General features: G+C 40.9%; 53 protein-coding genes and 1 other annotated feature (2 of these 54 cut by a window edge). Of the genes, 12 read left to right on the top strand and 41 right to left on the bottom strand.

Annotated elements, in window-relative coordinates; all coding sequences use genetic code 11:
• Nucleotides 1-492, top strand: the final stretch of a protein-coding gene (gene ytvI / locus ACQCT8_RS03380; protein WP_426868475.1) for a sporulation integral membrane protein YtvI. It extends 567 nt beyond the left edge of the window; the window shows 492 of its 1,059 coding nt (coding positions 568-1,059); the start codon falls outside the window, past its left edge; the stop codon is at nt 490-492.
• A gap of 71 nt (nt 493-563) precedes the next feature.
• On the opposite strand, the gene ACQCT8_RS03375 is transcribed toward ytvI, so the two are convergent.
• From ACQCT8_RS03375 to cyoE, 7 genes are all read right to left on the bottom strand, one after another.
• Entirely contained in the window at nt 564-1,025 is a 462-nt protein-coding gene (locus tag ACQCT8_RS03375) for a DUF420 domain-containing protein (RefSeq protein WP_426868473.1), read from the bottom strand.
• 35 nt (nt 1,026-1,060) lie between these two features.
• Entirely contained in the window at nt 1,061-1,969 is a 909-nt protein-coding gene (gene ctaG / locus ACQCT8_RS03370; RefSeq protein ID WP_426868471.1) for a cytochrome c oxidase assembly factor CtaG, read from the bottom strand.
• 176 nt (nt 1,970-2,145) lie between these two features.
• A complete protein-coding gene (gene ctaF / locus ACQCT8_RS03365; protein ID WP_041057235.1) occupies nt 2,146-2,478 on the bottom strand; it encodes a cytochrome c oxidase subunit IVB in 333 nt (110 codons plus the stop codon).
• 3 nt (nt 2,479-2,481) lie between these two features.
• On the bottom strand, nt 2,482-3,111 hold the full coding sequence (locus ACQCT8_RS03360) for a cytochrome (ubi)quinol oxidase subunit III (protein WP_426868469.1): 630 nt from the start codon (nt 3,109-3,111) through the stop codon (nt 2,482-2,484).
• The gene (ctaD, locus tag ACQCT8_RS03355; protein WP_426868467.1) at nt 3,111-5,000 is read right to left on the bottom strand and encodes a cytochrome c oxidase subunit I; all 1,890 of its coding nucleotides are present in this window, start codon (nt 4,998-5,000) and stop codon (nt 3,111-3,113) included. The genes ACQCT8_RS03360 and ctaD overlap by 1 nt, the downstream gene beginning before the upstream one ends.
• A 37-nt stretch (nt 5,001-5,037) precedes the next feature.
• A complete protein-coding gene (gene coxB / locus ACQCT8_RS03350) occupies nt 5,038-6,150 on the bottom strand; it encodes a cytochrome c oxidase subunit II (RefSeq protein WP_426868465.1) in 1,113 nt (370 codons plus the stop codon).
• A gap of 91 nt (nt 6,151-6,241) precedes the next feature.
• Nucleotides 6,242-7,156 (bottom strand): heme o synthase, encoded by a 915-nt coding sequence (cyoE, locus tag ACQCT8_RS03345; RefSeq protein ID WP_426868463.1) that lies wholly within the window; start codon nt 7,154-7,156, stop codon nt 6,242-6,244.
• 425 nt (nt 7,157-7,581) lie between these two features.
• On the opposite strand from cyoE, the gene ACQCT8_RS03340 reads away from it, so the two are divergent.
• The gene (locus tag ACQCT8_RS03340) at nt 7,582-8,460 is read left to right on the top strand and encodes a COX15/CtaA family protein (protein WP_426869128.1); all 879 of its coding nucleotides are present in this window, start codon (nt 7,582-7,584) and stop codon (nt 8,458-8,460) included.
• Between the two features lie 219 nt (nt 8,461-8,679).
• Here ACQCT8_RS03340 and pyc read toward each other — a convergent pair whose 3' ends face one another.
• From pyc to ACQCT8_RS03325, 3 genes are all read right to left on the bottom strand, one after another.
• Nucleotides 8,680-12,123: a pyruvate carboxylase gene (pyc, locus tag ACQCT8_RS03335; protein WP_426868461.1), complete on the bottom strand. Its 3,444-nt coding sequence runs from the start codon at nt 12,121-12,123 to the stop codon at nt 8,680-8,682.
• 42 nt (nt 12,124-12,165) lie between these two features.
• Nucleotides 12,166-13,413, bottom strand: a complete 1,248-nt coding sequence (locus ACQCT8_RS03330; RefSeq protein ID WP_426869127.1) for an FtsW/RodA/SpoVE family cell cycle protein — start codon at nt 13,411-13,413, stop codon at nt 12,166-12,168.
• Between the two features lie 121 nt (nt 13,414-13,534).
• Nucleotides 13,535-13,816, bottom strand: coding sequence for a YlaN family protein (locus tag ACQCT8_RS03325; protein ID WP_426868459.1), 282 nt, complete (start codon nt 13,814-13,816; stop codon nt 13,535-13,537).
• Nucleotides 13,817-14,059: 243 nt separating this feature from the next.
• Between ACQCT8_RS03325 and ACQCT8_RS03320 the strand changes: the two genes are divergently transcribed.
• A complete protein-coding gene (locus tag ACQCT8_RS03320) occupies nt 14,060-14,557 on the top strand; it encodes a peptidyl-prolyl cis-trans isomerase (RefSeq protein ID WP_426868457.1) in 498 nt (165 codons plus the stop codon).
• A 36-nt stretch (nt 14,558-14,593) separates the two neighbouring features.
• Here the strand turns inward: ACQCT8_RS03320 and ACQCT8_RS03315 are convergent, their stop codons facing one another.
• A complete protein-coding gene (locus ACQCT8_RS03315; protein ID WP_426868455.1) occupies nt 14,594-15,049 on the bottom strand; it encodes a pyridoxamine 5'-phosphate oxidase family protein in 456 nt (151 codons plus the stop codon).
• 160 nt (nt 15,050-15,209) lie between these two features.
• Between ACQCT8_RS03315 and ACQCT8_RS03310 the strand changes: the two genes are divergently transcribed.
• Entirely contained in the window at nt 15,210-15,413 is a 204-nt protein-coding gene (locus tag ACQCT8_RS03310) for a YlaI family protein (protein WP_278238879.1), read from the top strand.
• Nucleotides 15,413-15,865, top strand: a complete 453-nt coding sequence (locus ACQCT8_RS03305; RefSeq protein ID WP_426868453.1) for a hypothetical protein — start codon at nt 15,413-15,415, stop codon at nt 15,863-15,865. Before ACQCT8_RS03310 ends, ACQCT8_RS03305 begins: the two co-directional genes overlap by 1 nt.
• 195 nt (nt 15,866-16,060) lie before the next feature.
• On the opposite strand, the gene ACQCT8_RS03300 is transcribed toward ACQCT8_RS03305, so the two are convergent.
• The 11 genes from ACQCT8_RS03300 to typA all read right to left on the bottom strand — a co-directional run bounded on the left by ACQCT8_RS03300 (nt 16,061) and on the right by typA (nt 29,414).
• The gene (locus tag ACQCT8_RS03300; protein WP_426869125.1) at nt 16,061-17,014 is read right to left on the bottom strand and encodes a threonine ammonia-lyase; all 954 of its coding nucleotides are present in this window, start codon (nt 17,012-17,014) and stop codon (nt 16,061-16,063) included.
• 61 nt (nt 17,015-17,075) lie between these two features.
• Nucleotides 17,076-17,672, bottom strand: coding sequence for a 3-isopropylmalate dehydratase small subunit (leuD, locus tag ACQCT8_RS03295; RefSeq protein WP_426868451.1), 597 nt, complete (start codon nt 17,670-17,672; stop codon nt 17,076-17,078).
• A gap of 14 nt (nt 17,673-17,686) precedes the next feature.
• The gene (gene leuC / locus ACQCT8_RS03290) at nt 17,687-19,096 is read right to left on the bottom strand and encodes a 3-isopropylmalate dehydratase large subunit (RefSeq protein WP_426868449.1); all 1,410 of its coding nucleotides are present in this window, start codon (nt 19,094-19,096) and stop codon (nt 17,687-17,689) included.
• A 17-nt stretch (nt 19,097-19,113) separates the two neighbouring features.
• On the bottom strand, nt 19,114-20,214 hold the full coding sequence (leuB, locus tag ACQCT8_RS03285) for a 3-isopropylmalate dehydrogenase (protein WP_426868447.1): 1,101 nt from the start codon (nt 20,212-20,214) through the stop codon (nt 19,114-19,116).
• Between the two features lie 20 nt (nt 20,215-20,234).
• Complete coding sequence (locus ACQCT8_RS03280; RefSeq protein ID WP_426868446.1) at nt 20,235-21,776, bottom strand: 2-isopropylmalate synthase; 1,542 nt, start codon at nt 21,774-21,776, stop codon at nt 20,235-20,237.
• Nucleotides 21,763-22,794 carry a ketol-acid reductoisomerase gene (ilvC, locus tag ACQCT8_RS03275; RefSeq protein WP_426868444.1) on the bottom strand — a complete coding sequence of 344 codons (1,032 nt, stop codon included), beginning with the start codon at nt 22,792-22,794 and terminating at the stop codon, nt 21,763-21,765. Before ilvC ends, ACQCT8_RS03280 begins: the two co-directional genes overlap by 14 nt.
• 23 nt (nt 22,795-22,817) lie before the next feature.
• Nucleotides 22,818-23,330 carry an acetolactate synthase small subunit gene (gene ilvN / locus ACQCT8_RS03270; protein ID WP_426868442.1) on the bottom strand — a complete coding sequence of 171 codons (513 nt, stop codon included), beginning with the start codon at nt 23,328-23,330 and terminating at the stop codon, nt 22,818-22,820.
• The gene (ilvB, locus tag ACQCT8_RS03265; protein WP_426868440.1) at nt 23,327-25,072 is read right to left on the bottom strand and encodes an acetolactate synthase large subunit; all 1,746 of its coding nucleotides are present in this window, start codon (nt 25,070-25,072) and stop codon (nt 23,327-23,329) included. Before ilvB ends, ilvN begins: the two co-directional genes overlap by 4 nt.
• 99 nt (nt 25,073-25,171) lie before the next feature.
• Nucleotides 25,172-25,412: a binding site (T-box leader), on the bottom strand.
• Between the two features lie 40 nt (nt 25,413-25,452).
• A complete protein-coding gene (gene ilvE, locus ACQCT8_RS03260; protein ID WP_426868438.1) occupies nt 25,453-26,352 on the bottom strand; it encodes a branched-chain-amino-acid transaminase in 900 nt (299 codons plus the stop codon).
• Nucleotides 26,353-27,237: 885 nt separating this feature from the next.
• Entirely contained in the window at nt 27,238-27,549 is a 312-nt protein-coding gene (locus ACQCT8_RS03255; protein ID WP_426868436.1) for a YlaH-like family protein, read from the bottom strand.
• 23 nt (nt 27,550-27,572) lie between these two features.
• Nucleotides 27,573-29,414, bottom strand: coding sequence for a translational GTPase TypA (gene typA / locus ACQCT8_RS03250; protein ID WP_278238869.1), 1,842 nt, complete (start codon nt 29,412-29,414; stop codon nt 27,573-27,575).
• Between the two features lie 109 nt (nt 29,415-29,523).
• Here typA and ACQCT8_RS03245 point away from each other — a divergent pair, with 109 nt between their 5' ends.
• Complete coding sequence (locus ACQCT8_RS03245; protein WP_426868434.1) at nt 29,524-29,715, top strand: YlaF family protein; 192 nt, start codon at nt 29,524-29,526, stop codon at nt 29,713-29,715.
• A gap of 20 nt (nt 29,716-29,735) precedes the next feature.
• Here the strand turns inward: ACQCT8_RS03245 and ACQCT8_RS03240 are convergent, their stop codons facing one another.
• Both ACQCT8_RS03240 and ACQCT8_RS03235 read right to left on the bottom strand, forming a co-directional pair.
• Entirely contained in the window at nt 29,736-30,536 is an 801-nt protein-coding gene (locus tag ACQCT8_RS03240; RefSeq protein WP_426868432.1) for an inositol monophosphatase family protein, read from the bottom strand.
• 148 nt (nt 30,537-30,684) lie between these two features.
• Nucleotides 30,685-30,882 (bottom strand): hypothetical protein, encoded by a 198-nt coding sequence (locus ACQCT8_RS03235; RefSeq protein WP_278238866.1) that lies wholly within the window; start codon nt 30,880-30,882, stop codon nt 30,685-30,687.
• A gap of 257 nt (nt 30,883-31,139) precedes the next feature.
• On the opposite strand from ACQCT8_RS03235, the gene ACQCT8_RS03230 reads away from it, so the two are divergent.
• Nucleotides 31,140-31,775 (top strand): YktB family protein, encoded by a 636-nt coding sequence (locus ACQCT8_RS03230; RefSeq protein WP_426868429.1) that lies wholly within the window; start codon nt 31,140-31,142, stop codon nt 31,773-31,775.
• A 202-nt stretch (nt 31,776-31,977) separates the two neighbouring features.
• Here the strand turns inward: ACQCT8_RS03230 and ACQCT8_RS03225 are convergent, their stop codons facing one another.
• Complete coding sequence (locus tag ACQCT8_RS03225) at nt 31,978-32,259, bottom strand: UPF0223 family protein (RefSeq protein ID WP_426868428.1); 282 nt, start codon at nt 32,257-32,259, stop codon at nt 31,978-31,980.
• A gap of 224 nt (nt 32,260-32,483) precedes the next feature.
• Here ACQCT8_RS03225 and ACQCT8_RS03220 point away from each other — a divergent pair, with 224 nt between their 5' ends.
• Entirely contained in the window at nt 32,484-33,953 is a 1,470-nt protein-coding gene (locus tag ACQCT8_RS03220; protein WP_426869122.1) for an aminotransferase class I/II-fold pyridoxal phosphate-dependent enzyme, read from the top strand.
• A 165-nt stretch (nt 33,954-34,118) separates the two neighbouring features.
• Here ACQCT8_RS03220 and ACQCT8_RS03215 read toward each other — a convergent pair whose 3' ends face one another.
• From ACQCT8_RS03215 to ACQCT8_RS03190, 6 genes are all read right to left on the bottom strand, one after another.
• A complete protein-coding gene (locus tag ACQCT8_RS03215) occupies nt 34,119-34,982 on the bottom strand; it encodes a polysaccharide deacetylase family protein (protein ID WP_426868426.1) in 864 nt (287 codons plus the stop codon).
• A gap of 124 nt (nt 34,983-35,106) precedes the next feature.
• Complete coding sequence (gene lpdA, locus ACQCT8_RS03210) at nt 35,107-36,516, bottom strand: dihydrolipoyl dehydrogenase (protein ID WP_278238862.1); 1,410 nt, start codon at nt 36,514-36,516, stop codon at nt 35,107-35,109.
• Nucleotides 36,517-36,519: 3 nt separating this feature from the next.
• Nucleotides 36,520-37,893, bottom strand: coding sequence for a dihydrolipoamide acetyltransferase family protein (locus tag ACQCT8_RS03205; protein ID WP_426868424.1), 1,374 nt, complete (start codon nt 37,891-37,893; stop codon nt 36,520-36,522).
• 77 nt (nt 37,894-37,970) lie between these two features.
• Entirely contained in the window at nt 37,971-38,948 is a 978-nt protein-coding gene (locus ACQCT8_RS03200) for an alpha-ketoacid dehydrogenase subunit beta (RefSeq protein ID WP_041057177.1), read from the bottom strand.
• Between the two features lie 3 nt (nt 38,949-38,951).
• On the bottom strand, nt 38,952-40,064 hold the full coding sequence (gene pdhA, locus ACQCT8_RS03195) for a pyruvate dehydrogenase (acetyl-transferring) E1 component subunit alpha (RefSeq protein ID WP_426868422.1): 1,113 nt from the start codon (nt 40,062-40,064) through the stop codon (nt 38,952-38,954).
• Between the two features lie 555 nt (nt 40,065-40,619).
• A complete protein-coding gene (locus ACQCT8_RS03190) occupies nt 40,620-41,261 on the bottom strand; it encodes a YkyA family protein (protein WP_426868420.1) in 642 nt (213 codons plus the stop codon).
• Nucleotides 41,262-41,473: 212 nt separating this feature from the next.
• On the opposite strand from ACQCT8_RS03190, the gene def reads away from it, so the two are divergent.
• The 3 genes from def (at nt 41,474) to rnjA (ending at nt 44,311) form a co-directional block, all read left to right on the top strand.
• Nucleotides 41,474-42,028, top strand: coding sequence for a peptide deformylase (gene def, locus ACQCT8_RS03185; RefSeq protein ID WP_426868418.1), 555 nt, complete (start codon nt 41,474-41,476; stop codon nt 42,026-42,028).
• A 402-nt stretch (nt 42,029-42,430) separates the two neighbouring features.
• The gene (locus ACQCT8_RS03180) at nt 42,431-42,640 is read left to right on the top strand and encodes a DNA-dependent RNA polymerase subunit epsilon (RefSeq protein WP_426868416.1); all 210 of its coding nucleotides are present in this window, start codon (nt 42,431-42,433) and stop codon (nt 42,638-42,640) included.
• 3 nt (nt 42,641-42,643) lie between these two features.
• Nucleotides 42,644-44,311, top strand: a complete 1,668-nt coding sequence (gene rnjA / locus ACQCT8_RS03175; RefSeq protein WP_426868414.1) for a ribonuclease J1 — start codon at nt 42,644-42,646, stop codon at nt 44,309-44,311.
• A gap of 91 nt (nt 44,312-44,402) precedes the next feature.
• Here rnjA and ACQCT8_RS03170 read toward each other — a convergent pair whose 3' ends face one another.
• The 6 genes from ACQCT8_RS03170 to ACQCT8_RS03145 all read right to left on the bottom strand — a co-directional run bounded on the left by ACQCT8_RS03170 (nt 44,403) and on the right by ACQCT8_RS03145 (nt 52,434).
• Nucleotides 44,403-45,068: a potassium channel family protein gene (locus tag ACQCT8_RS03170; RefSeq protein WP_278238855.1), complete on the bottom strand. Its 666-nt coding sequence runs from the start codon at nt 45,066-45,068 to the stop codon at nt 44,403-44,405.
• A gap of 53 nt (nt 45,069-45,121) precedes the next feature.
• On the bottom strand, nt 45,122-46,135 hold the full coding sequence (locus tag ACQCT8_RS03165) for a cytochrome d ubiquinol oxidase subunit II (RefSeq protein ID WP_426868412.1): 1,014 nt from the start codon (nt 46,133-46,135) through the stop codon (nt 45,122-45,124).
• A gap of 156 nt (nt 46,136-46,291) precedes the next feature.
• Nucleotides 46,292-47,632, bottom strand: coding sequence for a cytochrome ubiquinol oxidase subunit I (locus ACQCT8_RS03160; protein ID WP_426868410.1), 1,341 nt, complete (start codon nt 47,630-47,632; stop codon nt 46,292-46,294).
• A gap of 387 nt (nt 47,633-48,019) precedes the next feature.
• On the bottom strand, nt 48,020-49,840 hold the full coding sequence (locus ACQCT8_RS03155) for an ABC transporter ATP-binding protein (protein WP_426868408.1): 1,821 nt from the start codon (nt 49,838-49,840) through the stop codon (nt 48,020-48,022).
• Between the two features lie 4 nt (nt 49,841-49,844).
• The gene (locus tag ACQCT8_RS03150) at nt 49,845-51,605 is read right to left on the bottom strand and encodes an ABC transporter ATP-binding protein (protein WP_426868406.1); all 1,761 of its coding nucleotides are present in this window, start codon (nt 51,603-51,605) and stop codon (nt 49,845-49,847) included.
• Nucleotides 51,606-51,891: 286 nt separating this feature from the next.
• Nucleotides 51,892-52,434, bottom strand: a complete 543-nt coding sequence (locus tag ACQCT8_RS03145) for a peroxiredoxin (RefSeq protein WP_426868405.1) — start codon at nt 52,432-52,434, stop codon at nt 51,892-51,894.
• A 222-nt stretch (nt 52,435-52,656) separates the two neighbouring features.
• On the opposite strand from ACQCT8_RS03145, the gene ACQCT8_RS03140 reads away from it, so the two are divergent.
• Nucleotides 52,657-53,526, top strand: a complete 870-nt coding sequence (locus ACQCT8_RS03140; RefSeq protein ID WP_426868403.1) for a mechanosensitive ion channel family protein — start codon at nt 52,657-52,659, stop codon at nt 53,524-53,526.
• 611 nt (nt 53,527-54,137) lie between these two features.
• On the opposite strand, the gene ACQCT8_RS03135 is transcribed toward ACQCT8_RS03140, so the two are convergent.
• The 4 genes from ACQCT8_RS03135 to ACQCT8_RS03120 form a co-directional block, all read right to left on the bottom strand.
• The gene (locus ACQCT8_RS03135) at nt 54,138-55,250 is read right to left on the bottom strand and encodes an N-acetyldiaminopimelate deacetylase (RefSeq protein WP_426868401.1); all 1,113 of its coding nucleotides are present in this window, start codon (nt 55,248-55,250) and stop codon (nt 54,138-54,140) included.
• 81 nt (nt 55,251-55,331) lie between these two features.
• On the bottom strand, nt 55,332-56,045 hold the full coding sequence (gene dapD / locus ACQCT8_RS03130; protein ID WP_426868399.1) for a 2,3,4,5-tetrahydropyridine-2,6-dicarboxylate N-acetyltransferase: 714 nt from the start codon (nt 56,043-56,045) through the stop codon (nt 55,332-55,334).
• Between the two features lie 87 nt (nt 56,046-56,132).
• Entirely contained in the window at nt 56,133-57,014 is an 882-nt protein-coding gene (locus ACQCT8_RS03125; RefSeq protein WP_426868397.1) for a LysR family transcriptional regulator, read from the bottom strand.
• On the bottom strand, nt 57,011-57,671 hold the 3' portion of the coding sequence (locus ACQCT8_RS03120; RefSeq protein WP_426868395.1) for an MDR family MFS transporter. 863 nt of this gene lie beyond the right edge of the window; the window shows 661 of its 1,524 coding nt (coding positions 864-1,524); its start codon lies beyond the right edge, outside the window; it ends in the stop codon at nt 57,011-57,013. The genes ACQCT8_RS03125 and ACQCT8_RS03120 overlap by 4 nt, the downstream gene beginning before the upstream one ends.

Genomic DNA, 57,671 nt, shown 5'->3' with positions numbered 1-57,671 from the left:
CATTTAAAAGAGCGGACAGCAGAAAAAGTCAGATTTATGACTGCCAGGCTATCAAAAGTAATTTGGGGATTTGCAAAAGCTCAATTTCTTGTTAGCTTACTGATATTAGCGGGTTCTTTAATCGGCTTATGGATCATTGCGCCGGAAGTTGCTTTAATCATGTCCCTGGTCATTTGGATTATCGATCTTATTCCGATCATTGGGTCAATTGCGATATTAGGTCCGTGGGCCATTTTTCAGCTGATAACGGGTGATATAGAGCAAGGGATACAGCTTTCTGTATTGGCAATCCTGCTTCTTCTTATCAGGCGGATCGTAGAACCTAAAGTGATGGGGAGCCATATCGGGCTTTCGCCGCTTGCCACCCTCGTCGCCATGTTTATCGGATTGAAACTTTTTGGACTTCTAGGCTTTATCATCGGACCATTGGTTCTAATCATTTTCAATTCTTCAAAAGAAGCTGGCATTATTAAAGTTAATTTTAAATTTTAGCGGCTGATTCATAATCACAAAAAAACTCACTTTCAAATTCGAAAGTGAGTTTTTTATTTTTAAGATGAATGCTATGAGCCAAGAATTGCTTTAATGACCGAAGTTGTTTCTCCGCCATCATATAAGACATATAAAAGTGAGTAGACCATAACACCTGTGGTGGCAGTAAAAAACCAGATTACAGATGTAATGGGACCAATTTTCCTATGTTGTTTTATTCTGTTTTTATAGCCGAGCCAAATGGTTACCAGTCCGAATACTGCTCCGGTTGTAGCTAGGATAATATGAAAAACGAGAAAAATTGTGTAATAGATTTTTATATCATCCGGTCCGCCAAAAGCAGTATTTCCCACAAAAATGGTGCGGCTGGCGTAAATAATAAAGAATGTAAGAGCAGCCACAGCAGCTGCAAACATTGTTTTCTTGTGAGCTTCTACTCTTCCTTTAACTACAAGGATCCAGCCAGCTGCTACTAATATAGCACTAAGCACAATAAAAATTGTGCTCAGTGTCGGCAATAAAGGTAAACTCATCCGCAATATCCTCTTTCCCTTGAATAATCATTAAGTTAAACTTCTTCTGTTTTGTAATATGAAGCGTTCAACAGATCGCCCTCATCTTTTTCACGGCGGTACCATTCAAAGAATACCTGGGCAAGAACGACTCCATATACAATCTCCTGAATGATTTTCATCACAACTCCGCCCGTCTGCTGGTCATCTAAAGGAGGCATATTGCTGAAAAGCTCAGGTCCTGTTAATCCAAGTGACGACAGACTTTGCAAAGTCCCAGCCGGCACACACAGCGCCATGGCCTCAAGCCATGCTCCTCCATTATAGAACGTTTCGTACATTGGGGCGTCTGCAAAGATAATCAACGCACAAGCGGGAGTCAGTAATATCCCATCTGCGAAAATATATCCAATCTTTTTAAGACCACTCAGTCGGTATTCATCTTCCACCTGGTTTACAAGCGGCCACCACATAAAGAAAGCCAATGTCAATAACAGCGCCGTGTATCCGGCATGCAGGACCTCATCCACTTTAATGGTATCAAACACTAATGGAATATGATAAAAGGAAAACACACCATTAAATAAAATAAGGGCAATAATCGGCAGTGTAAAAAATCTGAATACAGGTCTGACAAACCGATTCCGAATGACAGCCTTCCACATATAGCTCGGAACTGCCACGATAAATAACGGCGGGATCAATAGATAAAAGATCCCCATTTGAATCATGTGGACCGAAAACATTATATGTGCAAGCAAATCAATTGGAGAGCCTTTCACGATATACGTGATCGTGATCGCTGTTAAAAATAATACCATTTGTTTCCTTGTTAATGGCTCGCTGTCTTTAAAGCGATGTCTCCATTTGGTTGCCAGTAAAAAAAACAGCACCGTGAGCACAATCAAACTAATGAGAAAATAGGGACTCCATAATGCCTGGAAGCCAAAGATCTCTATTGACATCTGGCACCTTCCTTTCATTGATTACGTACTTAACTCTAATTATATCGGTGACCAAGATTTACTTCAACGCCCTTACATGACAAAGTGTTGACAATCTCATCCTGTCCTAAGCAGGTAATCGTGCAAATAAGGTAAAAAAGACTGCTGAGCACATGCTCAACAGTCTTTTCACTGTTTTACCACCAGACAATCGTTAGAAAGGTAAGAATAGTGATAAATGCGACTAGCGCACCGGAGTATAAAAATAAAGCAGCAGCACCATGGCCTTTATGGCTCATATGCATGAAATAGTATAGCTGAAGAACTACTTGAAGTGCTGCCAATGCAAGCAGAACAGGATATACGAAAGTTTTGTCGAACCCAGCGAGCACCATAATAAAAGCAATAAGAGTGACAAAAATCATTAATGCAAACGAGGTAACATGTTTGCGCATTTCCTCTGCTGCTTTTTTACGTCTGTACTCATAGTTCACTTTCGGGTTCGCTGAAGTTGATTGTTGAGTCGCCATCAGTTATCCCACCATTCCCATTAAATATACAACCGTAAAGATAAATACCCAAACAACGTCAATAAAATGCCAGTAAAGAGATGCTACAAAGAATTTTGGTGCGTTGTAAAGATTTAATCCCCGGTTGGTATTCCGTATAAGCAGAAGCAAGAACCATCCTAGTCCCACCACTACGTGAGCACCATGAAAACCTACCAGAGTATAGAAGGAAGATCCAAAAGCACTGCTGGTAAACGTATGATGAAACTCATGCACATAATGATTAAACTCATAAATCTCAAATCCTAAAAATGCTAATCCTAAGCCCACTGTGATAATCAGCCAGGTTTTCATTTTTTGGAAATTGTAATTTTTCATGTGGTACATTGCATATACACTTGTCAGCGATGAAGTCAAAAGCAGCATCGTCATGATGAAAACGAGCGGCAATTCAAACATATCAATTGCAAGGGCATGATCGTCACTTGGCACTTTATCTTTTAATGCAAGATAAGTTGCAAATAATGATGCAAACAGAACAGTCTCTCCGCCAAGGAATAACCAAAAACCTAAAAATTTATTTTTTCCTTCAAGGGTGGTTTTTTCAGGGGATTCCGGCCATGTTCTGCTTGTGAATTTTTGTTCAGCATCCATTATTCCCTACCCCCCTCTTCATCTTTTAACAAATCTTCTTTGTGAATATGGTAACCGTGATCATCTTTCAGCGAACGTACAGCCATTGAGCCAAGTGTAATCAATAAACCAATAATCAGCACCGGTATCGACCAGACGAAGCTTTCGCCATCCGACGCTCTCCAGTCCACTTGATACATCGCTCCAAATGCTGCGATAAATAATCCAAGTGACATAACAAATGGTATAAATGAATTGTTCGGCATATGAATGTCTCCAATAGGTTCTGCAGGAGTCATTTTTGTGTTGCCTTCCATTTTTTCAATCCAGTAAGGGTCAAGACCCCGAACTAATGGAAGCTGTTTAAAGTTGTAAAATGGAGGTGGTGAAGCGATCGCCCATTCTAATGTACGGCCATCTCCCCAAGGATCATTCCCAACTCTTACATTTTTAATTTGCGTGATAATAATATTGTACACCAGCACTAAAACAGCGACTGCCATAAAGACTGCACCAATAGTACTGATTAAGTTGAACAGGTTAAGCCCCTGTCCGTCAAGAAACTTCCAGATACGTCGAGGCATTCCCATTAAACCAAGGAAATGCTGAACAAAGAAAGTAGCATGGAATCCGATCAGGAACAGCCAGAACGTAATTTTACCTAATGTCTCATTCAGCATAGTTCCAAACATTTTCGGCCAGTAAAAGTGAGTTCCTGCAAGCAGTCCTAATACTACTCCCCCTACAATTACGTAGTGGAAGTGGGCCACAACGAAATACGTATCATGGTACTGATAATCAGCTGCTGCTGATGCGAGCATAACACCCGTTACGCCGCCTGCTGTAAAGGAAGGTATGAAAGCAACTGCATACAGCATAGGTGTTGTAAAGACGATGCTTCCTCCCCACATCGTCAGCATCCAGTTGAAAATCTTTACTCCTGTTGGAACCGCGATTGCCATTGTAGCAACAGCAAAAATCGCATTTGCAGTTGGTCCAAGTCCCACTGTAAACATATGGTGAGCCCAAACCATGAATCCTAAAAATCCGATCAGTACAGTAGCAAAAACCATCGCTGCATACCCAAAAAGACGTTTTCTGGAGAATGTCGCAAAGATTTCAGAGAATATACCAAATGCCGGCAGAATCAGAATGTACACTTCAGGATGTCCAAAAATCCAGAATAAATGCTCCCAGATAATCGTATTACCTCCATTTGAAACATCAAAGAAATTCGCTCCAAACATACGGTCGAAAAGCATAAGGAAAAGTCCGACAGTCAATGGAGGAAAGGCAAACAGGATTAGAGCGGATGCAACAAACGTAGACCATGTAAACAAAGGCATACGCATGTAAGTCATACCAGGTGCTCTCATATTAATAATGGTTACCAGAAAGTTAATCCCGGCGATTAAAGTACCTGCCCCTGATATTTGGAGCCCCAGTACATAAAAATCGATCCCATGGCCTTCAGAGGTTATGGACAGAGATGCATAAGATGTCCACCCGGCGTCAGGCGCACCACCTAAAAACCATGAAAGGTTAAGGAAAATCCCTCCAAAGAAAAACAGCCAGAACCCCAAAGAATTTAAGAATGGGAATGCTACATCACGTGCTCCGATTTGCAAAGGAACAACGGCATTCATAAAAGCAAATAATAATGGCATGGCTGCAAGAAATATCATCGTCGTTCCATGCATCGTTAAGATTTCATTGTAAAGTCCTGCACTGACAAAGTTATTGTCAGGAACAGCCAATTGTATCCGTATAATCATGGCTTCTATACCGCCGACCAGGAAGAAGAAACCACCGGATGCTAGGTAAAGGATCGCAATCTTCTTGTGGTCGACCGTTGTGAGATAATCCCACAGGACTGCCAGGAATCCTTGTTTTTGTGCAACGGTACTCACTCATTAAACCTCCCTTGTTCAATCTCCAAGTAATTCATTACTCTGTATAAACTTTTAAACTCATTAAGTACTCAGTTAACGCATCCAGATCTTCATCAGATAAATCATCTTCATTATAAGCGCCCATTGTATTCCCAGGCTTTAACTTATCTGCATTTCGAATCCAGTTTTTAATATTTTCTTCTCTTGAATCTTCTCCATCTCTGTTATCGAGAATGCCTGCCACATAAGAACGTTCCCCGAACGTAGCAAGGTTAGGTCCTTGAGATGTACCTGCTCCTGAAGTTGGTGAAACAGCGTGACACTGTATGCAGCCCTGGCCATCCGGTCCAAAGACTTCTTCACCTCGGGCTATGGCATCATTTTCAGGCTCGCTTTCTTCTTCTCCTGCTTCCTGCATGGCAGCGACCCACTCATCAAAGTCTTCACTTGATAGCGTTCGAACTTTAAAGTCCATCAACGCATGGGAAGGCCCGCAAAGCTCAGCACACTTGCCGTAAAACAGATTATCCACCTGTTCGGCACTATCGCTGTCAAAGTTCAGATAAAACGTATTCATATTATCTACATTCGTATCAATCTTTCCTCCAACTGCCGGAATCCAGAATGAGTGCTTTACATCAGAAGCAATTACGTTAAAGTAAACGTTTTGATCAGTTGGAACGACTAAATCCTGAGCCGTAACAATCCCCTGGTCAGGATAATTAAATTCCCACCAGTAAAGATTTGCCCTGACATCGACAACCAGCGCGGTTCTGTTTCCTTCTTCGTCCACTTCTTCCATTTCAGCCGTGTCTGCCAAAGCAAATGTGACAGCTACAGTTGGCACCGCTAACACCAAAACTAAAATGATTGGAATAACCGTCCACAGGATTTCTAGTGTGTGGCTTCCTTCCACTTGTTTTGGAATAACGTCTTCGCCGACTTTTGCACGCCGGAATTTAGTAATGGCAATGGAATATACGATAGATACAACGATAATAACGACAACCATTACGACTGCACTAAGCACCATTAGGTTATATTGCCTTTGAGCCACTTCACCTGCCGGCTGAAGCGCAGACAAAAACGGCTCTCCACAGCCGGACAGAATAAACGCTAAAGCCGCAATCATCGGCAGAAGCCGCCATTTCTTTAGCCCTTTTTTCATAGCTTCATTAAACCCCTCTTTCGTTTAAATAATAGTAAGTATGGAGAACAAGATCTATATGGATTTCTTATAAAGAAAGAATTCCTGAAAATCAAATGAACGTAATAATAACCATTCCCACAAAGAGAATCGTTAAATAGTTCAATGAATACACAAACATTAAGGTTGCCCATTTATGATCCTTTTTCATGCGATACCCTGAAATTGAAAGCGCTAACCAACCGGCATTTAAAAGCGTTGCCAATGTTAGAAATACAGGTCCGAGTGAAGTCATAAGAAACGGCAGTGGAAATAACGCAATAATCCACACCAGCATGTGATTCTTAGTTGCTGCAAAACCCTTAATAACAGGAAGCATTGGAATATCTGCAGCCCGATATTCTTCCACTCTTCTCATGGCAATTGCATAAAAATGAGGCATCTGCCAGACAAAAATAATTAAAAACAGTGCAAGCGGCATCATTCCGAGACCCGGATCAACAGCTGCCCAACCAATTAACGGGGGAACCGCTCCTGATATACTGCCTACAATGGTATTGCTTACATATCTTCTTTTTGACCACATCGTGTACAGCACGACGTAACTAAATACACCAATTAATCCAATTACACCAGCTGTAAAGGTTGTCATAAAGAGCATAATCTGACCTATCGTGATTAAGCCAAGTCCAAGCACAAGCACACGCGAGGGCTGAACTCTCCCTGTTACAGTTGGGCGGTTTTTCGTCCGTTCCATTAAATGGTCGATATCCCTGTCTATATAATTGTTAATACTGCACGAACCGGCAACAATTAACGAGGATCCGATCATGGTTAAAAAAATGATATCTAATGAACCGAGGAAGTGGGCATTGGTAAAATATAATGCCAGCCACAATCCAGTAAACGTAGTGATAAAATTAGAATTGACAATCCCAATTTTTATAAGAGCGAGGAAATCTTTCCAAGCAGTTGTTCCAGAAAAATCTGCCTCTTTCACAGCCGACACAACTCGACTATTTGACACATTTTCCCCTCCTCTCCAAACTTGCTAATACATTTTACTACATCTACTATAAAGGATAGCGAATCTGATTTCTATATTTAAAATGAAATTCAGATAACTTGTCGCATTCAGAATTTAGATAAATGTAACAATTCCTTCACATCTGACAGAAGCTTTTTTATAATACCACATCATTATGTTATCCTTAAATAATATTTAATATAAATTTGTGTTTGTGAAAATATTTTGTCGCTTAGTTTGACTAAACTGTGTCACTTTTAAAAAAGGGTACCATCATGCTTTAATCTGTTCCATAATGGAAGAGATGTACGCTTAAATTATTCCAATTCATTAAAAATAAATAAATTCCTACTATTACTATTAAGAAGGTGAACTACTTGCAGTCGAAGTCTTTAAAGTTTTTAGCGGTGCTGACGACTATTGTTATGCTCCTTGTTTTGCTCGGAGGTGCTTTAGTTACAAAAACAGATTCAGGAGCAGGCTGCGGCCAGTCCTTCCCGTTATGTCATGGTCAGATTATTCCGGATGAACTTCTTTTTGAAACAATTGTTGAACTTTCCCACAGAGTTGTATCTGCAACAGCAGGAATGCTTGTATTGATTTTGTCCATATGGTCCTGGCGGGCAATCGGCCACAAAAGAGAAACTAACTTTCTCGCAGTTCTTGCGTTCTTCTTTTTAATGCTGCAGGCTTTGCTCGGGGCAGGAGCCGTTGTGTGGGGTCATTCTGATCTCATTCTGGCATTGCATTTCGGTATTTCTCTTATTTCTTTTGCTTCTGTTTTACTGCTTACACTCCTTATTTTTGAAGTGGACAAAAAATTTGAAGCGGAACGAATTGTCATTGATAAGCGTATTCGCTATCATACGTATGGTGTCATGACCTATATTTTTCTAGTTGTGTATTCCGGTGCTTTTGTTCGTCATACAAACTCAAGCCTTGCCTGCCCTGATTGGCCAATGTGCGTGAACAGTCAATGGGCTTCTCTTCCACTTAATTCATCACAATGGTTTCAGATGGGTCACAGATTTGCAGCAGGGTTGATTTTCGTCTGGATTGCTTATATTGCCTGGATGGCCTTTCGGAATTACAAGCATCAAAAAGTCATTTATTACGGCTGGATGATCGCTTTCGGCCTTGTCTCTGCTCAAGTACTTACCGGTGCATTGGTTGTGATTACCAGACTTAACTTAGTATTGGCATTAATGCACGCACTTATAATCTCTTTATTGTTTGGACTGCTCAGTTACTTCCTGCTGCTTATGTCAAGAGCGAAGGTAAATTCTAAAAATCAGGAAGAATAAAAGGACATATTAAACCTTCAACACGCTATTTGTACAATTCCATCTTTGCTGGATTCTGCCAAAAAAACGAGCCTGGGACAAAAGTGTCTCAGGCTCTTTGACCGGATTATTTCGATTTAGGCAGATGCTTTCTGCAGGTGCAGCCCCTTTTCGCATTCACCTCATACAAATAAAGATACTCCTCATTTTTTACATTTTTCAGCTATGTCCTACCCTTTTTTAATCTTTCTTTTTTAATCTAATCAAAAGATCTCCAGGTTTCAATGCTTCTCCATTGTCCACGAAAATATCATCGACTACTCCATTAAAAGGAGCCTGTACGGTCGTTTCCATTTTCATCGCTTCTGTGATCAGCAGGTGGTCGCCTTGTTTGACTTCATCTCCCCGGCTTATCAGCACTTTTATAACCGTGCCCGGCATGGTCGCTCCTAATTCTTCATCATTACCAGGGGCTGCTTTTTGTTTAATCGCAACAGTCGACTTGATGCTTTCATCTTTAATCACAACTTCCCGCTGCTGACCGTTTAAATCAAAGTATAAAACTCTCGTGCCATCTTCTCTCGCTTCACCAATGGAAACCAGTTTTAATATAAGCGTCTTGCCTTTTTCAATTTCCACCTCGATTTCCTCCCCGAGTCTCATACCGAAAAAGAACGTTGGTGTATCAATGACGGAGACATCTCCAAAAAGCTGATTGGTTGCTGTATATTCCTTAAACACTTTTGGATACAAAGCATGAGCGAGTGCATCAAAAAGTGTAACCGGACGGCCAAGCTCCTGAAACAGTTCTTCACGCAGCGCTTCAAAATCGACAGCCTCCAGACGTTCTCCCGGACGCACCGTGATCGGTGTTCTGCCTTTTAAAATCACTTGCTGCAGCTTTTCAGGAAACCCTCCATGCGGCTGGCCAAGGTAGCCGGAAAACAATTCTACTACTGAATCCGGAAAATCAATAGATGCACCCTTTTGAATAACTGCCTCTTCATCTAAATCGTTTTGGACCATAAATAATGCCATGTCTCCAACCACTTTTGAAGAAGGTGTTACTTTGACAATGTCTCCAAATAACTGATTGACACGCGCATACATCTCTTTTACTTCTTCCCAGCGTTCACCAAGTCCAACACCCTTTGCCTGCTGCTGCAAATTACTGTACTGACCGCCAGGCATTTCATGTTTATATATTTCTGAATGAGGGGAATTCATTCCGCTTTCAAAATCCTTATAATACTTACGCACATCTTCCCAGTAATGAGAGAGCGTTTGTGAATGGTCCACATCCATTCTCAGCTGCCGTTTATTTCCACTGAGAGAGTAGTAAAGACTGCTGCCGCCAGGCTGTGAGGTAAGTCCGCTCATTGAGCCCAATGCTGTATCAACAATATCTACCCCTGCTTCAATAGCGCGTGCATATTGAAAGATCCCATTTCCGCTAGTGTCATGAGTATGGAGATGAATCGGCAGCTCAACTGTCGCTTTCAGCTCTGTAATTAGACGGTAGGCAGCTTCAGGCTTCAGGAGGCCTGCCATATCTTTTATAGCTAGAATATGAGCACCCTGTTCCTGCAGCTCTTTAGCGAGGGATTTATAGTACTCAAGATCATACTTGGATCTGCTTGAGTCCAGAATATCACCCGTATAACAAATCGCCGCCTCAGCTACTTTTCCTGAATCCCTCACTGCCATAATGGCCGCTTCCATTCCTTTAACCCAGTTTAAACTGTCAAAGATTCTGAATACATCGATGCCTGCATAAGCAGACTTCTGTACAAATTCTTTAATGACATTGTCAGGGTAGTTTTTATATCCAACCGCATTGGACGCTCTTAATAGCATCTGAAAAAGAACATTAGGTATTTTTTCACGCAATGTCAGCAGTCTCATCCAGGGATCTTCTTTTAAAAAACGGTAAGCTACATCAAAAGTAGCTCCTCCCCACATTTCAAATGAAAACAAGTCTGATTGCAATCTGGCAGAGGCATCTGCAATATTTTTTAAATCATTAGTTCTGACTCTTGTTGCGAGAAGAGACTGATGCGCATCACGAAAAGTAGTATCTGTAATCAGAACATCATCCTGTTTTCTCACCCAGTCTGCTAATGCCTCAGGGCCCTGTTCATCAAGCAGCTGCTTAGTTCCGGCAGGAGGCTTTTCAAGGAGATTTACTTTTGGAATCCTCGGCTCTGCGAAATACGGTTTTTCTCTTTTTTCAATACCTGGAAATCCGTTAATTGTCACGTTGCCAATATATGAAAGCATTTTTGTGCCTCTGTCTTTTCTTTTCGGAAAAAAGAAAAGCTCCGGTGTTGTATCAATAAAAGAAGTGGCATAATCGCCGGTTAAAAAGCTTTTATGCTTCACTACATTTTCTAAAAACGGAATATTGGTTTTAATTCCCCGAATTCTGAATTCCTGTAAATTCCGGACCATTTTGGCTGCAGCCTGTTCAAACGTCAGCGCCCATGTAGATACCTTTACAAGCAGCGAATCGTAATGGGATGAAATTTCAGCGCCCTGATAGCCGTTTCCTGCATCGAGTCTTACGCCAAAGCCTCCCCCCGACCGGTAAGCCATTATTCTTCCTGAGTCAGGCATAAATCCGTTAAGAGGATCTTCCGTGGTAACCCGTGACTGGATGGCATATCCGTTTAACTGAATATCCTCCTGCTTTGGGATCAGCATTTTTTTGCTATGTAAAAAGTGCCCTTCGGCAATCATAATCTGTGACTGAACAATATCAATTCCTGTAATCATTTCAGTAATTGTATGCTCAACCTGCACTCTGGGATTTACTTCGATGAAGAAGAACTCTCCATTGGCTACCAGAAACTCGACCGTTCCCGCATTTACATAATTCACGTTTTTAGCGAGCTTTACAGCTGCTTCGCAAATTTCATCACGCAGAGACTGTGAAAGGGAAAGGGACGGAGCCACTTCTACTACTTTTTGATGTCTCCTTTGTATTGAACAATCCCGTTCGTATAAATGAATAATTGTTCCTTCAAGGTCTCCTAAAATCTGTACTTCAATATGCTTTGGATTTTCTATAAATCTTTCAACATACACTTCGTCATTGCCAAACGCTGCTTTTGCTTCAGATTTCGCCCGATCATATGAATCTTTTATTTCATTTGCTGAACGGACAATTCTCATACCCCTTCCACCGCCGCCAAGAGAGGCCTTGATGATAAAAGGAAAGCCATGATTACTGCCGAACTCTTCAATTTCTTCCACACCTTCAACAGGGCCGTCGCTTCCTGGTATAACCGGAATATTTGCTTCAACTGCCTGCTTTCGGGCTTTTACTTTATCACCGAACATATCCAGATGACGGGAAGACGGTCCGATAAAAATGATGCCTTCTTCCTCACAGCGTCTGGCGAAATGGATATTTTCCGATAGAAATCCATACCCCGGATGGATGGCATCCACTTCTGCACGTTTGGCAATTTCAATGATTCCTTCAATATCAAGATAAGCGTCAATTGGCTTTTTCCCTTGGCCCACTATGTATGCTTCATCTGCTTTAAAGCGATGAAACGATCCGCTGTCTTCCTTTGAGTAAACAGCAACGGTTCTTATGTTAAGCTCCGTACAGGCACGGAAAACCCTGATTGCAATTTCCCCTCTGTTTGCCACTAACACTTTTTTAATTTGATTCAATGAAACAACCTCCTTAAGGGTGAACGCTGAAATTAAAGAACATTAATAGCCTCTGTTTGCTTTGCGCTGCTGTTTTTGAGTTGTCTGACTGAACTGAACTGGTTTTTCAACTGCTTCTTTCGTTTTATCATTTGCATATCTATCTTCGTATTTGACAAACATCGATACATTAAGCAGTAATCCCATGGCAAGTGAAAGCAAAATAAGAGATGAGCCTCCGTAACTGATAAACGGCAGGGGAACACCTGTAATCGGAATCACGCCTGACATGCCGCCAAGATTAATAAAGGCCTGAATACCAATCATGCTCGCTATGCCAATTGCCAGCATTTTTCCGAATCTGTCTTTACTTTTTATTCCGATAAAAATTCCTTTTAGAACAATGTAGGCAAGTCCCAGCAGCACAAAACCCACACCTGCTATTCCAAGCTCCTCTGAGATGATGGCCATGATAAAATCCGTATGAGGTTCCGGCAGATACCCAAGCTTCTGGACACTCTGACCAAGTCCGCTTCCCCATAAACCGCCATTGCCGATTGCATAATAGGAACCTACTAACTGCCACCCATTATCATTAATGTGCGCAAAGGGATCCGTGTATGCGGCAAACCGCCCTATTCGTTCTTCTGAAAATATGCGCTGAAACGCATCCCGCTTGAACACAAATAAAATCAGGCTGAAAAAAGCAGCAAGTGCTCCCCCGATGCCGGCCAGCTTCAGCATGTTTTTGAATTTCATCCCGGAAGAAATGATCACGCTCATGCCAATTACGAAAATAATTGCAGCGGTTCCGAAATCAGGTTCCATGGCCACTAAAAAGCAAGTAGCAACCAAAACAGTCAGAGGCGGCATAACTCCTCTGTTAAACTCATTTATGTACGTATACTTCTTGGCATAAATTGCTGATAGGTACACAATAATGCCAAGCTTTGCAAATTCAGAAGGCTGAAGCTGAAACGATCCGAGCTGAAGCCAGCTTTGAGCGTTATTAATATTTGCTCCAAACAACTGAACCAAAAGCAGCAGGGAAAACATTAATACCAGAATTAGAATCATCATGATTTTTTCTCTGTACAGCTTATACGGAATGAGCGCCATCACTGCGAAGCCGATAAGCCCAATTAGTAAATTCCTTCTTTGAGCATTGTAAAAAAAATCAGCAGACTGATCCAGCACTTCCACTGCATACACCATTCCTGCACTGTAAACCATCACAACTCCAAATATCCCTAACAGCATATAGACAACGAGCAGTGAATAATCGTACGATTTAAACATTCTTTTCAGAATGGTCGACATTTATATCAGTCCTATCTTGATTTTAATTATTCGATCATTTAAGTCAAAAAACCTGCTTTTTTGATATAAAAAAACTCAAACAATCGACTATACATTGTTTGAGCATGAAAAATTATTTATTAGTAAAAGCTTCATGCAGGATTGAAAGCTCTTTTTCAAGAGAATCCATTAACGTTTTTCCATCTATTTCATCCACTAGTCCGAGACGAACAGCAAATTCTATTTCACGGGATAACCCAAACATTTGCGTATCTAAAACCTCTTCGTACAATGGACACTGGGGCATCGTCAAATTGTCCATTTGGACTTTTATGAGCTGTGCAATTTTTTCAGCATCTTTCCGCAAAAGAGAATATGCTTTTTCACGATGGTCGATTTTTATCTCTGATGTCACATTGATCCCCCCATTCCATGCAAATTAATTAACTCTATTTGTTTAAACTGATCCTGCACTAAAAGACGATCGATCATGATGTTCCTCTTTTGTAAATTGTAGCGTTTTGAACCCTAAAATGCAAGCTTCGCTCTGTTTTTCATAATGGGAAGTCCGCCGCAAAATTCGTTCTTATGTGACATCTTATCCCATCCCCTGTATACTTTGACTAAATAGAAAACTGGCTGTGGGGAGGACAATACGATGAATAAAACGATTTCAGTAACAGGTAAAGTAAAATACAGGATAACGCTTGATCCCGGGGTATGGATCTTGGATGACCGGAAGATTGATTTACTTACCTATTTTGATGAGCAGAAAGCTCAAACAGATGATCTTGAAGAATACACGAAAGCTGTAGCCTCACATTTCTCAAGAGAAATACAAGAAGGAGCCACTTATCCGCCAACGCTAAAAACAGAACGAAAATTTGAGAAACAGAAAATGCTGACAGGAACCTTCGGCATTCCGCTGAAGCCTTTTTTGGAAAATGCAGAACCGTTAGCTGAAGCTGGCACTCTAACTATTGAAACCTTAAATGGACCCGTATCTTATCCGCTTGATGAAGCTCTTACATTTATTCTAGCTTTCTCATCCGAAGGAAAGCCTTTAACAGATAATGGGCCTGTACATATTCTTTTCAAGGATGGTTCTAACAGGTTGAACCCTATAACTGATGTCACGGAATTTGTTTTAACATAAATCAATATTCTGTGTACGTTACACAGCTTTTCACTGTCAGTGCTTTTTAAGCTCATTCATAACCTGAGCATCAAGTTTCCTAGCCGCTTCCTGATCATAGGTTTTATCAAATTTAGGTTCTTCTACTATTTTTGCGCCGTAAAACATAATATCTCTTACTTCTTTTACAGCAAGCTGAACAATCGCAAGTTCGATCGGCACCTTATCTGAAGAACTGCCTGTTGTCTGTGCATGTCCGCTGATTGAATAGCATGTTTCGTTTGCAATGATATTTAAAGCAACAAGAGGGTGCTTGCTTATATTTGCAATAATACGCGACCGTTTGTCCACAGCAAATAAAATGGTAGACTCATCTTTCGCATGCACCCATGATAATGCGCTGATCATAGGACCGCCGGTTTCACGATCGATTGATGCGACCTGAACAAAGCGTTCATTCAATAATTCATCGAACAATGCCGGGGTCAGTTTTGATTCAATTCGATTTGCCATACGAATCCCCTCCTGGTTCTTACAGTATAAGATAAATTGGACTTCAGCACACTACAAATCAGATAAAAAACGATTACAAAATTATGATTTCAAACAACCGCCCTATTCTCATGCTATACTGAATTTATCGTACGGTTCACTTTTTTTGGAGGTGCTTTTTGTGAGAGTAAAATGTTTTATATGTGACAAAATTGAGTCGATTGAAGACTGGAGCCCCCTGGCAAAAAAACTCCGCAATCGTCCTATCCACACTTATTTATGTGATGAGTGCAATAAACGTATTGAAGATAAAACTAAAAAAAGAATAGCTACCGGGAATTTTACCTTCTATAAAAGTTCCCAGCGTATCGAAGACGATTTTTAATGGTTGCAAAAGGGACGGTTCTCGGCTTGCTATCCGGCTTCCTGCTAGGCTTTATATTAAAAGGGATGGAAGCTGCTACATCCCTTAAAGTATATACGCTGCTTTTAAATATCGATTTCATTCCAATCATAGGAGATATTCTATGGCCGGAATGGATAGAGTTTTTATTTCATTTAATTATAGCTGTCATTATAGGGATCGTATATTGGTATGGAGCTCAAAAAATAACGGGATGGGCTAAATTGATCGTGTTTGCTTTTCTGCTTACTTTTCCGGTTATATTTTTATATTTTCCACTTTCTTTCCTTGCCATTAAGGAAGTTCCGGAACCCGGTAATATGATCGCTTTTGGATTGTGGAGCACGGCACACTTCATTTACATGTTTTCTCTTCCTGTTTTTTATTTATTGATTCAAACCATTCAAAAGAAGAGGGTACATCACTCTGGGTAGTGCAAAAAGCCTGAGCATGGGTGGCAACCCCCACCGTGTCTCAGTCTCTTTGCATGTGATACTGCGGACAGAAATGCTGCTGCAAAAAAAAAACAGGCTGAAGGACATTAAATTTGTCCCTGCCTGTTTTTTTCATTATTCGAAGTGTTATTTCAGTCTGCAATAATGTAGGTATGGTTGTAAGGAATCTATTATCTACAGAATATAAGAAGACCGTTGTTTTCTTTTTTGATCATCCATAATCGTCTGTCTGCAGATTTCAAGTTTTTCAATATCCAAATTCCCTCCACTCACGATTACTCCTACTTGCTGTGACTTCTCTGAAGACAGATGATTACCTAAAATTGCAGCTATACCTGCTGCTCCCGCACCTTCTGTCAGCATTTTTTCCCGTTCAAGCATAAACAAAATAGCTTCTGCAATTTCAACCTCAGATACAGTAATCATGTCATCCACATACGATTGAATAATCTCTGATGTATACACTCCAGGTGACTTTACCTTGATTCCTTCTGCAATTGTAGAATGAAAAGGAATCAGGTTTTTATCAAGCTGATGAAAAGCAGAAGCAATCGCCGGAGCTGATGCAGCCTGAACTCCTACCACTTTAATATCCGGACGGATTAATTTAATCGCAAGAGCTGTACCTGCTAACAGTCCTCCGCCCCCTGCAGGAACCACAATAGTTTCAAGCTCCGGGTTCTGCTGCAGCATTTCAAGGGCAACAGTTGCCTGTCCCTCAATAATTACCGAATCATCAAATGGATGCACAAAAGTAGCCCCTGTTTTTTCCTGATAGCGCATCGACTCTTCATAGGCTTCATCAAAGGAGTCACCCGTCAGCTCCACTCTGGCTCCATATTCCCGCGTTGCATTCACTTTTGATGAAGGTGTATTCGTTGGCATAAAAATGGTTACCTGAACACCTTTTTCTCTTCCTGCAAGAGCTACTCCCTGTGCGTGATTACCGGCTGAAGCAGCTACTATGCCTCTTTTGCATTCAAGTTCAGTAAGCTGCGATATTTTATTAAAAGCACCACGGATTTTAAATGAACCCGTTCTTTGTAAGTTCTCCAGTTTCATCCAGACCGAATGACCAGACTGGACGTTTAACGTTTTTGACTGCTTGCATGGGGTTCGATGGACTATGTCGCTTAAACGTTCTGCTGCTTTAAATAAGCTCGCGGTGTCATGTGAATTCCCAATTGGATCATCCTCTCATATTAAGCATGTTTTTTTCGAATGCTGCAATCTGTTCTTCAAATTGAAAGGTCAGGGCTATTTCATCCCAGCCGTTTAAAAGCATTTCCTTCCAATAAGGATCAATGTCAAAGGTAAATTTTTCTTCTGAATCATATTGAACGAATTGTTCTTTTAAGTTAATGAAAATCTTTTTTTGATGTTCTGTACTTTGCTTAATTAAATGGTTGACATTTTCCTCATTCAGCCTGATGGGTAGAATTCCATTTTTCACGCAGTTATTATAAAAAATATCAGCAAAGCTTGGGGCTATAATGACTTTAAACCCGTAATCCAGCAGAGCCCATGGAGCATGTTCTCTTGAAGAACCGCAGCCAAAATTATGACTTGCCACTAATACTTCAGATCCATCGTAGAGAGGATTATTTAATATAAAAGAGGGATTTGGTGTTCCGTCCTCCTTGAATCTCCAGCTATAAAACAGATAGTTGCCGAAACCGGTTCGTTCGATTCGTTTTAAAAATTGTTTAGGAATAATCTGATCCGTATCCACATTTACGCGGTCAAGCGGCGTTACGATACTTGTTAACTGATTGATCGGTTTCATTTTCCCCCTCCATTCTATGCGTGAACACTCAGCATATTACGGACATCTACAAAGTGTCCTTTTATAGCCGCGGCAGCAGCCATTACCGGACTGACCAGATGTGTTCTTGCACCTGCTCCCTGCCTGCCTTCAAAGTTACGATTGGAGGTGGAGGCGCATCTTTCGCCCGGCGGCACAACATCGTCATTCATCGCAAGACACATGCTGCACCCAGATTCTCTCCATTCAAAACCCGCCTGTTCAAATATTTTATTCAGCCCCTCTTTTTCAGCTTGAAGCTTTACTGAAAACGAACCTGGCACGACAATGGCTGTAACTGCGGGGTGAACGGTCTTTCCTTTCACTACCTCTGCTGCTTCCCTCAGGTCACTTAACCTTGAATTCGTACAGGATCCTATAAATACATGCTGAATTTCAATAGATGATAGAGGAGTGCCTTCTTCAAGGTCCATATACGTTAAGGCCTGTCTCAGTTCTTCCCGTTCGGATTGCACAGCGTAATCTGAAGCATAAGGTACGGAGGACGAAATGCCCGAACCCATTGAAGGGTTAGTCCCCCATGTGACAAATGGTTCGATTTCTTCTGAATGAATCTCCAGGGTCTTATCATAGCCAGCCCCATCATCTGTAGCGTAGCTCAGCCACTTTTCTTTAAGTGCTTCAAACGCTTTTCCATCGGGCACATGAGCACGGCCTTTAAGATAGTCTACTGTTTTTTCATCCGGGCTGATTAAGCCTGCTCTTGCTCCTGCCTCGATTGACATATTGCAGATCGTCATCCGTTCTTCCATTGAAAATTTCCTGACTGCTTCACCGGTGTATTCGACAATATGACCTGTACCGATATCTACCCCGAATTTAGCGATAATCGCAAGGATGACATCTTTAGCGGTGACTCCAAAACCAAGTTCCCCTATTACTTTTACTTCCATTGTTTTAGGCTTCGACTGCCAAAGAGTCTGAGTTGACAATACATGCTCCACTTCACTTGTCCCGATTCCGAAAGCAAGCGCTCCAAAAGCTCCATGTGTTGACGTATGGCTATCCCCGCAAACGATTGTTTTTCCAGGCTGGGTCAAACCGAGATCTGGTCCGATCACATGAACAATCCCCTGATCCGGATGATCCATATGAGCAAGCGGGACGCCAAACTCCTCACAATTTTGCGCCAGCGTGCTAATCTGTTTTCTTGAAACGGGATCGGTAATGTTGGATCTGTTTTTAGTGGGTACATTATGATCCATTGTCGCAAAGCTCAATTCTGGTCTTCTTACTTTTCTATTGTTTAATCTCAGCCCTTCAAACGCTTGAGGAGAAGTTACTTCGTGTAAAAGGTGAAGATCAATGTAAAGCAGATCAGGCTTGCCTTTTTCTTCATAAACAATGTGATCATTCCAGACTTTTTCGATTATGGTCTTTGGCATGGTAGCTCCTCCCTTAATTAGACGTAAGCAGACATAATATGATCAGAGACAAATTCTCTTTCAAGCTCTTCAATTACTTTTTCTGTAAAAGCACTGGTTGAAAGAACTCTGTGTCCCGTTTTTTGGACATCTGTTGTACAATAACCATCTTTGTAAACACTGTATACAGCCTCTTCCACTGCGGCAGCTTCTTTTACAAGACCAAATGAGTACTTTAGCATCATGGCCGCCGACAAAATTGCTGCTGAAGGATTCGCAATATTAAGCCCTGCAATATCAGGTGCTGAGCCGTGCACAGGTTCATATAAACCAAATCCGTCTCCTCTAATGCTTGCAGAAGGAAGCATCCCGAGTGAACCTGTAATAACAGAGGCTTCGTCACTTAAAATGTCCCCAAACAGGTTTTCTGTAACAATTACATCAAAGGAAGAAGGCTGGGTAATCAATTTCATCGCTGCTGCATCTACAAGAATATGCTCCAGTTCTACATCGGGATAATACGTTTTTTTTTCTTCCACTACTTCTCTCCAAAGCTTGCTTGATTCTAAAACATTCGCTTTATCTACGGATGTGACTTTTCCTTTCCTGACTCTCGCAAGTTCAAAGGCCTTTTCAACAATCCGTTCAATTTCACTCTTAGAATACGTTAATGTATCGACTGCTCCGTTTGCGGTTTTTCTTTTAGGTTCTCCAAAATACAATCCGCCTGTAAGTTCCCTGACGATCATCATATCCACTTCTTTTACCAAATGCTCTTTTAATGGAGAAGCATCCATCATGTCAGGCACCGCTTTTACCGGGCGGAGATTAGCAAAGAGTCCAAAATGCTTTCTAATGGCAAGCAGTCCTTTTTCCGGCCGCAGAGCGGATGGATGAGCATCCCATTTCGGTCCGCCCACAGCTCCAAGCAGAATTGCGTCGCTTTTTTCACAAACGTCCAGCGTTTCTTTTGGCAGCGGTTCTCCTGTGTGATCGATCGCCTCTCCGCCAATGAGAGCAGATTGAATTCTAAAGGAGTGATCAAACCTTTTGCCGATTGATTCTAAAACTTTCACAGCAGATTTAGTAACTTCTTTTCCCACTCCATCTCCATGAAGCACGGCGATTGTTTTATTCATGATGATTCCTCCTCTGGAATTTACACACTTTTTGCAAAAGAGCGGTTTCGTTCATTTACAATTTGACGGTTAATCGCATTTAAATACGCTTTGGCTGAAGCCTCAAGGACATCCTGGGCTACATCTCTGCCTGTAGAAGATTTACCGTTGTACGTTAAGTTAACCACCGCTTCCCCCAAAGCATCTCTGCCTTTGCCAATTGAGGTAACTCGGTAATCGAGCAAATGAACTTTCCCTTGAACAAGACGCTCCAGAGTATTGCAAATTGCTTCAACACTTCCAGAACCTGTAGATGCCTCCTGAAGAAGATCGCCCTCTGGATTTTTCACTGAAACACTGGCAGTTGGAATACTTCCATTTCCATACTGGACTTGAACTGATTTAAGTTCATAAACAGGTGTATCGTCTTCCTGAATTTGCTGATCTGTTAAAATAACATATAAATCATCTTCTGAGATTTGTTTCTTCTTATCTGCAAGTGCTTTAAAAGCTTTAAAGGCTTCATTAATTTTTTCATCCGTTAAATCAAATCCCAGTTCAACAGCTTTATTTTTAAATGCATGCCGTCCTGAATGTTTGCCAAGAACAAGCTGATTGGACGTTTCGCCGATTAGTTCAGGCGTAATAATCTCATATGTGGATCGATCTTTCAGCATGCCATCCTGATGAATTCCGGATTCGTGGGCAAACGCATTTTTCCCTACCACAGCTTTATTCGCCTGAATGGCCATACCGGTGAGCTGACTGACTAGCTGGCTCGTTCGTTTAATTTCCTGGAAATGGATTCCGGTTTCGTATTGGTAAACATCTTTTCTGATATGAAGCGCAACTGCCAGCTCCTCTAAGGCTGCATTTCCCGCCCGCTCACCTATTCCGTTAATGGTTGCTTCGACCTGATCAGCTCCATTTTGAATAGCAGCAATTGAATTAGCGACTGCCATACCTAAATCATTGTGGCAATGGGCCGAGAGCTTAACTTTATCAATACTTTTCACATTGTTTTTTAAATAATTGAACATTGCACCGTATTCAGCTGGTGTAGCGTAGCCCACTGTATCCGGCAAATTTATTGTTGTCGCACCTGCCTGAATGACTTTTTCAACGATCCGTACAAGAAAATCGGGATCTGATCGGAAAGCATCCTCTGCAGACCATTGAACCAAAGGAAAATGCTTTTTAGCATGTTTTACAGATTCAACAGCAATTTCAACCACCTGATCAGGTGTTTTTTTCAATTTATGTGTCATATGGATTGGCGACGTAGCAAGAAAAATATGCAAATGCGGCTCTGCTCCATATTTTAATGCATCCCAAGATGTATCAATGTCACTTTTCACTGCTCTTGCAAGACCTGTGACGATAGAGGATTGGACGGTCTGAGCAATTTTTTTAACAGCTTCAAAATCACCTTGTGAGGAAGCAGGAAATCCTGCTTCCATTACATCTACACCAAGTTTTTCAAGCTGTCTGGCAATCTCCAGTTTTTCAGATGTATTCAGGTTGATTCCCGCTGACTGCTCCCCATCACGCAGCGTCGTATCAAAAACATCAATTTTCTGCACTAAAGACCACTTCCTTTTGTTCTTTTTTACCTGATTTCACAAAAGGCATCATGCTTCTTAATTCACGACCGACTTTTTCAATTTGATGTTCGCTCTCCCGTTTCTCAATTGCCGAGAACTCTGGTCGATTCAATTGATTTTCAAGCAGCCATCCTTTAGCAAATTTTCCTGTTTGAATGTCTGTAAGAATTTCCTTCATCCTCGCTTTTGTTTCTCCGTCTACCACTCGTGGACCTGATACGAAATCACCCCATTGAGCTGTGTCGGAAATCGAATATCTCATGCCGGACATTCCATCTTCATACATTAAGTCCACAATTAATTTTAGTTCATGTAAACATTCAAAGTAGGCTAATTCAGGCTGATAGCCGGCCTCCACTAATGTTTCAAAGCCTGCTTTCACTAATGATGTAAGCCCTCCGCAAAGGACAGCCTGTTCTCCGAAGAGATCTGTCTCTGTTTCTTCTTTAAATGTGGTTTCAAGAACGCCCGCCCGTGCACTGCCAATTCCTTTTGCATAAGCGAGAGCAGTTTCCTTTGCTTTGCCGGATACATCCTGATAGACAGCGAAGAGTGCAGGAACACCGGCACCAGATTCAAATGTTCTTCTTACAAGATGCCCCGGTCCTTTTGGTGCTACAAGAAAAACATCGACATCAGAAGGAGGAACAATCTGATTAAAATGAACATTAAAGCCATGGGCAAATACCAACGATTTTCCTTCACGCAGACCCGGCTTAATCTCTGCCTCGTAGACTGCTGTCTGCCGTTCATCAGGAACAAGGACCATGATGATATCAGCTGCTTCTGAAGCTTCCTTTACAGTCAGTACTTCAAGACCATCTGCTGCTGCCTGATCAAAGGATTTCCCTTTGCGGACACCCACCACTACATCGTGACCCTGATCCTTCAGATTTTGTGCGTGAGCATGTCCCTGTGACCCATAACCAATCACGGCTACCTTCTTTGATTTAAGTGTTTCATCATTAATATCCTGATTGTAATAAACTTTTGCCATTTTAAATTCCTCCTAATAGTGGTTTATAAGATTGACAGCTGCTGAGCTGGGGCTTTTTGCGTTTCCCTTACAAAAGCCGTTGCCCCGGTACGTGTAAGTTCTTTGATTCCATAAGGTTTTAACAAATCAATAAATGCTTCAATTTTGCCCGGATCGCCTGTTACTTGAACAGTTATGACATTCTTGCTCATATCAATCACCGTGGCCCTGAACGGTTCAATAATACTGTTGATTTCACTTCTGACTCCAGGCGGTGAAAGCACCTTAATCAGCGCCAGCTCTCTTGTAACAATTGCTTTGTCGGTGATGTCATTAACCTTCAGAACATCAATTTGCTTCTGCAATTGCTTGAGAAGCTGTTCGAGCTTACGCTGATCTTCTACATGCACAACAAATGTCATTTTTGAAATCCCTGGTTTTTCTGTATGTCCAACGGTAATGCTTTCGATATTAAACTGACGTTTCATTAAAAGTCCGGTTACTCTGTTTAATACACCGCTTTGATTGATCACGGTTGTTGTAATGACACGTTTCATCCTTTCACCCCAATCATTTCATGCAGCCCTTTTCCGGGAGCTACCATTGGATAAACATTTTCCATTTGCTCCACTCTGCAGTCGATTAAAGCCGGTTTATTCGATGAGAAAACTTTTTTGAAAAGCTCGTCTGCATCGTGGTAGTTATCGACCTTGAATCCTTCAATATTGTAAGCTTCAGCCAGCTTGACAAAATCCGGCTGTGAAGGCATAAGCGATTCACTGTACCGCTTATCGTAAAAGGTTTCCTGCCATTGACGCACCATACCAAGACATTGATTATTTAAGATGATTACTTTCACAGGCAGCTGGCTTTCCTGAAGCAGGGACAGTTCCTGCAGGGTCATTTGGAAGCCTCCGTCTCCGGTGAAAGATACAACTGTTTCATGCGGCTTTGCAATTTGGGCTCCTATTGCAGCCGGAAAGCCAAATCCCATTGTTCCAAGTCCGCCTGAAGTAACCCAGTGGTCCGGATGATTAAAGCGGTAGAATTGAGCGGCCCACATCTGATGCTGGCCGACATCAGTTGTTACAATTGCATCTCCCTTTGTATGCTTATGCACCAGTTCGATGACTTCCTGCGGCAGCATTTTTTTTGAATCGTTTGAGTAGACAAGTGGATACTCAGCTTTCGACTTCATTAAACCGGTCATCCATGGTTCAATGGAAAGCTTATTTATCTCAAGTTTCAACAGTGAATTTAGCGCTTCTTTTGCATCTGCTACAATTGGAATATCCGTTTCTACGTTTTTTCCAATTTCAGCAGGGTCAATATCGATATGGACAACTTGGGCATTTGGCGCAAAATGCTCCAGATTTCCTGTCAGGCGGTCATCAAACCTTGCTCCAATATTGATCAGCAGGTCCGCTTCGCATATCGCCATGTTCGCCGTGAATGTCCCATGCATGCCTGCCATACCCAGAAATTGAGGATGATCTCCAGGGATGCATCCAAGACCAAGAAGTGTATTTGTTACGGGAACTCCTGTCTTTTCAACAAATTTTACAAATTCCTCTGAAGCTTTGCCGTGAAGGACACCGGCTCCAGCTAAAATCAATGGCTTTTGCGCCTTTTGCAAAGCTTGGGCGACTTTTTGAATCTGAAGAAAATTTGGCGATGTGGTCGGCTGATAGCCTGGCAAATTTAATTCAGTTGCTTTGATTTCAGCTGATGTAAAAACAGCATTCGATATATCCTTAGGGATATCAACCAATACGGGACCCGGTCTTCCCGTAGAAGCAATATGAAAAGCTTCGTGTATAATCCTTGGCAGGTCTTCGACTCTCTTCACCTGATAATTATGTTTCGTGATTGGCTGTGTGATGCCGACAATGTCTGCTTCCTGGAATGCATCTGTTCCAATTACAGCACTTGCGACCTGTCCGGTAAATACAACCAGAGGAAGCGAGTCCATCATCGCATCCGCAATGCCTGTAACGAGATTTGTGGCCCCGGGTCCGGAGGTGGCAATGACTACGCCTGTCTTTCCGGATACTCTAGAGTACCCTTCAGCTGCATGAATGGCACCCTGTTCATGTCTTGCAAGAATATGAGGAATCGGATTTTTATAAAGTGCATCATAGATGGGAAGGACCGCTCCTCCCGGATAGCCAAAAATCATTTCCACTCCTTCATTTTGAAGAGATTGAATAAAAACATCTGAGCCTTGAAGTCTGGTCTTTGGCAGTTCGCCACCTATGGTTTGTGCTTCTTCCTGCTTTAGATTTACATTTACGCTCATTTTTAGCGCCTCCTTTAATAAATTCAGTGACGTATGGACAAAATGGCGTTAAACAAAAGAAAAAGCCTTTTTCAGCCCATACAAAAAGAATGCCTTTTGTATAGGGATGAAAAGACTTTTCATGGTACCACCCTATTTCGCAGCGCTTGCTGCCTCTTGAACAGAATCTCTGTTCATTGATAACGAACATACACCGTATGTCCGGGATGCACCTACTAGAGATGACGTTCAGTGCTCCACTCCGAGGGGATGTCGTCAACAGCAGCAATACCGGCTTCCAGCAATACCGGCTCTCTGTAATTGCAGATGCTGTTAACTTTTGCCTCATCAATGATTTAACCATTTTCACTTTAACCTATGAACGTATTAACGTATTTATGTTATCCTGCATTTAATTCTGAATTATGAACTTTAACCCCATCTTTGACAACGAGATCTCTGAAGCTTTGAAGCAATTCATTTGTGACTTTTCCCGGTACACCTTCTCCAATAGACCTGCCGTCGACTTTAACAACCGCAATTACTTCAGCTGCTGTTCCGGTCAGGAATACCTCATCTGCCACATAAACATCATGTCTGGTAAATACCGCTTCTTCCATGGAGTATCCTTTTTCTTTTGCCATTTCGATAATCGCATTTCGGGTAATCCCTTCAAGGGCGCCTACATAACCCGGCGGCGTTAAAATTTTCTTATCCCGTATAATAAATATATTATCTGCTGAACCTTCTGCAACATAGCCCTGATCGTTTAACATAAGTGCTTCAGGTACTCCGGCAAGTCCAGCTTCGATTTTTACTAAGATATTGTTCAAATAGTTCAGTGATTTCACTTTAGGGCTCAGCACATCGGAGCGATTTCTCCTGCTTGCTACTGTGACGATCTCGATTCCGCTGTCGTAAAGCTCCTTGGGAAACAGTGAAAGGGATTCGGCAATAACAATCACATTAGGAACCTTGCAGGAAAAAGGGTCTAAGCCGAGGTTTCCTATTCCCCTTGAAACAACTAATCTAATATAGGCATTTGATAAATTATTTTTTCGCAACGTTTCAAGCACAATTTCCGTCATTTCCTCTTTCGTATAAGGTATTTCGAGTAAAATGGATTTTGCTGAATCATATAATCGGACCAGATGTTCGTCTAAACGGAAGACGTTATCATTGTAAGAACGAATGCCCTCGAACACCCCATCTCCGTATAAAAAGCCATGATCATAAACAGACACTTTAGCATTTTCTTTTGTAACATATTCGCCATTTAAAAAGATCAATTGTTCACTCACCTAATCACTCCTTCCCCGTGACCTTATTACGTGTTGTATAAGGTGATGTACTTGAATTGTTGACAATCATAACTCGGATAAAACAAGGCGTCAACCGGAAAAAGTTGAATTATTAGATAAATTTGAATATTTAATTAAATTGTATGCGTTTTCATATCCGGTAAATCAACGTTTATGAAATTGAAAAATTTATTTATCTTCCGCAGCTGTGTGAGGACAAAAAAAGAGGAAATTAAAGAAAAATGAAGATGGGATCAAATTAAGGGACGAATCAGCGTTTGGAAATAGCCAATGGTTTTCATAGCTTGAAAACAAGTTAATGTTTCCATACACTCGGTAAAAGATCTGTCAGAAGGTGGGTAGAGATACTATGCAAAAAAAGGATGGCGGAAAAAACTAAACAAAGTTTATAAAAAGGGGCAGTAATTATCATAAGTTAGAGGTGAATGGATCGAAAGGTGGCGACTGCAGGATATGACGGTTACTAGAGTCTTTACAGGGCAACGCCTTAGAAAGCCTAAAATTCTCATTTCCACAGAAAGCGTCCGCTTAGAATCAGAGAGAGCAGATCAAAGAGGCTGGGACAAAACTCAGAAAAATTTACAGAATGAAGGAGTATTTATCAATAGTAAGAGGAGTGCGTAGCGGAAGGTGGCGACTCCTGCAGGATTTGACGGTTGCTTGAGACTGTACAGGCCAAGGGCCTGGAGAGGCTCAAGCCCACGTCCCTGCTGAAAGCGTTCGCCTGAAGCGCAGTGAACCGGTCAAAGAGCTTGAGACACTTTTGTCCCATGCTCATTCAGCAAAAAAAAAAAGAGCATCTGCATGAAACTCATGCAGACGCTCTCTTTTAATTTGTCCCAGCACCCTGCTGCTGATCACTAGTTAAATGGTTCCTTTTGCCTGTTCTCTGCGCAAACGGATTTTATAGATAATAAGGATCAGAGCCGCTATAATCAACCCTTCTGTAATGGGAAGAAAAATGGCCAGGAACGTTAAAACCGTACATCCAAGAATTAAGAAGATGTAAATCACAGCTGATTTTAATAAGGGAAGCTTTTTAGCAAAACCCAGTTTATAAACTAAAATCGAAAGAGCAACAATGGTGACATAAAGAAACCACATGCCCATTTCTGGATTGACATCTACACGGTACAAAGCAGGAAAGAAAGATAATCTGTCTTCCACATTCACCATGCAAAATCACTCCTGTCACTGTATTAGTTTACTTCAGCTGTTTTTTTCTTTTTCTGAGCACGCTCACGTTCACTCTTATCAAGAATTTTCTTGCGAAGTCTGATTGACTCCGGTGTAATTTCACAAAGCTCATCATCATTTAAATACTCAAGAGATTCTTCAAGTGTCATGATGCGCGGCTTTTTCAGTGTAGTTGTTTGCTCTTTATTGGCAGAACGAATATTATTTGCAGCTTTTACTTTAGTCACGTTTACAGTTAAATCATTGTCACGAGTATGCTGACCAACGATCATTCCTTCATATACGTCAGTACCCGGTTCAACGAAAATTGTTCCGCGGTCTTCAACACCAAGGATCGCATATTGTGAAGCCTGGCCCTTATCCATAGAGACAAGAACTCCTTCACGTCTGCCTCCCACTCGGCCGGTCTGCATTGGCTGATAGGAATCAAATGAGTGGTTAATAATTCCGTAGCCGCGTGTAAGCGTCAGGAATTCAGTTGTATAGCCGATAAGACCACGTGCAGGGATCATGAATGCAAGGCGCACCTGTCCGTTTCCATTGTTGATCATATCAAGCATTTCACCTTTACGCTCACCCATGGATTCTATAACCGATCCAACATATTCTTCCGGAATGTCAATTTGCACACGTTCTACAGGCTCACTCCGAACGCCGTCCACATCACGAACAATAACTTCCGGTTTTGACACCTGAAGTTCAAATCCTTCACGTCTCATATTCTCGATTAAAATAGACAGGTGAAGCTCTCCACGCCCGGATACTACCCATGCGTCAGGAGAATCTGTGTTTTCAACACGAAGACTGACATCCGTTTCAAGCTGCGCACGAAGACGCTCTTCGATTTTTCTTGACGTGACATACTTTCCTTCACGACCAGCAAACGGGCTGTTATTTACAAGAAACGTCATTTGAAGAGTTGGTTCGTCAATTCGAAGAACCGGCAAGGCTTCCTGATGCTCAACCGGACATACCGTCTCTCCGACATTTATGTCTTCCATTCCGGAAACCGCAATTAAGTCACCGGCATTCGCTTTTTGAATCTCTTCACGCTTAAGTCCAAAGAAACCAAAAATCTTTGTTACTCTGAAGTTCTTCACTTTGCCATCAAGCTTCATCAATGAAACCTGCTGACCGACTTCCATTGTTCCCCTGAATACACGTCCAATTCCGATACGGCCGACGTAGTCGTTGTAATCAAGAAGTGCAATCTGGAATTGCAAAGGGTCTTCGCTGTTGTCAACTGGTGCAGGAATATTTTCAACAATAGACTCATACAGCGATTCCATTGTTTCGTCCTGTTTTTCAGGGTTCAAACTTGCCGTTCCATTGATAGCAGAAGCATAGACGACTGGAAATTCAAGCTGATCTTCGTTTGCATCAAGCTCAATAAACAGGTTTAATACTTCATCAATTACACCTTCAGGACGGGCTGCATCGCGGTCGATTTTATTTACAACTACGATTGGCGTCAAATTTTGCTCAAGGGCTTTTTTCAATACAAAACGGGTTTGAGGCATACATCCTTCATATGCATCTACAACTAAAAGAACCCCATCCACCATTTTCATGATACGCTCAACTTCACCGCCAAAGTCGGCATGTCCAGGTGTATCCAGAATATTGATGCGTGTATCTTTGTATTGAACCGCAGTATTTTTAGCCAGAATGGTAATACCGCGTTCTCTTTCCAGGTCATTTGAATCCATTGCACGCTCTTCAACATGTTCATTTGAACGGAAGATCCCCGATTGTTTTAACAATTGGTCCACAAGTGTCGTTTTACCGTGGTCTACGTGAGCGATAATTGCAATATTTCTAAGATCTTGTCTTAATTTTGTCATTATTTCACTCCTGAATGCTTTTCCAAGCTTTATTAACTGTACTATTATATCATATTAGGTGGAAATACAAAAATTAATTCTGTAAAATGATTGTTGGGAGGCGCTGCACATGAAAAAAACGAACGCAATCTTTGTACTATATGCATTTGCTGCTGTACTTGCAATGTCCGGGGTAGGCATTGCAGTTGGAGAAAGAAGCATACTCTGGGCCATACTGTCCATTATAGCCTTAATTGTAGTTTTTGGAATGGGCTTTAAAACAAAGAAGAAATATAGAGAGCTTGAAATGGAAAAGCACTGAGCACATGCTCAGCGCTTTTTTTAAAGCTTTCCTCTTAAGTACTCAGTATAAATCTCTTCGTGCACAGAAGGATTCCCGGCAAACAAAGAATCTTTATTTGTAAGGGTATGAGGCTGATTATGCAGATTCGTAACGACTCCTCCGACCTCTTCAATAATAATTTTTCCTCCTGCAATGTCCCAGGGTGAGAGTCTCATCGTTAAATAGCCGTCTAACCTGCCGCAGGCCACATATGCAAGCTCAAGAGCCGCTGAGCCATAGGATCTTGTTCCTCTGACCTTATGGACAAGTGCTCCGAAAACTTCATAAGGCACCTTACTATGCGGTGTTACCCACGTTGCATTCACCGCCAATATGGCCTCAGACAGTCTGGCGGGTTTTAAAGGGGGAATGGGCGTGTCATTCAGATATGCTCCTTTCCCTGAGTGAGCATGGTAAAGTTCATCTGCAACTACATCGTATATGTATCCCAGCTTCCCTGTACCATTATGATAAATTCCGACCGAGATCGCAAAATTTCTTTGCTGATGCACGAAATTCATCGTTCCATCAATCGGGTCCACGATCCATACCACTCCTTCAAGCGTTGAAAGTGAATCACCGTATCCTTCTTCACCCATTATCTTGTGACTCGAATCAAATTGGTTTACTTCTTTAACAAAATACTGCTCAATTTCTTTGTCCATATTTGTCACTAAATCGTTGGCATCACTTTTAGTTTCTATATTTAAAGTGCTGGAGAAAGATTTTCTGATGGTGCTGCCTGCATTATAAATTAATTTTTTGGCAAATTCATCCACTTCATTCCATTGTGTCGTCATAAAATCCCTCCTGCAAAAATCGGTTTCCTTTTGAACAGCGTATCTTACCGAGTTCTTTATCGCAAGAAATAAACACACAAAACTAAGACGAATGCTCTTTAAATTTAGAGCATTCGTCTTAGTTTTGTCTGCTGGTCTTCATTCGTTGTCAGATGCCGCCTGTAAGATCAAGGAGATCCTGGCGGATTACGACAAGCTTTTCTTTAGATGATGTAATCACTTGATCGTTTTTTTCCTCCATGGCTTCAAAAAGGACAGCCAGTTCATAATCCAGTTCCATTCGCAAAACGGCCATTTTTTCCGATTTGAGATCTCTTTTTCTAGTAACCTGGATGACCTGTTTCATCTTCTTGCACCCCTCACCTTAACCGTTTCGACGGCTTTTTCATAGTTAGTTGTTGTTTCTGGTTACTCCATTCTATGCGGTATGAATCAGTTTATTCTCAGGAAAGAATTATGCTACAATAACGTAAAGCTGATTCCGTACCAATAACTGAAATTTCTTATTAGTATTATAGCCTAAATATTCTTTGTTCAAACGATGAGTAAAAGTTTTTTGCAAGCCCCCTTCAGCTAAGTTTTTAGAAATTAAGGAGTGATACAATGCCAGCGGTTTTTGAAAAGCAGGATTTTGATGTATTTAAACTTGATGGTCTCGAAACGAGAATGTCCGAGATCCAATCACGCATACAACCGAAGTTTGAAATGCTTGGTGAGGAATTAGTTCCATTTTTATCTGAGCTTGTTAACGAAGAGATGCATCTTCATATAGCCAGACATGCGAGAAGAACGATTAACCCTCCAAATGATACATGGATGGCGATCTCCTCAAGCAAAAGAGGGTATAAAAAACTCCCCCACTTTCAAGTTGGGCTCTGGGATGATCACTTATTTGTGTGGCTCGCATTCATATACGAACTTCCAAATAAATCGAATATAGCTGATTCATTTCTCACAGAATTTGATGACGTGATTAAAACTTTTCCAGAAGATGGCTGGATCTCCAGCGATCATATGAAAAAAGAGGCAAAGCAAATCAGCGAAATGAATGATGGCGATTTTATGAGAGTGCTCGAACGATTTAAAAATGTAAAGAAAGCAGAGTTTCTTGTAGGGAAACGCTTCCTTCCTACTGATCATGTTATTCAGAATAAGGAAGAATTATTAAAAGAAATTAAACAGATTTATGCAAAGCTTCTCCCGCTCTACAAACACGGAATGAAAGTACAAAGCAGTTAAGTGTTTAAAGCCATCATTAATTTTTTAGCAACTGCAATAAAAAGAGGGTGGGACAAATTTGTCTCACCCTCTTTAACCCGTTTGCTGCGCTTTTAAGCTGACTCTTTCCCAGATACAGCGCTTGAGCCAGTCATCCCTGCAGTTTCCACCTCATATTTACCATCTACAAAAATTTAACCTGAATGAAAAGAACTCAGACTGTTTATCTGGATGATTTTAAAGAAATATTTTCGTGGTCATCTGCGGTTTTGGCTAATTTTACTGCCTGATATATGGAGTATCCGCTTGACTCTTTAAACTCTTTGTCAATCGTTTTTTCCTCTGATTTACTTGGAACTATTTCTTTAAACCGTTTATAGGCGTTCATGAAATCGACTCTTTTAACAGTCGACTCATATGTTTTTTCCACTATTTCATAAAACTTCATGACATCAATAATTTCCTCTGTACTCCAGTCTATAGACAGTGGATATTGAAACTCCATTCCATCACCTGCTTTTCTTATATTCCTCTTTATTGTACCGGAACAAAAAATTTTTTTAAATACATATATGCCTGCTGCTTTATGATTTTCAATCCGGCCTGTAAATGCTATAATTTTTTTTGTTATCATTGAATATATACTAAACCCTTAATGAGGTGGAATAGACATTGTCAGAAATACCAGCAAATTCAGTTACACTAGATGTTTTACGGTCATCAGGCAATTTGACGCAGCATGATACACCATTATTCACCGGTTTAAAAAAGCACAGCGCTGCAAAGCCTGTACAGTTTCATATACCAGGTCATAAAAAAGGAACGGGTATGGATCCTGAGTTTAGAGATTTCATAGGAGAAAATATCCTGTCCATCGACTTAATCAATATTGCTCCTCTGGACGATCTGCACCAGCCCAGAAGCTTAATTAAAGATGCACAGGATCTTGCTGCAAAAGCTTTTGGCGCTGATTTCACTTTTTTCTCGGTTCAAGGAACAAGCGGTGCCATTATGACGATGGTAATGAGCGTTTGCGGACCCGGAGATAAAATTATTGTCCCTCGGAATGTTCATAAATCTGTCATGTCTGCCATTGTATTTTGCGGTGCAATCCCAATCTTTATTCACCCTGAAGTAGATAAAGAGCTTGGAATCTCCCATGGAATTACGCCGGATTCCGTTTCATCTGCATTACAGCTGCATCCAGATGCCAAAGGAGTATTAGTGATTAACCCGACTTATTTTGGAGTAGCAGCTGATTTAAGAAGCATTGTGAAGATATCTCATTCATATGATGTACCAGTTTTAGTCGATGAAGCTCATGGAGTTCACATCCATTTTCATGACAGACTCCCTGTTTCCGCCATGCAGGCAGGAGCTGATATGGCTGCTACATCTGTGCATAAACTTGGGGGTTCAATGACACAGAGCTCTATTTTAAATGTGAGAGAAGGGCTTGTTTCAGCCAAAAGAGTGCAAACCATCTTAAGCATGCTTACCACAACCTCAACTTCTTACCCTTTACTTGCTTCTTTAGATGTCGCAAGAAAAAGGCTGGCTACGGAAGGAAAGCAATTAATTGAAAAAACAATAAAACTTGCTGAAACAATCCGTGCGCAGCTTAAGGAAGTTGAACTGATTAACTGCATAGGTGCTGAAATTGTAGGAACAAAAGCCACTTTTGATTTTGATCCTACTAAAATAATCATCTCAGTTAAAGAGCTTGGAATTACAGGATATCATGCAGAAAAATGGCTGAGAGAAACCTACAATATCGAAGTAGAGCTTTCAGATTTGTATAATATTCTTTGTATCATCACGCCAGGAGACACTATGAAAGAGGCTACTATCCTGATAGAAGCCATTCAGTCACTCGCTAAGACCTTTAGGCATGATGACAGCTTTGTTTCGCCGCATGTGATGCTGCCTGATATTCCTCTCCTGGCACTTTCTCCACGGGAAGCATTCTATTCTGAAACAGAGCTTTTGCCGATTGATCAGACGGTCGGAAGAATTTGTGCAGAATTTATTATGGTCTATCCTCCAGGAATACCTATTTTTATACCTGGAGAAATTATTACAAAAGATAACTTAACCTATATTCATGAAAATATTGAAGCAGGTCTTCCTGTTCAAGGTCCGGAAGATGAGTCTCTTCAAAACTTACGGGTAATTAAAGAACATCGTGCAATTAAATAGAGGCAAACTAAAAAAGAGGCCGGAATCGGCCTCTTTTTTATCCCATTTTATTCATGACGGTCATTTTGCCGATCTGCAAATACCCAGCACTTACTCCCATCCCCACAGGATTGAAAGCGCTTCCTTCATTATATTATAACAAAAGGAGGCAAATTTCAATACTTATTATTCAACCTCTGAACCTTTAATTGCGGCTGGATCTAAAATTTCATAGCCCTTTTCTCTTAAGCCGCTCACAATTGCCGGAAGCGCTTCATTTGTCCAGCTTCTGTCATGCATAAGAAGGTTTGCACCGTTTGAAAGATATTCTGTATTGACCATGATATCACTTAAGCTGTCAGCATTTTGGTAGTCAGCCTCCCAATCATAGCCATACGTCCAATTCATAAGCAGCATTCCTTCTTCCATAGCCACTTGTTTAGAAAAATCGGTGTTAGCGCCAAATGGAGCTCTGAAATACTTAGGGCGCTCTCCAATAATTTCTTCTATACGATCACTGAGAGAAACGATTTCTTCCCGCTGCTCTTCTTCACTGATATCGCCAAGATTTGGATGAGAATATGTATGGTTTCCGATTGGAAATCCCAATTCATGAATCTCTTTCAGCATTTCTTCTTCTTCAGGGGTATCAAGGAAATGTCCATTCACGAAAAAGATTGCTTTTGCATCCAAGTCTTTTAGCGTACGGGCCATTTCTACTCCATGCTTGTCAGGGGCATCATCAATTGTAAGCAGGGCTACTTGTGGATTTGCATCACCAATTGGCTGAACCGACCAATTAACATCATTTAATTCATATAGTTTTTCCACTCTTACTTCCTCCTGAACAGTTTCTGATTCCTCATCTTGTTCAGCTTTTTCTGCTGTTTCCTCTGCCTCAGATGTATCTTCAGATGTTTGGTTCTCCTCTTCCGATTCACCTTCTGTCATCGTTTCAACCGTTTCCTCGTCCAGTGCTGTGCTGTCCTCCGTTGAACATGCAGATAAAAGTAATAAGCTTGTTAATCCAATTGCTGCTGTGTGCTTCATATATTTCCTCACCCTTCAAAATAGATCACTTAATTTTATCATAGTTAACTAAATATGTAATGTTTTGGTACTAATTCACTAAAAAAAGATAGCCCTCTGGATTTTTCCAGAGGGCAGAAAATCGTTATTTTACAATGTGAATCGGTGTGCCAAGAGCTACTTCAGCAGCTTCCATTGTAATTTCCCCTAAGGTAGGGTGAGCATGAATAGTCATGGCTACATCTTCAGCAGTCATTCCTGCTTCAATAGCAAGACCAAGTTCAGCCACAATGTCAGAAGCACCATTACCGGCAATTTGAGCACCGATAATTAATCCGTCTTCTTTACGAGTAACAATTTTTACAAAGCCTTCAGATTGATTAAGAGCCAGCGCACGTCCATTAGCAGCAAACGGGAATTTCGCTGCAGTCACTTCTATGCCCTCCTCTTTAGCTTGTCCTTCAGAATACCCGACAGTTGCAAGTTCAGGATCTGTAAAGCAAACCGCTGGAATAGCCATGTAATCAACCTCGGATTTTTCGCCTGAAATGACTTCAGCAGCCACTTTTCCTTCATAAGAAGCTTTATGGGCCAATGGCGGTCCATCGACAATGTCACCAATTGCGTAAATATTGCTCACACTTGTGCGGCATTGCTTATCCGTTTTCACGATTCCGCGGTCAGTCATTTCAATGCCTACCTGCTCTAGGCCAATTTCGTCAGTATTTGGACGACGGCCTACCGTTACAAGTACATATTCCGCCTCAACTTTTACTTCTTCACCTTTAGCTTCATATGTGACGGTTACGCCATTATCTGATTCTTCAACGCCTTTTGCCATTGCTTTTGTAATGACATTAACGCCTTTTTTCTTAAGACCTTTTTTAACGATGCTTGTCATCTGCTTTTCAAATCCGCCAAGAATGTCGTCAGCACCTTCAAGAATCGTAACTTCCGTACCCATATTGGCATAAGCAGTGCTTAATTCAGTTCCAATGTAGCCTCCGCCAATTACGACAAGGCTTTTTGGAACTTCGCTTAGTGCAAGTGCTCCTGTAGAATCAAGCACTCTTTTTGAGAACTTAAATGATGGTATTTCAATCGGTCTTGAACCGGTAGCCAGAATCGCATTTTTAAACTTATACGTTTGAGCAGAGTTATCGTCCATAACACGGATTGTTTCTCCATCTACAAAGTAAGCCTCGCCGCGAACAATTTCAACCTTGTTCCCTTTAAGTAGGCCTTCAACACCGCCTGTTAATTTTTTCACGACGCCAGCTTTCCATTCCTGAGCTTTTTCGAAATTCAGCTTAACGTTCTCAGCTACAATTCCCATATCATCAGAATGCTGTGCCTGTTCGTAGCGGTGTCCGATCGTAATCATTGCTTTTGAAGGAATACAGCCGACATTTAAACAAACCCCGCCCATATACTCTTTTTCAACGATTGTTACTTTTTGTCCTAGCTGTGCTGCACGAATAGCCGCAACATATCCTCCGGGACCTGATCCAATGACAAGTGTATCTGTTTCAATTGGGAAATCTCCAACTACCATGGTTTACGCCTCCATTAGTAAAAGTTCTGGATCGTTCAATAAACGTTTAATAAGATTTAATGCATTTTGAGCCGTTGCACCATCGATGATACGGTGGTCAAAGCTCAATGATAATGCTAACACAGGAGCTGCTACAATTTCACCATTTTTTACTACCGGCTTTTCAGCAATGCGGCCAATTCCAAGAATGGCAACTTCAGGATGATTAATAACTGGAGTAAACCATTGCCCTCCTGCTGAACCGATATTTGTAATGGTGCATGATGCACCTTTCATTTCATTTCCTGAAAGCTTGCCATCGCGGGCTTTTGTAGCAAGTTCATTAATTTGATCTGAGATGCTGAAAATAGATTTGCGGTCCGCTTCTTTAACAACCGGTACAACAAGACCTTTTTCAGTATCAGCAGCGATGCCGATATTATAATAATGTTTTTGAATAATTTCCTGCGCTTCATCATCAATTGATGTGTTAAGAGCCGGGAATTCACGAAGTGCAGCGACAAGTGCTTTAACAACGTATGGAAGGAATGTAAGTTTGATATTTTTTTCCATTGCCACTTCCTTAAACTGTTTGCGGTGAGCGACAAGCTTCGTTACATCAATTTCATCCATTAATGTAACATGTGGTGCTGTCTGCTTAGAGTTAACCATCGCTTTTGCGATCGCTTTTCTCATTCCGCTCATTTTCTCGCGTGTTTCTGGATATTGGCCTTCAGGAACTTGCTGCTTAGCAGGTGCTTTTTCTTCCTTAGCTTCAGATTGAGGCTGAGTAGTTTCTTCTTGTGAAGAAGAAGCAGATTTCTCTTCAGCACTGTCTCCGCTCAAGTATGCTTCAATATCTTCTTTACTGATGCGGCCGTTCTTACCTGAACCCGATACATAACGGATATCAACATCTTTATCTCTTGCAAACTTGCGCACAGAAGGCATCGCAATGATGCGGCGTTCAGGATCTACATCAGGCTGAGATGAAGAATCAGGTTTTACGTCATCTTTTGGTTCTTCCTGCACAGATTCAGAAGAGCTTTCTTCTTTTTGTTCTGCTGGTTTCTCCTCTGACTCTTCTTTCGGCGATTCTTTTGAATCTTCTTTCTTCTCATCGTCGCTGTCAGAACCTTTAAATTTCAAGTTCTCATAGCCTGGAGCATCAAACTTAATAAGCGTGTCGCCTACTACTGCCACAGCTCCTTCTTCAACAAGAATTTCTTCGACTGTACCTGCTACTGGAGAAGGAATTTCAACGACAGCTTTATCATTCTGAACTTCACAAAGTACATCGTCTTCTTCAACTTTGTCACCTTTGCTAATAAACCACTTAACAATCTCACCTTCGTGAATACCTTCACCAATATCCGGTAATTTAAATTCAAATGACAATGTTTTCACCCTCCTGGAAATCTTTATTTTCTAAAATAGTTTGAAACAGAGAATAATCTCTGTTTCATCTTGTAAAATTAAAATTCTAGTACTTTTTTAGCTGTAGCAATTACATCTTTTGAATTTGGAAGCCATACGGATTCAGCTTGAGAAAACGGGAAGACCGTGTCTGCAGCAGTAACACGCAGCACAGGAGCTTCAAGACTTAAGATTGCACGGTCATTAATTTCAGCCACCACGCTTGCAGCGATTCCTGCCTGCTTCTGCGCTTCCTGAACAACGATTGCGCGATTTGTTTTTTCAACAGATGCAATAATCGTTTCAATATCAATTGGCTGAATCGTACGCAAGTCAATCACTTCAACAGAGTAGCCGTCTTTTTCAAGAGCTTCTGCAGCTTTTAATGACTCATGAACCATTGCTCCGTAAGTAATGATGGAGAGATCCGTTCCCTCACGCTTAACATCTGCTTTTCCAAGTTCAATTGTATAATCTTCCTCCGGCACTTCTTCCCGGAAAGAACGGTACAATTTCATGTGCTCAAGAAAAATAACAGGGTCGTTGTCACGAATGGATGCAATCAGCAGACCTTTAGCATCTTTAGGAGTTGAAGGAATAACTACCTTCAGACCCGGCTGCTGAGCCATTAATCCTTCAAGGCTGTCTGCATGAAGCTCAGGCGTATGAACACCACCGCCAAAAGGAGAACGGATGGTGATTGGAGAAGAATATTTTCCGCCGCTGCGGTATCTCATCCGGGCCATTTGACCACTGACTGAATCCATTACTTCGAAAACGAAACCAAAGAATTGGATTTCAGGAACTGGCCGGTATCCTTCAAGTGCAAGACCGATCGCCAGACCGCCTATACCTGATTCAGCTAAAGGAGTATCGAATACGCGATCTTCGCCGTATTCTTTTTGCAGTCCTTCAGTTGCACGGAAAACTCCGCCATTTAAACCTACGTCCTCACCAAAGACAAGTACGTTTTCATCGTTCTTCATCTCTGTCCGAAGAGCATCAGTGATTGCTTGAATCATTGTCATTTGCGCCATGGCTTACTTCGACTCCTTCTCTTTGTAGATTTCATACTGTTCTTGCAGATTGTTCGGCATTTCTTCGTACATATTTTCCATCAGATCTGTCACCTTTTGCTTAGGTGTATCATCTGCTACTTTAATCGCTTCTTTAATTTCTTCTTTGGCTTTTTCAATTGATTCGTTTTCTTTTTCTTCGTTCCATAGATTTTTATCTTCCAGGAATTTTCTGAAGCGAACCAAAGGATCCTTCTTTTCCCACTCCGTATCCATCTCATCTGTACGGTAACGGGTTGGATCATCACCAGCCATCGTATGCGGCCCGTAACGGTAGCAAAGCGTTTCAATCAATGTCGGTCCTTCGCCATTAACAGCGCGGTCGCGTGCGTCTTTTGTTGCTGCATAAACGGCAAGAGGATCCATTCCATCTACTAAAATCCCCGGGATACCGGCAGAAACTGCTTTTTGAGCAATGGTTTTACCCGCCGTTTGCTTATCTCTTGGAGTAGAAATCGCAAACTGGTTATTTTGAACAACAAAGATCGCAGGTGCTGAATAGGCACCGGCAAAGTTTATTCCTTCATAAAAATCTCCCTGAGAAGATCCGCCATCACCTGTGTATGTAATGGCAACAGCTTTTTTACCGCGTTTTTTCAGACCTAGAGCAATTCCAGCAGTTTGAACGTACTGCGCTCCAATAATGATTTGCGGCGGCAATACATTAACCCCTTCAGGAGATTTATTTCCCAGATAATGACCACGTGAGAAAAGGAAAGCCTGAGAAAGCGGAAGGCCATGCCAAATAATTTGTGGAACATCGCGGTAGCCAGGAACAACCCAGTCTTCTTTTTCAAGTGCAAAATGAGAAGCGATCTGAGATGCTTCCTGTCCGGCTGTAGGTGCATAAAAACCAAGACGGCCCTGGCGGTTAAGCGAGATAGAACGCTGATCCAGAATTCTTGTGTAGACCATGCGGTGCATTAGTTCCTGAAGATCCTCGTCGCTGATTTCAGGCATTGCATCTTCATTTACAACATTTCCTTCTTGATCTAAAATTTGAAACATTTCGAAATGCTCTTCAATTTTACTCAGTGTTTTCACTGCATCAAATTGTGCTGTTTTATTTGAAGCCATTTCATCCACCTATCCTTCCATATTTAAATTTAAGGAATTCTTCCTTAATTCAAAAATACATATACTTTTTATTTTTCCACAAAATTGCCGGGAAAAAACATAAAAGTTTATATTTTATTAACTGTATCAATTTTTAATTTAATCTTAATGATACAATATTACGTACCTGCTTAGTTTACAATATTAAAAACCGCAGAGTCAATAAGAACGAATTAAGGTTTTTAGCAGAGGGGTTATTTTCTTTTAACTAAATCTCATTATCGTTAGTCTGCTGTCATAAAAACTACTTGTCTATCACACTTTGAACTATATTTTCCAAAGAGTTTATATTCTAAAGCTGCTTTGTCTCCACTTTTAAAAAGCCTTAAAAAAGATAAAATATAACAGGATATATGATTCATTTCCATCTGCTTTCCCATCCAGTCATAACGCAATAAGTCTTTCTTTTTTAAGAAACTGTATTATAAAACTGGTTTTATCTGTACTAATCTAGTTTGGATTCGCACATCTGTTATAGGTTATATCGTTTTTTCACAAAAAAAAAGCAGGGATCCCCTACTCTTCTTCGATCATGCTGTAATATTCGCTCTTTAATGAGTTGTATTCATCTGTTAAACCGTTAAACGCGTCATTCGTCTCAGTAATCGTGTTGTATTGAGAATTTACTTTTTCAATCTGCCCTTCGAGGTCTTCCAGTTCAAGTTCCTCATCTTTTAACATTGTATACAATTCGCGGTCGTATTCTATGCCGTCCGTATACTGTTCAACAAGATTCCCATGCAGCTCATAACGCTCAGTCATGACGGACACCATTTCCTCAACATGGGTTTTTAGACTTTCATCTTCAACATCCCCGACGTAATCTTCAATCTTCATAAATTCTTCTTCAGCTTCCTGCATTGATTCTGCCTCTACTGAAAGCTGTTCTTCCCGCTGATCCAGGTTCTCCAGCGCTTCATCTGCCAGGGACTCTACTTCTTCAAACTCTTCCATGCCCAAAGCCATAATATTATTAAACAGCTCCTGCTCTTCCTGCTCAAGTGTTTTAAAAGGCTCCTGGGAATCAACATATTCCTGTTCTTTTTCCACAGTTGAATCTAATGTTTCACTAATATCTTCTTCCGGTGAACCTCCAAAAACACAACCTGCCAGGAAAAGAGAAGAAAATACCGTTCCTGTTAAAATAGATTTTTTCACGATCTATGTACCCCCTTGAGATATTGACAATTATTATAATATAGGTGATTAAATCAATACGCAATGATTTTCATTACTCTTTCACTCTAAACCCACAACATTATTCTATTCCCGCCTATTTTTTTCTTTAGAAAACTTTGATATGATTACTCTAATTGCTTTTCATTAAGACAATCGGCTTATGATAAGTTTAAAATCAGGAGGATTTTTACATGATTAAAATGGAAGATATAATTCGGGATGGCCACCCGGCTTTACGCGAAGTAGCTAAGGAAGTTTCACTCCCTCCTTCTAGTGAAGATAAAAAAATCTTATCTGATCTGCTGCAATACGTGACGAATAGCCAAAACCCTGAAATTGCACAGAAGTACGGACTCAGACCGGGTATTGGCATTGCTGCACCTCAAATAAATATTTCAAAAAGAATGTTTGCTGTTCATTTAGAAGATGGCCAGGGAAATCTTCACAGCTATGCACTGTTCAACCCCAAAATTGTCAGTCATTCTGTAGAAAAATCGTTTTTGACATCCGGGGAAGGCTGTTTATCTGTAGATCGTAATGTACCCGGCTACGTTCACCGATATTCGCGTGTAACCGTGACAGGACTGGATTTAGAAGGCTCTCCTGTCAAATTGCGGCTTAAGGGGTTAGCGGCAATCGCCGTTCAGCATGAAATTGATCATTTAAACGGAATTATGTTTTATGACCATATAAACCTTAAGGACCCTTACAACGAACCTCCCGGGTCTATACCGCTAGAAAGATAAGTGCTGCTTTCGCACACTCACTTAGCTATAAAAAAATCAGTAAAATATGCGGTATGCTGGTCCTCCATTTCTTATCACGATCATGCTGTAAGGATGATTGATGTCAAGAGCCTCTTCTTTACATAATGCATCAAAACGAGTATGATATTAATAAGGAGTGATCCGCAATGTTGAAGAAGCTGAGAAAAAAGCTTGCACGACAGTGGAGAGACATGCTGCGTAAAAAGACAATTGCCTAGGCCCCTGTAAAGCCCTTCATATTCAGGAGGGCTGTTCTTTATGTTAGGGGTTTTTGATATAAAAATACAGAATTTTGCTAATAACAGTGAATACATGAGCAAAAGCTAAGGACAAGTTGTCCCAGGCGTTAAATAAGTTTTATTAGTTGAAGGAGAGATTGAGATGATTTACAAAGTGTATTATCAGGAAAGTGCTTCAGAAGTACCGGTGAGAGAAAAAACACAAACACTCTTTTTAGAAGCTGATTCGGAAATGGACGTTCGGCTGAAACTGAAAGACCGGAACTATAACATCGAAATGGTTCAAAAATTAGAGGGCAAATATCTAGAGTACGAACAAAATCATGAAAACTATAAGCTGGAGCAGATTTAACAAATGAAGTTTGTGAAAAATGACCAGACCGCAGTGTTTGCCCTCGGCGGCATGGGAGAAATCGGAAAAAATACGTACGGTGTTCAGTTTCAAGATGAAATTATTTTAATTGATGCAGGAATTAAATTTCCGGAAGATGAACTTTTAGGAATTGACTATGTGATTCCTGATTACACCTATTTGGAAAAAAACGCTGATAAGATTAAGGGTCTTTTTATTACTCACGGTCATGAAGATCATATTGGCGGAATCCCATATCTTTTAAGACAGGTAAACATTCCTGTTTATGGAGGGAAACTGGCTCTTGGTTTGCTGAAGAACAAACTTGAAGAGCATGGTTTACTCCGAAACGCAAAACTCCACCCGATAGGTGAAGATGATGTTATTAAGTTTCGTAAAACAGCTGTAAGCTTCTTCAGAACTACACATAGTATTCCTGATTCTTACGGGGTTGTCGTAAAAACTCCTCCAGGCAATATTGTTCATACAGGAGATTTTAAGTTTGATTTTACTCCTGTAGGTGAACCAGCTAACCTGACTAAGATGGCGGAAATAGGTAAAGAAGGAGTGCTTGCACTTCTATCTGACAGCACGAATAGTGAAGTGCCTAATTTTACTATGTCAGAACGCAAAGTCGGAGAAAGCATTGAAGATATCTTCCGAAAAGTCAGCGGCAGGATTATCTTTGCCACTTTTGCATCAAATATCTACAGACTGCAGCAAGTAACCGAGGCGGCAGTTAAGTATGGCAGAAAGGTTGCGGTTTTTGGCCGCAGCATGGATAACGCCATATCGATCGGTCATGAACTTGGTTATATCAGTGCGCCAAAGGATACTTTTATTGATGCACATACCTTGAATAGATTGCCGGCAGATAAAGTTGTAATCCTTTGTACCGGAAGCCAGGGCGAGCCTATGGCCGCTCTGTCCAGAATTGCCAACAGCACTCATCGTCAGATTCAAATTATCCCTGGGGATACTGTTGTGTTTTCATCTTCACCAATTCCAGGGAATACGATTAGCGTTAACCGTACTATTAATTTGCTGTATCGCGCCGGTGCAGATGTCATTCATGGTCCATTAAGTGATATTCACACTTCCGGGCACGGGTCACAGGAAGAACAAAAGCTGATGATCCGTTTGATTCAGCCGAAATTCTTTGTTCCTATTCACGGTGAATATCGAATGCAGAAAACGCATGTTACACTTGCCGTAGATTGTGACGTACCTGAAGAAAATTGTTTTGTTATGGACAATGGTGATGTACTGGCTTTAAGCAGTGACCATGCAAACGTTGCAGGCAAAATCACCTCCGGCTCTGTATATATCGACGGGAGCGGAATTGGCGATATAGGAAATATTGTTTTAAGAGATAGAAGACTTTTATCAGAAGAAGGATTAGTGGTTGTTGTAGTAAGCATTAACATGAAAGACCACCGAATCTCTTCAGGACCTGATTTGATCTCGAGAGGCTTTGTATATATGAGGGAATCTGGTGAATTAATTCACCAGGCACAATCGCTTATTCACAAACATTTGAACAAGGTATTATCTAGAAAAACTACTCAATGGTCTGAAATTAAAAACGAAATCACCGATACGCTTGAACCATTTCTTTATGAGAAAACAAAACGCCGCCCGATGATTTTACCAATCATAATGGAAGTTTAAAACAAAAAAGCTGCAGGTTCATTTCATAAAATGAACCTGCAGCTTTTTAATTTAACAGGAAAGGAAATCTCTCTGGATAAATCAGATAGTTTTATGAGCCCTGCATCACTTTTTTCTCAAATCTGTTGATGTCAGTGTCAGCCCCTATAACAATTAAAATGTCCTCTGCCTGTATTTCATCTGTTGCCTGTGGGGATACGATAATATCATCTTTTCTTTTAATAGCTACAATGTTAATCCCATACTGAGCACGGATATCCAGTCCGATAATTGTGTTGCCAATTAATAAATCATTTGCAACAATTTCTACAATCGAGTGCTCATTTGAAAGCTCCAGATAGTCGAGTACATTATTAGATACTATATTATGGGCAATTCTTTTTCCCATGTCTCTCTCTGGATGAACTACTTTGTCTGCACCGATTCTTTTAAGAACTTTTTCATGATAATCATTTTGAGCCTTAACCGTTATTTTTTTGACACCGATTTCTTTCAGCATCAGGGTCGTTAATATACTTGCCTGGATATCGTCCCCGATGGCAACAATCACGTGGTCAAAATTACGGATGCCAAGACTTTTTAATACCGATTCGTCAGTTGAATCAGCCATGACCGCATGAGTGGCGATATTGGCAAATTCGTCTATTTTATCTTCAAATTTATCGATGGCCATTACTTCCATGCCCTGCTCAATCAGTTCACGGACAATGCTTCCGCCAAAGCGGCCTAACCCAATCACAACAAACTCTTTCTTCACTGTAACTCCCCCATTGATTCTTGCTCATTTTCCTTATTTTATCACAAATGCTTCTACTTTTTGCCTTTAACATAATCAGCATCAAATAAAAACAATCTCATGAGTAAAAATAATGAAGGAATTAATAAAAGCAAGCCTGCAATAAATACTATTACCAGCGCTGTACCCATGGTTTCATTTACAACACTGCCTGTAATGGTGACATAAGGATACACAATATAAGGGAGGTGAGACGCACCGTAACCAAAGAAAGCAAAGAAGAATTGAAGCATCACTGCGATAAATGCGATACCATAATTCTTTTTCATGTATACAAGAATAGTTGCAATTAAGAAAAAGACAAATGACAATCCAAACATCCACCATAAGTCTAGTGCCTTTTCAAAATGCTCCGGGTTATGCTGCTGCAATGAAAGGAATACAAGAAAGCTTGCTAAAATGGTTGGAGCACTCCAAAACAGAGAGAACTTCCTCATAATCTGTCTTGAATCCACATCTTCTGCACGGTGAGCGTAAAACGTTAAAAAGCTGGCACTGATATAAAGAACAGAGACAATAGCGAGTAAAACGACACTCCATGAATAAAAGCTCGTGAAAAGCTCACCTGCGAGAAATTGGACGCCATTTTCCGTTTCCTCCAGGAACCCTCCCTCTGATATCGTCAGAGCAGTAGAAAGTGAAGCCGGTATTAATAATCCTGTAGCTCCATAGAGAAAAAGAAAGAAGGTGTTATTGCTCACACCGTAATTTCCAAATGCATAAAACGCACCGCGAATGGATAAAAGTATGATTGCCACACTGCCCGGAAGCAACAGAGCTGTACCCAAATAATATGCCGTATCAGGGAAAAATCCGATTAGGCCGACAAAGAAAAAGACAAAAAACACATTTGTTACTTCCCAAACCGGTGATAAGTATCGGCTGATCAATTTACTCATAATGTGCTCACGTTTTGTAATTCTGGCGTAATAAGCAAAAAATCCAGCTCCAAAATCGATCGAAGCTATAATGAGATAACCATATAAAAATACCCAAAGTACTGAAATTCCCAATACTTCCAAGCTCATATAACACCCTCCTTATGTAAGAATAGATAAAAAGAGAGAGGTGAGAACACTCTCTTTTTACCCTTGTAACGATTCAGAATAAAGCTTTTAAATAAATTGTATATTACCACAGGGATAAAAACTTATCAGGCAGAAGAATCGTTTACAGCTTGCTATTTATTCTACTATGCCATTTGGATAGCGTTTTTTAACTTCTGCTTCAGGTGGTCTGTTTTTAAACATTTTTGTCAAAACGGTTACGGTAAATACTGCCAGGACGATATAAAGCAGTATGAACATCGCAAGTGCAATTCCGACATCACCGGACGTTGTTGCACCCTCTTCAACTGTCATAAAGCCTCTCATTATCCATGGCTGGCGCCCTACTTCTGCCAGCACCCAGCCGCACTCAATGGCTACCAGAGCCAATGGTCCGCTTGCTACGATGGACCAAAGCAATGGTTTGTTCCATTCGTTAAATCTCTTAAAGAGCATGAGAAAGATAAAGACACCCGAGATCAATAGTGAAAACATTCCGATTCCCACCATCGTATCAAATGCGTAATGGATCCATAGAGGAGGCTGTTCTTCTTCAGGAAATTCATTTAACCCTATTACTTCAGTATCAAAAGAATTGCCGGAAAGAAAACTCAGCATGCCTGGGATCCGCAGCGCATTGCTTACTTCCCCTTCTTCATCAATCGTACCAAAAACAATTAAGTCAGCATTGGTTTCTGTTTCAAAATGCCATTCAGCAGCCGCAAGCTTTTCAGGCTGGTATTCTGCCAGATATTTTGCTGACAGGTCACCTGCAAGTGCGGTGCCCGAAGCAAAAACCAGACCTGCAATCATCGTGATGCGCAATGCTTTTTTATGATAATCCGAGCCCTTCTTGCGAAGAATAGCAAGAGCTGCAATGGCCGCAAGAATGAACGCTGCTGTCATGTAACTTGACATAACCACATGAAAGACTTTAGGCCAGGTTGCAGGATTAAACATTGCTGCAAGCGGCTCAATATTTACTGTTTCACCATCAACCAAATCAAACCCTTGAGGGAAGTTCATAAATGCATTGACGGATGTAATAAAGAATGCTGATAACGTAGAACCTATAACCACTGGAATGGTAAGCAGCCAGTGATACCATCTGTTTTTAAAGCGATCCCAAGTATATAAATAAATGCCGAGAAAAATCGCTTCAAAGAAGAAAGCAAATGTTTCCATAAACAGCGGCAGTGCGATTACTTGACCTGCCAGCTGCATGAAGCTTGGCCAGAGAAGGGATAACTGAAGCCCAATAGCCGTACCTGTAACTACACCTACAGCAACAGTAATTGTATATCCTCTAGCCCACCTTCTAGCTAATACTAATAGATCCGCATCCTTCCTCTTAATGCCCAGGAACTCTGCTATCATAATAAATATTGGAATTCCCACACCAATTGTTGCAAAAATAGCATGGAACATTAATGTACTTGCGGTCAAAATCCGACTCAGCATGATGCTATCTAATTCCAATGAATTTCGCCTCCTTTTACTCTTCACCAATCTTATATACCCACTATATCACTTCGCAAAGACAATTATAAAACATAAAGGTAGTTTGTGATATGTTGAACATGAACATTTTGTGACGTTCTTCACAATCTCCACTTGAGCATCACGAAGTCCTCCGTTTTAAGCTCAGAAATGTTATGTGACGATTCATTTCAATTCGAGCCTTCGCATCAATACTTGTTTATTTTAAAGATGTAAACGGCCGGCTGATGTGATTTTTATTTTGAGACTGAGAAGAACTTTAAAGTCATTCCTTTTGAACATTTGCTTGTTGCGAACAAAAAATGAGCCTGGGACGAATTTGTCCCAGGCTTAACCAGCGGATTTTAAATACTTAATACGTCAAAACTACAATGCCTTCAGCATATTAAATTGAGAGTGAACAAGGTGACTGTATATACCGTTTTGCATCATCAGTTCATCGTGACTGCCTTGCTCCATTAATTTACCGTGATCAAGTACGTAAATCCGATCAGAGTCCCTGATGGTTGACAGCCGGTGCGCAATAATTATAGCGGTTCTTCCCTTTAATAAAGTAGTTAATGCTTTTTGGATCTGAACTTCTGTTTCAGTATCAATAGAAGCAGTTGCTTCATCTAAAATTATAATTCTTGGATCTGCCAGCAATGCTCTTGCGAATGAAATTAACTGCCTTTCACCCACAGAAAGAATATTCCCTCTTTCTTCTACTTCAGTATCGTATCCTGAGGGAAGTTTTTCGATGAATAAGTTGGCTCCAACTGCTTTTGAAGCAGAAATAATTTCATCATCCGTTGCACTCGGGTGACCAAATCGTATATTGTCTTTAATGGTGCCTGAGAAAATGAACGTATCCTGAAGCACAATCGAAATTTGTGATCGAAGACTTCTTAAAGAAACATCCTTAAGATCATGATCATCCATTTTAATTTGACCGCCTGTTGGATCATAGAAACGGGTTATTAGATTCGCGATCGTTGTTTTGCCGGACCCTGTATGACCAACAAGTGCCACTGTCTCTCCCGCTTTAATGTTTAACGACACACGATCGAGCGCTTTACGATCCCTGGAATAAGCGAAATCCACCTGATCAAATGAAATGTCTCCTTTAATTTGTTCAAGCTGAACCGGATTTTTTCTCTCGGAAACATTCGGCTGCTCATCCAAAAATTCAAAGATTCGTTCAGATGAAGCCATCCCCATCAGAAGCTGATTGTAGACCATTCCCAGCCGTGAAATCGGCTCCCAAAACATGCCCAGAAGAAAAGCAAAAGACACGAGTTCACCAAGTTCAAGACGATCTGATTGAATAAGCGAAGCTCCATACCAGATCAGAATAGCTGAACCAACTGCATTCGTCATTTCCACGAGGGGTCTGAACGTCGCATTCTTCTTCGTTGCATCACGCCAGCTCTCAAACGTTTCAGTGTTCACTCCATTAAAAAATTGAGCATTTTCATTTTCCTGATTAAAGGATTGAGTCACACGAATTCCCTGAAGGCTCTCATTTAAGTGAGAATTCAACTTTGACTGCTTTAATCGCACTGTCTGCCATGAGCGTCGAATCTGCCTTCTTAGCTTGGTTGAGATAAAAAACATAATAGGTAGAATTACCATTACGGCTAATGCCAGTTCAGGGCTGATTGTAAATAAAATGATGAAGATCCCGATCAGCATTAATGCATCCATCAGTAAATTAATAACGCCATTGGTGAAGAGTTCCTGTAAAGAGTTTATATCATTCATGATTCTGACTAATATTGAACCGGCTGAGCGCTGATCAAAAAATCGATTGCTCAGCCATTGAACATGGGTAAATAAATGCTTTCTTAAATCATAAATAACACTTTGCCCCAGTACATTCATCCATTTGATTCGATAAATATTGGCCACATAATTGAGTAAATATAAGGCAGCAATGACCCCGACCAGAATTAAAAGTAAGCTTCGATCTTGATTTTCGATTGCCTCCCCAATTACGTAAATACCTATTAATATTGGGATGACAAGACGGATTGCTGTAGTAATCAAAACCATAATAATGGAAAGCGGCAGCAATTTTTTGGAATAGGGTTTCAGGTACCTTAAAAGTCTCCAGAGCTGCATCCAGTTAAAAGGCTTTTCAATTACCTGATCAGTGGAATATTTAAATCTGTTCATTATAGAATAACTTGCTTCATTTTTACTCATAGGATCACCTCGCTTTAGACTGAGCCTGCAGAATTTTTTTCTGGTCTTTATATTGAATATTATAAATCCGCTGATATTGCCCTTCTTCATTTACCAAAGTATCATGTGTTCCCCGGTTGGTAATTTGCCCGTTCTCAAAAACTAATATTTCATCAGCATGTTTTAAAGATGAAATCCGGTGAGCAATAATAATAGTAGTTCTCCCTTTCATTACCTCCATCAGGGCTTTTTGAATACTGAATTCTGTTTGCATATCCACTGCGCTGGTGGCATCATCGAGAATTAATATGCTTGGATCTAGACAAATGGCACGAGCTATGGCAATTCTCTGCTTTTGACCTCCTGATAAACCAAGCCCTCTTTCTCCAAGCATCGTGTCATAGCCATCAGGAAGTTCCATAATAAAATCATGAGCCTGGGCACGCTTTGCCGCATTGATAATCTCCTCTAACGAAGCATCCGGTCTGCCATAGGATATATTCGCCTTAATAGTAGAAGAAAATAAGAATGATTCCTGTAAAACAAAGCCTACATTTTGTCTAAGAGATGATAAGGTGTAATCCCGCACATCTGTTCCATCGATCTTTACACTTCCCTCAGTAGGCTCGTAAAATCTGGTCATTAACTGGGTCACACTTGTTTTACCAGATCCCGTTGCTCCGATTAAGCCGATCATTTTACCGCTTTCCACTTTAAAGGAAATATTATTGAGCGCTTTCTCATCATTTTCGGTATATCTGAGACTCACATTTTCAAACTCAACTTCCCCTCTGCTTCTAGTCATGACAACAGCATTTTCTCTGTCTGAAATAGGTTCATCGGCTTCTAAGATTTCTAATAAGCGTTCGCCTGATGCTTTGGATTGTGAAAATTGGTTAATTGTGAAACCCAGATTCATAATAGGCCAGATGATAAATCCGACTAAACTGTAAAAAGCAGTTAATTCACCAGGAGATAAATTTTCGTTAACTACAAGGAAACCTCCGTACCCCAGCAGCAGGATGACACTGGCATTCCCCAGAAACTCCATAAGAGGAAAATACTTTGCCCATATATCAGAGGTAAAGATGTATTTATCTTTATAATCCTCATTAGATTGATTAAACTTGTTAATCTGGTGCTCTTCCCGGGATAGAGATTTTACTGTATTAATTCCACTTATGTTTTCCTGTACATTTGTGTTCAGCTGTCCGAAAGATTTTCTCACTTTGCGAAAAGCCGGATGTACTTTTTTATCAAATTGATAGACAGCTACTGCAAGAAAAGGAATGGTCAGCATCGTCACAATCGTTAAAGGAACAGAATAGAAAAGCATAACTCCTGTTGTAACGATTAGCAGAAGGACCAGACGAATTAACTCTGCGAATCCGAAGGACAGAAAGAAACGAAACATTTCTACATCGGCTGTCAGCCTGGACATAAGATCTCCGGTTTTAGCATTATCATAGTATTGAAAAGGGAGTCGCTGTAGCTTCTTATAAAGCGTATTTCTCAAATCATAGACGGATATAATGCCAAATAAATCGCCATTGTATTGGGATATGTAAGTAGCTATTCCCTTAATAACCATAATTCCTATAAAACCTAAAGCTAAGTAGGGCACAATGCTAAACCGGCCTTGAAGCACAACCTCATCAATTGTCAGCTGGAGTATGATGGGGTAGACAACGGTGATGGCTGTCATGACGATAAGAAAAATGATGGATACGATAAAATACCGTTTATGGGGCCAATAAAAGCTTTTAAGTTTTTGAAAGACGTCCATAGTTCTCCTCCTTCCACATTTTAAAGCATACTATTTAATATATCGGTTTTCGAAATATAATACCACCTTTATTTTGAATTATTTTTCAACATAAAATATTCTTACTTTTTAATGAATTATCATCCTGAGAAACCAAGAAACTTTAATAACATTCTATAACTTTGAATGGTAAAAAGAATTAAGAAGAAAGTCAGATTCTGCTCAGGCTTTGCCACCAGCAATCAACCATTCAAATGAAAACCACAAAAAAAAGACCAGCGACTGAGGCTGGTCTTTTACATTGCTATTAAAGTGTTTTTTGGCCAGGCTTCCAATTTGCAGGGCAAAGTCCGCCAGTTTGCAATGCCTGAAGTACACGTAGAGTTTCATCCACATCACGGCCAATATTGTTGTGGAAAACAGTTTGATACTGAAGTTCCCCTTCTGGAGAAATAATGAACAATCCGCGAAGTGCAACGCCTTCTTCCTCGATCAGCACACCGTAATCACGTGAAATCTGATGATTCGTATCTGCTGCGATCGGATAGTTTAAATCTCCAAGACCGTTGTCTTTGCGCTCCGTGTTAATCCATGCCAGGTGTGTGTGAATCGTATCGGTTGAAACAGCAATTACTTCAGCATCCAGATCTTCAAATTCGTCATAACGATCAGACATTGCCGTAATTTCTGTTGGACATACAAAAGTGAAATCCATTGGATAGAAGAACAAAACAGTCCATTTGTCTTCTTTCATATTCTGCTCAAGGCTTACTTTTCCAAATTCTTTATTTGCAAGTACAGCTTCCATTTCGAAACGTGGTGCCTGCTTGCCAACCATGCGTTCTGCCATTTGTTATCCCTCCAAAAATTAATTCAAATTGAGCTAAAAGCTCTTTTAATAAAAATCTACATTCCAAATGATAATATAATCGACATACAGAGTCAATTAAGAGCAATTAAATCAAAAAATCGGTTCGATTCGACGGAATCCACTCCTCATGCTACGTTATCGTTTGATGAAAAAACCTAAAGGCGGTAAAATTGACACTCTAAAGATGGAAAGGATGATGAAATGGATATGTTACAATTCTCGCTGATCAATGAAAGACTGACTGAATATGAATGGGGTGCCTTGTTAATTACTCTTGGGATCGGCGCGGTAAAAGTTATCGGCATTATTATCGCTTTTTTAATCTTCAGGAGTCTGGGCAACCGGGTTCTGACCCGTACATTTGAGCGCTATGAAAAAAGAGAAAATGTCTCAGCAAACAGAGCACGTACTCTTGAAGGATTGACCAAAAATGTGTTTGGCTATACACTTGTTTTTATTTTAATTGTTACAGTCTTACAAGTATTTAATTATGATGTAACTGCACTGATTGCCGGAGCAGGTATTATTGGCCTGGCCATTGGCTTTGGTGCACAGGGGCTGGTTAGTGATGTAGTTACAGGGTTTTTCATCTTACTTGAAAAGCAAATTGATGTAGGCGACTACATTACTACTGGTGAGTTCTCTGGTATATGTGAAGAGGTGGGGCTCCGACAGACTAAGATTCGCGGATTCGACGGGACTCTTCATTACGTTCCTAATCGGGAAATTACCGGCATGAGCAATCATTCAAGAGGAAATATGCAAGCCTTAGTAGATATAGGGATTTCCTATGATGATGATGTGGATAAAGCTATTGAAGTACTTCAGTCTGTTTGCGATAAACTTGCTCAAACAAACCCCGCAATCACGGAAGGACCAAATGTACTGGGTGTTCAGAATTTAGGGGATTCCGACGTCGTGCTGAGGATTATAGCCAAAACGGCAAATATGGAGCAATGGGGTGTTGAGCGTAGTTTGAGAAAATCCATTAAAGAGGCATTTGATCAAAATGGCATTGAGATTCCATTCCCGCACCAAGTATATGTAGAAAAGAAAGAACCCCAGAGATAAGTTTAGTTTTACGGAGTCTGTTTAATATTAGTGTTGTCTTTCTTTTGAAGCAAAGAGCCTCAGACAAAATATGTCTGAGGCTCTTTAACCGGTTCACTGCGTTTCAGGCCGACGCTCCGCAGGGACGGGGCGCTGAGCCTTCTTAGTCGCTGCCCTGCGAAGTATCAGCTTGCCGTCATATCCTGCAAAGAGTCGCCACCTTCCGCTCCGCTCACCTCTTACTATTACAGTAAGCTTTCTAAATTTAAACTTTTTTAGTGACGTCCCGTTCCCTGTTGTTTCTTACTAAAGAATTTGCACTGACAAACTTAAGTACCCTTCCTTAAAGAAATGAGAACTAAACCAAGGCCTACTTTTTATCCCTATGGTTACCTCCTCTGCTTATTAAAACATGTCCCTTTTGAATTTTTTTTTTAAAAAATATTACATTTATAAAAAGATGAAGGATGCTTAAAACTCCCGGCTGGATACGAAATTGATTTAGACCCAGGCGGTCACTGCAGAATGAATTTACCTGAAGCGTAGTGAAATGTTCTAGGAACGTGGATTTATTTTTCCTGAGCTCTTGACTACCTATTACTCACATAAGTTTTTTCTTAATCAGATTTTGTCTAGTCTCTATTTAAATACTTCCACATTAAATCTATCGCAATGGGAATAGCTTCTTCATTGGGATTTAGTTTGGAATGATGCAGTCCGTATGGAGATTCGACTCCAAGCCAGAACATAAAACCAGGGATCTCCTTTAAAAAATACCCAAAGTCCTCTCCGGTCATTGCCTTCTCACACTCTATCATCCTTACATTTGGTGCTTCATCAGCAAATTTCATAAATTCGGACACAAGCTCGTCGTCATTGTATACCTGGTAATAGGGCTGATTAAATTCTGCTTTGACCTCACAGTCAAACGATGCGCCGATACCCTGCGCAATTGCTTCCACTCTGGACTTAAGAATGGTCATTGTTTCTGGATTAAGTGTCCTCATTGTTCCGCTCAAAACAGCTTTTTCAGCGATAATATTACCTACGGTTCCCGCTTCTAGCTTTCCGATTGTGACGACTCCGCTGTCCAGCGGATCAAGACTTCTTGAGACAATCGATTGCAGCTGTGTAATAAGATGCGCTCCTGCTACAATCATATCTTTCGTTTTATGAGGATAGGCGGCATGCCCTCCAAGACCGGTAAGTTCTATATGGAGTTCAGAGGTATTGGCAAAAAGCAGCCCGGGCTTTGTAGCAATCTCCCCTGCTTTATATTCAGGAGCGATATGAAGACCAATCATCTGATCCGGCCACCATTTTTTCATCTGATCGGACTGAAGCATTCTCTCAGCTCCTCCAGGTCCTTCTTCAGCAGGCTGAAACAGGAAAAGAAGATGATCTTTAATGGGATTTGCCGCCGCCTTTGTCAGCAGGCCAAGAGCGATTGACATATGTAAATCGTGACCGCAGGCGTGCATATAACCAGGATGCTCTGATTTAAAAGAAAAATTAGTTTCTTCCTTAATTGGAAGGCCGTCAATATCGGTTCGATAGGCAATAGTTTTTTCAGGCGAAGTCCCTTTGACAAAAACAAATAGACCGGTTTCCCATTTTTCTACAGTTAAACAGTCCTGTGGGAGCTGCGTTATATAATCAAGTAAAAATGCCTGTGTTTTAAATTCTCTATAGCCAGTCTCAGGGATTTTGTGCAATTCTCTTCGGATTGTTATAAATGAATTCATTATCCTGCTCTCCTTAAAAAAGACGCAGAACGGAATCTGCGTCTCAGACTTTAAATTGAACTGCTTCTGAATTCTTTAGAATTAAAGCTGGCGAAGTTCCTGTTTAATCTCGGTTTTTGATTTCGTTTTTTCATCAATTTTTTTAAGAATTTTAGCCGGCGTTCCAGCCACAACCGTATAAGGAGGTACGTCTTCAATGACTATCGCTCCTGCCGCGACTACTGCGCCTTTACCGACTGTTACGCCTTCGAGCACAACTGCATTTGCACCAATCACCACATCATCTTCCACTATAACCGGCTTCGCTGATGGCGGCTCGATTACACCTGCAAGAACAGATCCTGCACCAATATGACAGTTTTTCCCTACCGTAGCTCTGCCGCCCAGTACTACATTCATATCAATCATAGTGCCTGCACCCACTACAGAACCAATATTAATAGAAGCACCCATCATAATCACTGCATTGTCTCCGATTTCTACTTGATCACGAATAATTGCGCCAGGTTCAATTCTTGCTTTTACATGTTTTAAGTCCAATAATGGAATAGCAGAATTTCTACGATCATTTTCTATTACATAGTCAGTGATTTTATCTTCGTTTGATTCTATGGCTTCTGAAAGATCAGCCCATTCTCCAAACACTACACCTGTGCTTCCCGATATAAATGTTTGCGCAGATTCCCCAAAATTAATCTGGTCAAGATTTTCACCTTTTAAATACACTTTTACCGGTGTAGATTTTTTTGCATTTTGTATGTATGAAATAATTTCGTTTGCATTCATTTGATTCATTTTTTAAAAGTCCCCTTCCGAATGGTAGTCTTCATGGTGCTCTTTTACTTTATCAGAACAGAGTATTCAAAAACAAGTGATTCACGATCAATTTAAATCCATTTCCTCTAGATATTCTTTTACCACTTTTGTAAATGCTTCAACTTGAGGAAGTTCAAATGATGACTGATACCCTAAAAGCCACGTATCCCTTTTTAAAGCAGCTGCCTCTGATTCAAGAGGAATCTTATGGATATTTTCTTCAGTTCCAGTCAGGGTTATGGAAGGAAGAATTGCATATCCGATGCCGTTGATCGCCATTTGCTTGCAGGTCTCAATTTGATCAACAAGGATGTTTTGTCTGGGCGCCGTTTTAAAATGCTGATTCCACCAATCTTGAATCTCCTGATAATAGGTTGAATCACTTTTAAATTGAATAAACGGTCTTTCTGTTTTAAGCAATTCTTCTATTGATTTAATTTCTTTATCAACCAGATAAAGCTGGTCTTGGAATAAATGCATTTTCGGTCCTTTCCAATCTGGAGTGCCCCGGATAATGCCTACATGCACTTCTCCGGCATAAACCGCCTGAAGAATCTCACTGCTCCAGCCTGTAATCAGGGAGATCCGGGCATGAGGGTTCTTTTCTACAAACCGTTTTAATACTTTCGGCAGCCAGTTTTGACCAACGATTGAAGCACAGGCAATTTTCAACGTGCCATATACTTTTGAATCCATTAGCTGAAGCTGTTCGCTCACACTTTCTTCCTTTGACAGGACATCTTTTGCAAGCTGAATTACCATTTCTCCTGCGGGTGTCAGGGTAACACCTTTTTGAGATCTCAGAAATAGGAGCTGCTGCCACTCTTTTTCAATTGTCTGAAGACGCTGGGAAAGAGCCGGCTGGGAGATAAAAAGACGCTCTGCAGCTTTTCTCATATTCATTTCCTGCGAAAGTACAACAAGCAGCCGGTAGTCGGAACGATTCATTTTTCAGGAACCTCTCTTCCTGAAGGTATATCCTTCTTTGGTAAAAACAAAATTAAAATTAAACTGATTACAGCAATAACAAGAACAATTGCATACACAGACTTTAAACCTGTTGACATTGCCTGCTGAAGAGAGCTCAGTATATCCGCATCCAGTTCTTTTCGACCCTCTTTAGTTAAGAGATCATTCACTGCATTTACGCCAAGATCGTTCACATCTTCATTTGTGCTCGTACGAAAAGAATTTAACAGGCTGGCATTTAAAATGCCCCCAAGCAGGGCCACCCCGACTGTGCTTCCGAGGTTCCGCATGAAGATATTCGCAGCAGTAGCTGCCCCCCTTAAATTCCAGGGTACTGCACTTTGAATCGTGACAATAAAAGCTGTCGTGGTTAAGCCCATTCCTGTGCCGACGAAGAAAGAGGAGATTGCAGCCCACCATGGACCGTATGAAGGCTCCATCAGGACGAAAAGTACTGCACCTATAACAAGCGAGCATCCGCCAATAAGCGAAGTACGATAATAGCCGATGCGTATCAGCAGTCTGCCTGCAATCACAGCAGCAATCGGCCAGCCTATAGACATAGCTGTTAATGTAAACCCTGCGACTCTCGCGCTTTGTTCCATTACACCGGTGACAAATGCGGGAAGATAGCTT

Source organism: Jeotgalibacillus proteolyticus, assembly GCF_050107735.1.
Lineage (GTDB): Bacteria > Bacillota > Bacilli > Bacillales > Jeotgalibacillaceae > Jeotgalibacillus > Jeotgalibacillus proteolyticus_A.
The sequence above is the reverse complement of the archived record's forward strand: the minus strand, read 5'-3'. Positions and strand labels throughout refer to the sequence as shown.

What these genes read in the sequence shown, in the direction of transcription:
- ACQCT8_RS03375 (WP_426868473.1), bottom strand. Translation starts at nt 1,025, where the DNA reads ATGAGTTTACCTTTATTGCCGACACTGAGCACAATTTTTATTGTGCTT.
- leuC (WP_426868449.1), bottom strand. Translation starts at nt 19,096, where the DNA reads ATGCCAAAGACCATAATCGAAAAAGTCTGGAATGATCACATTGTTTAT.
- ACQCT8_RS03140 (WP_426868403.1), top strand. Translation starts at nt 52,657, where the DNA reads ATGGATATGTTACAATTCTCGCTGATCAATGAAAGACTGACTGAATAT.
- ctaG (WP_426868471.1), bottom strand. Translation starts at nt 1,969, where the DNA reads ATGTCAATAGAGATCTTTGGCTTCCAGGCATTATGGAGTCCCTATTTT.
- ACQCT8_RS03315 (WP_426868455.1), bottom strand. Translation starts at nt 15,049, where the DNA reads ATGGCAAATCGAATTGAATCAAAACTGACCCCGGCATTGTTCGATGAA.
- lpdA (WP_278238862.1), bottom strand. Translation starts at nt 36,516, where the DNA reads ATGGTAGTTGGAGATTTCCCAATTGAAACAGATACACTTGTCATTGGA.
- ACQCT8_RS03305 (WP_426868453.1), top strand. Translation starts at nt 15,413, where the DNA reads ATGGTTGCAAAAGGGACGGTTCTCGGCTTGCTATCCGGCTTCCTGCTA.
- ACQCT8_RS03245 (WP_426868434.1), top strand. Translation starts at nt 29,524, where the DNA reads ATGAAAAAAACGAACGCAATCTTTGTACTATATGCATTTGCTGCTGTA.
- def (WP_426868418.1), top strand. Translation starts at nt 41,474, where the DNA reads ATGATTAAAATGGAAGATATAATTCGGGATGGCCACCCGGCTTTACGC.
- ACQCT8_RS03150 (WP_426868406.1), bottom strand. Translation starts at nt 51,605, where the DNA reads ATGGACGTCTTTCAAAAACTTAAAAGCTTTTATTGGCCCCATAAACGG.
- ACQCT8_RS03360 (WP_426868469.1), bottom strand. Translation starts at nt 3,111, where the DNA reads ATGGATGCTGAACAAAAATTCACAAGCAGAACATGGCCGGAATCCCCT.
- ACQCT8_RS03255 (WP_426868436.1), bottom strand. Translation starts at nt 27,549, where the DNA reads ATGGTGAATGTGGAAGACAGATTATCTTTCTTTCCTGCTTTGTACCGT.
- ACQCT8_RS03180 (WP_426868416.1), top strand. Translation starts at nt 42,431, where the DNA reads ATGATTTACAAAGTGTATTATCAGGAAAGTGCTTCAGAAGTACCGGTG.
- ACQCT8_RS03125 (WP_426868397.1), bottom strand. Translation starts at nt 57,014, where the DNA reads ATGAATCGTTCCGACTACCGGCTGCTTGTTGTACTTTCGCAGGAAATG.
- rnjA (WP_426868414.1), top strand. Translation starts at nt 42,644, where the DNA reads ATGAAGTTTGTGAAAAATGACCAGACCGCAGTGTTTGCCCTCGGCGGC.
- ACQCT8_RS03320 (WP_426868457.1), top strand. Translation starts at nt 14,060, where the DNA reads ATGAATAAAACGATTTCAGTAACAGGTAAAGTAAAATACAGGATAACG.
- ctaF (WP_041057235.1), bottom strand. Translation starts at nt 2,478, where the DNA reads ATGGCGACTCAACAATCAACTTCAGCGAACCCGAAAGTGAACTATGAG.
- ACQCT8_RS03145 (WP_426868405.1), bottom strand. Translation starts at nt 52,434, where the DNA reads ATGGCAGAACGCATGGTTGGCAAGCAGGCACCACGTTTCGAAATGGAA.
- pdhA (WP_426868422.1), bottom strand. Translation starts at nt 40,064, where the DNA reads ATGGCTTCAAATAAAACAGCACAATTTGATGCAGTGAAAACACTGAGT.
- ACQCT8_RS03200 (WP_041057177.1), bottom strand. Translation starts at nt 38,948, where the DNA reads ATGGCGCAAATGACAATGATTCAAGCAATCACTGATGCTCTTCGGACA.
- dapD (WP_426868399.1), bottom strand. Translation starts at nt 56,045, where the DNA reads ATGAATCAAATGAATGCAAACGAAATTATTTCATACATACAAAATGCA.
- leuD (WP_426868451.1), bottom strand. Translation starts at nt 17,672, where the DNA reads ATGAAACCGATCAATCAGTTAACAAGTATCGTAACGCCGCTTGACCGC.
- ACQCT8_RS03240 (WP_426868432.1), bottom strand. Translation starts at nt 30,536, where the DNA reads ATGACGACACAATGGAATGAAGTGGATGAATTTGCCAAAAAATTAATT.
- coxB (WP_426868465.1), bottom strand. Translation starts at nt 6,150, where the DNA reads ATGAAAAAAGGGCTAAAGAAATGGCGGCTTCTGCCGATGATTGCGGCT.
- ACQCT8_RS03135 (WP_426868401.1), bottom strand. Translation starts at nt 55,250, where the DNA reads ATGAATTCATTTATAACAATCCGAAGAGAATTGCACAAAATCCCTGAG.
- ACQCT8_RS03340 (WP_426869128.1), top strand. Translation starts at nt 7,582, where the DNA reads ATGCTCCTTGTTTTGCTCGGAGGTGCTTTAGTTACAAAAACAGATTCA.
- leuB (WP_426868447.1), bottom strand. Translation starts at nt 20,214, where the DNA reads ATGAATAAAACAATCGCCGTGCTTCATGGAGATGGAGTGGGAAAAGAA.
- ACQCT8_RS03225 (WP_426868428.1), bottom strand. Translation starts at nt 32,259, where the DNA reads ATGGAGTTTCAATATCCACTGTCTATAGACTGGAGTACAGAGGAAATT.
- typA (WP_278238869.1), bottom strand. Translation starts at nt 29,414, where the DNA reads ATGACAAAATTAAGACAAGATCTTAGAAATATTGCAATTATCGCTCAC.
- ilvB (WP_426868440.1), bottom strand. Translation starts at nt 25,072, where the DNA reads ATGAGCGTAAATGTAAATCTAAAGCAGGAAGAAGCACAAACCATAGGT.
- ACQCT8_RS03165 (WP_426868412.1), bottom strand. Translation starts at nt 46,135, where the DNA reads ATGAGCTTGGAAGTATTGGGAATTTCAGTACTTTGGGTATTTTTATAT.
- ACQCT8_RS03235 (WP_278238866.1), bottom strand. Translation starts at nt 30,882, where the DNA reads ATGAAACAGGTCATCCAGGTTACTAGAAAAAGAGATCTCAAATCGGAA.
- ACQCT8_RS03215 (WP_426868426.1), bottom strand. Translation starts at nt 34,982, where the DNA reads ATGAAGCACACAGCAGCAATTGGATTAACAAGCTTATTACTTTTATCT.
- ilvC (WP_426868444.1), bottom strand. Translation starts at nt 22,794, where the DNA reads ATGGCAAAAGTTTATTACAATCAGGATATTAATGATGAAACACTTAAA.
- ACQCT8_RS03155 (WP_426868408.1), bottom strand. Translation starts at nt 49,840, where the DNA reads ATGAGTAAAAATGAAGCAAGTTATTCTATAATGAACAGATTTAAATAT.
- ilvN (WP_426868442.1), bottom strand. Translation starts at nt 23,330, where the DNA reads ATGAAACGTGTCATTACAACAACCGTGATCAATCAAAGCGGTGTATTA.
- ACQCT8_RS03230 (WP_426868429.1), top strand. Translation starts at nt 31,140, where the DNA reads ATGCCAGCGGTTTTTGAAAAGCAGGATTTTGATGTATTTAAACTTGAT.